Origin of the sequence: Nocardia donostiensis (assembly GCF_002081715.1) — a bacterium.
In the GTDB taxonomy this organism is placed as follows: domain Bacteria; phylum Actinomycetota; class Actinomycetes; order Mycobacteriales; family Mycobacteriaceae; genus Nocardia; species Nocardia donostiensis.
The window spans coordinates 1-57,671 of the sequence record NZ_MUKP01000005.1; the positions used below are offsets into that span (position 1 = coordinate 1).

Sequence of the window (57,671 nt, forward strand, 5' to 3'; positions counted from 1 at the left end):
CCGCTGCCGCCGCCGGTCGGCGGCGGGCTGCCCGCACCGCTGACGTATCCGGCGGCGCCGGGCGCCGCGGCGCTCTTCACCCCGACCGCCTTGGTGCCCATGGCACCAAGACCCGCCGCGGCGATCAGGGCGCCGCCCGTGGCGGTCAGACCCGAACCGCCGCTGCCGACGATCGCGACGGCCGGCGTGACCAGGCGCATCAACGCAGGCAGCACGAATGCGACACTGCACAGCAGCACGATGGCCACCAGCATGCGCTGGGCCTGTTCCCCGTCGGGCAGTCCGGAGGCCGAGGTCAGCTCGTCCACATGACCGGCTGTGGTAAAGGCGATCATGTAGACGATCGCCGCCACCGGCTTCCACAGCATGAACGCGATGATCCAGCCGACCAGCTTCTGATACGACTGCTTACCGGTGTTCATCCCGGACGCGGCCGCCGCCAGCGGCAGCACACCGGCCGCTATCACCAGCAGCCCTTGCCGGACGATGGCCAGCACGATCTGGGCCAGCGCGCCGAGCAGGCCGACAATCGCGATGATCAACACCAAGCCCGGCGAGAACGCCTGCAGCTTGCTGGTTTTCACCATCAGCTCGGCCAGGTTCCGTGCATTGCCGTCGGTGGAATCGTTGATGATCCACTCCGCGAACCGGTCCGAGGCCTGGGTTCCCGCGACGATGACGGCGCCGAGCATCCACGAACTGAACACGACCCTGGTGAACATCCGGAAGGATTCGGCCGCTTCGTTCATCGCGGCCCCACGTCTGGCCTCGGCCAATCTGGCGCCGGTCAGGATCACCGACGCTATGAGCAGCAATATCTGCGCCTGATAGGTGTAGTCGTTGATTTTGGTGAACAGCGAACCGGAATCGCTGACCGCTTCGTTGGGCACCTTCATCCAGAAGGTCAACGCCAGGATGATCGCCTCGCCGAGGCCGTTCATCAGCGAATCGACCACCTTGCCGAAGGTGGAATCCCAGGCCTTGTCCTTGACCGCGTTGGCGGCCTCACCCGGATGCGATGCGGCGTTGCCCGCCTTGCAGACCGCCGACGCGGCGTCACCCAGCGAGATACCGGGGATACCGAGACCGTCGAGCGTGTCGTGTATTTCGTCGCACGTCTCGTCGAAGCCGTAGGTCTGGCCGTAGGCCACCGTCGGCGTCGCGATCATCACCGTGAAGATGACCGCGAAGATCGTGACAATTCGCCTCACCATGTCAGCCCCTCGATGCTGTGCGGGGAATCGATCCGGACCAGCCTCGTGCTTGTCACCCTCGTGAACTGCAGCTTTCACTTTCCGTCCCACCATCGGAATCACCATGGGGTCCACCCCGCCAGCGATTCGACGTACTCGGTCTGCGGGGCCGACGACGTGGTCGGCTTGAGCCGCCAGTCACCCGCGTCCCACACCATGATCAGCCGCAGCGCCACCCACAGCTGTTTGCCGTCCACGGCCGGACCGCGGATGGCAAGCCGGACGATAGCCATATCGTCGGCGTAGTCGTCGATCTTGAACGCGTCCGAGGCCACCAGGTACTTGGTCACCGACTCCGGTTGCTGTTCGGGCAGCCGATCCGCGTCCAGCGCCCGGTCGTAGGCGGCGATCTGTTGCGCGGACACTCGCACCTGCCGCACGTACAGGTCCCGATGCGCGGGGCGGGCGTTGAGCCGGTAGGTGATCTGCGCCGCCGCCAGTGCGGCGCCCTGCGGGGTGTGGGAGTAGCCGACGGCAAGCCCGTCCTCGATCCGGCGGGGACCGTCGGATGTGGAGAACGGCACCGACGCCCCGTACACCCGCTGCCAGCCCCGTGGGCCGGTGGTGCCCTTGGGCGCCGCGGTCAGCCAGTCCGGGTCGGTCGGTTTACGCTGCGGCGAGGGGTCCTGCGGAAGCGTTTGCCCTGCGGGGTTGTTGGGAATGTCGACGCGTCTGCCGAACAGGTCGACATCCGGGGCGGCAAACCCTTCGGCAACCGGTCCTTCGGTGAACGACGGCGCGGCCTCCGACCCCGCGTCGTCGTCCCGGCCGACATAGACGAACACACCGACGATCACGATCAGCGTCAGCACCGCCGCCGACGCAACGACACCGAAGGAGACGCGATCACGCGCGTACGGCTCCTTCTCACTCACTTCGGCGCCTCCAATACCACAATGTCGTTGGGCAGTTCATCGATCGCGTCGACGGGTCGTTCGGTGGATTCCGGGTCCGGCAGACGTAACCTCCAATCCTCACGGAACCACTCCACCGTGGTGTGGTTCACCGCTTTCGAGCTGTCCGAATACTCGGTGTAGACGTCCACTGTCGAACGCTGGTCGCTGTATTCGGTGATCTTGTAACCGAGCAGCCGCGGCGCGTACTCGGGTGCCGCAGGCCCGGTGATGGACAACTGCACCCGGCTGACCGACCATGCGTCGCGGGCCGGGCCGGGCACCACCTCGCGGGCAACTACATTCGACCATTGGCTGTCGGTCGCGATCGATAGCCGCACCGTATGGGTGATGGCTGCGACAGCCGCGCCCGGCGGGGAACGATCGAAACCGGTTGCTGCGCCGTCGGCCTCCGATTCCGGTCCCTGGTCGGTCCGCGGCAGGGCGACGCCCTGGAACGGTTGCCATCGCACATTCGTCGGCGGCGCGGACAGATCCTGACCGGATCCGGTGTCCGAGCCGCAACCGGTGGCAAACAGCAGCACGATGCCGAGCGTTCCCGCCGCAGGACCGCGCAGCCTTCGCCACCGGCTCCCGGTGACGGCGGCCGGTATCACTATGGAGTTCATACGCTGGTCATTCCATCCACTCCTGCCCGCTCATGCGGGCAGGAACGCCAGCGCGATGCCCGAGGCAGTGCTGGCGACCACCGCGCCGAGCAGGCTCATCAGCACACCATGCGAGGCATCGTTCATCGCCAGGTCGCTGCGGAACGTGAGCCACAGCTTCCCTGCCGAGACGATCATCCACGCCAGGCATACCAGGAGCACGAACCACAGCAGCCAGTTCAGCAGCTGCGACAGCGGTTCCAGCACCTCGGCAGGCATCTGTTTGTAGGCCAGCACCTTCAGCTCATTCGCAGCCCGTACCGTAGACATCACGGCCTCACGTACCGATGACCGCGTTCATGATGGTTCCGGCGCTGGTGGCGACCACCCCGCCGATCATCGCCCCCGCCACCATCTTCGGCGATTCGAGACCACCACCGGTCCACTTCTCCCAGGCGAATTTGCCGCCCGCGTAGATGATGCCGCAGATACCCGACAGCAAGACGAACCAGGTGAGATACCGGACCAGCTGCAGAATCTTCTCCGATCCTGGAGGCGCCTCCGGGGTGGGGTTGCCCACCTGGGCCAGGACAGTGCCATATGTGTCCTGCACAGCGAGGAGGATCGTGCTCATCGGGTGCCTTTCTCGAAAAATGATGAGGGACGGTCTGTCCCCGCGAACGCGGGGAGCACAAATGTGAGCATGTGCTCGACTACGGTCACGGCATCACTCCTCCAGCAATCTCGAACGACCCCGGCTCGGCGGTGATTCCGCCAGCGCGGCCCGCGCAGCCGCCACGATCTCCGCGCCCAGTTCGTGCATCTCGAACGGCACCTCGTCGAGCGGGTCGATCTTGCGCCTACGCTGCGGCAGCCCGGTGCCAGGTGTCCACACCGGCAGCTTCTCCGGCTCCACCAGCGTCCACTCCTCGTACCACGGCACCTGCCACAGATGCCCGGCCAGGGAGCCGACCACCTCGCGGTAGCGGCGGATCTCGGCGGGCATCCGGCCGGGCCGGGCGGCAACGGTGATCAGGCCGAGCACCTCAGACGGCCCGGCGAACCCGGCGTGATGTTGCCGCAACAGATCGTGGGCACGGGTCAGCCCGGCAATGGTTTCTCTGGCCACCAGAACGACAAAAGGCGATTCACGATCGAAGACGCCGGGCCAGCGGCGACCCGAATCCGCCGCGGGCGCAAGCACATTGGCAAGAGTACTGGCTCCGGCGCCGCCGTGCACACCCAGCAGCCAGACCAGCGGCGCACGGCCGACTCCGGGCACGGGACGGTCCCAGATCGCGGCACGGCGCGACTCCGGTGGGGGAACCACCCCGGCTGCTGCGTGTTCCGATCGGCGAGGAAGATTCATGGCGGCGGTCATGATGCCACCCCGGCCAGTAGCCGCCCATAGGCCCGGCGGGTCTCCTCCGCCAGCGAAATATGCCGGACGAGCTCACCGCGAGCCAGATGCGGATCGTAGGGGATCTCCCTGATATCGCGGACCCACCCGGACAGATGTTCTCGCAAATGGTCGGCAACCCGCGAATCGGCGCCAGGGATCTGATGCGAGACGACAATGGTGGTATCGCCCACGATGCCCTCGCCGATACCGTCTGCGATATCGCCGAACTCGTCGTCCAGCCATTCCAGGGTTACCCGCAAGCGGTTCGCGGCATCGGTACGCGCCGGAATGGTCAGTACCAGAGCCACATCCGCATCGTCGAGCAAAGGCCTCAGTTGACGGCCGGCAATCGGACTGCCGCCGTCGTAGACCGCCGTATACCCGGCATCGTCGATCGCACGCGCGACCGTGAGATAACTCGCACGCCGCCGCAACGGTGCGGCATCGCGCCACAGCAGGCCGATCCCCGATGTCGCCCGGGACAGGCACTCCTTCAACGGGGCAGGCTCCCCGCCACCGCGCCCGTACAACCACGATTGCAGGCTGATCGGATGCAGATGTTCGTCGGCACCGCGCAGCGCCAGATCGCCGCCTGCGGCGGTCGCATCCACCGCCACCGTATCGGTCCCGGACAGGCCGAGCTCCCCCGCCAACCCCAGTGCCGTCGTGGTGGTTCCCGCCCCGCCGCAGCCACCGACCACGAGTATCGGGCGCGGACCGCCCGCCTCGCGCGGCGACCGCTTCCCCCGCCGCAAACGCACCACCGGAGCCTTCGGCCGCGCGGGCCGGTCCGACGCATCGCCCTCGTCGGGTAGGTCGTCGAGCCAGCGGCTCCAGTCGTCTCCCATCGTTGCACTCTCCTCTATCCGGCCGTGATACCTGTGATCAGGGTGCGGCCGTCGATCACCGCCGTGGTGACCGTCTGCTTGCTGTAGGTGTCCGGTGCGTCGCCGGGACGGTATTCGGTGACCTCCACTGTGTACCTGTCTGCGTCGACAGTCACGATCCGCACGCAATGTTCGGTGCCCTCGGCGACGCTGTCGATACCGCGCTGGATCACGGAGGCGGGCGAGACCTGCGACCCGGGAGCAACCACCTCTCTTGCCTTCTGGCCGGAACGCTCCACGTAATAGGCGTACTGGAAACGCATGATCGCCGCCGGACCACTATCGGTGCCGCCCGGGCCCGCGCCGCGCACCACGTCACCGTGATGTTCGGTCGGGCAGCGCTGCGCGACTGCGGCGGAATCGGTGCTCTCGGCGGTGAACCGAAGGCCTGCTCCGTCCGAGATATCGGCGGTGTGCGTATCACTCGAGAAACCACCCAGCAGGTACAGCACTCCGGCAGCAGCGGCGCCGAGCAGCAGGATGGCGACCACGAGCACTGCGACGACGCGTCGCCGGGTGGCGCCGGTTTCCCGTGCGGCGTCACGCAATCGGGCGGGGCCGCGGCCGATCCGGGCAGGCGGGGAGAGGGGTTCGTCATCGGGCCAGGGGAAGCGGACCAGTTCGCCCTCGCGCGGAGTGTAGTCGTCATCGGGACCGGGAGCATGGTCGACAACCCAGTCGGACCAGCCGCCGGTGAACTCACTGCGATGCCCGGCCAGTTCGGCCGGGGCGGGGTCGTCGGTTCCGGTGTCGTCGTCGGCGGGCAGGATGTAGTCCGGGTAGCGGCGGGCGCCGTCGTCGTCCGGAAGCGGCGTACGCGCTTCCGAGGCGCGCTGCCCAGTACTCGGGTCGCCTTCCGGCTCCAGCGCGCCGTACCAGCGATCGAGCTGTTTGTACGACTTCAACATTCCCCCATTCCCGCTGAGCCGGGCACGTGGTTTCGCATCGTCGAACCCTCTCGGCGATCAGTTCGTGGAGAACGGGTCAATTATGGATGTGTTGGGTCGTTCGGTGGGCGCGTTCGTCCGCGCAGCACCGTAGGAGGCGCCGTCGACTCCTGTCCCAAACGGGAATTGTCCCGTACCGGACGGGCCCCGCGGCGGCGACGCGCCGGATCCGGGCCCGTCGATTCGAGCAGACGGGGCGCTGCCGATGTTCTGCGGCGCGTCTCCGCTGCCGTAAGTGGTTGCGATATCGCGAGCGGTGGCGGCCAGCCAGTCGGCGACGAACTTCGTCGGGGCCACCCCGTCGACCGAGATCGAGGCATTGCCATAGGCGTTGTGACGCTGGATGGTGTCCCAATACCGCACCCAGGTCGTGGTGTTCAGCAGCGCGTGGTTGTCCTGGATATTGTCGACCACTGCGTCGAACGCCTGGCTCACCAGGCGAATACCGGTCGTCGGCGGAATGAGCTGCGGGATGGCGCCGATCAGTTTCGTGCCCAGCAGCAGCAGCGCGGCAGGCGGATTGGACAGTCCGGCCGTGGCGAGTTCGGCGATCGAGGCAGGGTTGAGCACCGCGCGCACCACGGTGACAACCGAGTTCAGCCCGATCATGCCGACCTTCAGCAGCGCCCGCAGCGCAGCGGGGATATCGACCGGGGTGCGAGGGTCGGCGGCGTCGGCCAGCCGCTCAGAGATCGATTTCTTCGGCGAGAGAGACAGATTCGCCAGCGAGTTCCCCTGGATGTCCTCGTTGACCACCTTGGTCGCGGTTTTGATCGAGGTGAACGCCAGCGCCTGCGCGATCGAGGTCAACGAGGCGATCGGATCGCCTCCGCTGAGTTCGGCCTGTCCGGCGATACCGGCCACAGCTTTGAGAATCGGGGCGCCTTCGGGTGCATCGCAGGCGAGATCGCCCGCGGCACAGAAGCTGGCCACCCGGCCGGTGAGCGCGCCGAAATCCTCGGCCTGATCACGTTGCGGTCCGATACCGCCGCCAGTCGCGGGAACCCGCTGCAGCGCGACGATTCCGGAAACCTCCTGCCCCTCGGTGCCCGGCGCCGGGTCCGGTGTCGACTTGCCGGGAGCACCGGGAAACAGTGGCGCACCCGGATTACGAGTCGGATCGCCGAACAGCGCGACGGCGGCGACCTTCTCGGGCGGGACACTACCCGTCCCCTGGCCGATCTCCTGCGCGAATATCGAGGCAACGTGGGCGCCTTGAGAGTAGCCGACGATCGCGAACCTGGTGTTCGGGCAGCGGTCGGCGACCGAGTCGGCCATTGTCCGCAGCCGTATCAGCCCGCCGGACAGCGACTCCGCGTACGGGGTGACGCTACTGCCGCCCGCGCCGCCGAAGCCGGATTCGTATGGCACGTAAGCCCGGTTGACCAGCTTCGGGTCGGGGGCGTTGGCCAGCAGCGGGCGGAATACCGTGGACAGCATGCCGGTGTCGGTGGTCGGGGCGGCGTCCGGCGAGGATTCGCCGGTGCCCTGGATCCCCAAGGCGTACAGCGCGGGACAGGATTCGATCGCCAGCTTCGTAGAAGGTACTGCAGGGGCTGGAGGGGCTGCGGGACCGAACGGTTGGGCGTATGCGCTGCCGGCGGTTGCGGTTGCCACCGTGACGGTGAACGCGACCAGCATCCCCGAAATTCTTGCCGTGCATCCAGCCATAGCGACCCGCAATCCGTCTCGCCGCAGTTACCCGAGCGCTGTGAAACGCAATAGACCGTAACAGATTCCGGCTATGACCGCTGAAGCGGCGGAAAGTTTACGCGACGTACCGTCGACGCCCGGACGCACCGCGGCGCGCCGTGGCCGAAGCGTTATAAGTTTCCGATCTCGCCTGCCGTGCTGCCAAGGCCCCCTGACCTCAGCGCGGTGACAACCCCCGTGCTGATCACGCCGCGGACGTCACACGGTAGACGTCGTAGACGCCTTCGACGTTGCGGACCACGTTCAGCAAATGCCCCAGATGTTTCGGATCGCCCATCTCGAAGGTGAACTTGCTGATGGCGACCCGGTCACCGTGGGTGGCCACCGACGCCGACAGGATGTTGACCTTCTCATCGGCCAGCACCTTCGTCACATCCGACAGCAACCTCGTCCGGTCCAGCGCCTCGATCTGGATGGCAACCAGGAACACCGATGACGGAGACGGCGCCCATTCCACCTCGATAATGCGTTCGGGCTGCTCCCGCAGCGAATCGGCGTTGGTGCAGTCCACCCGGTGCACGCTCACCGAGCCGCCGCGGGTGACGAAACCCATGATCTCGTCACCGGGAACCGGGGTGCAGCATTTGGCCAGTTTCGCCACGGTGCCCGAGGCGCCGGGGATCAGCACGCCCGCGTCTCCGGTGACCCGCCGCTGGCGTGCCGGTGTGGTCGAGGGGGTGGAGCGTTCGGCGAGTTCGTTCTCCACGTCGCCGATTCCGCCGAGCTGGGCCATCAACCGCTGCACCACGTGGTGCGCGGATACCTGATGCTCGCCGACGGCGGTGTAGAGAGTGGAGATATCGGTGTAGTGCAGTTCGCGGGCGACGGCGTTCATCGCGTCGACGCTCATCAGCCGCTGCAGCGGCAGCCCGACGCGGCGGACCTCCTTGTTGATCTGCTCCTTACCGCTTTCCAACGCCTCTTCGCGGCGTTCCTTGGCGAACCACTGCCGGATCTTTGCCTTGGCGCGCGGCGACACCACGAAGGTCTGCCAGTCGCGGCTCGGTCCCGCGTTCTGCGCTTTGGAGGTGAATACCTCCACGACCTCACCGTTTTCCAGCTGGCGTTCCAGTGCCACCAGGCGGCCGTTGACCCGGGCGCCGATGCAGCGGTGGCCGACCTCGGTGTGCACGGCGTAGGCGAAGTCCACCGGGGTGGATTTCTGCGGCAGCGTGATCACATCACCTTTCGGGGTGAACACGAAGATCTCCGGCGCTTTGAGGTCGAAGCGCAGCGATTCCAGGAACTCGGCCGGATCGGCGGCCTCACGCTGCCAGTCGAGCAGTTGGCGCATCCAGGCCATATCGTCGACTTCGGCGGTGTCGGTGGAGTGTTTGCCCCGGGTCTCCTTGTACCGCCAGTGCGCCGCTATCCCGAACTCGGCGGTGCGGTGCATATCGTGGGTACGGATCTGCACTTCCAGAGGTTTGCCGTCGGGTCCGACGACGGTGGTGTGCAGCGACTGGTAGACCCCGTACCGCGGCTGGGCGATGTAGTCCTTGAACCGGCCCGCCATCGGCTGCCACAGCGAATGCACCACACCGACCGCGGCATAGCAGTCGCGGACCTCGTCGCACAGGATGCGGATACCGACCAGGTCGTGGATATCGTCGAAGTCCTTACCCTTGACGATCATCTTCTGATAGATCGACCAGTAGTGCTTTGGACGGCCCTCGACCGTGGCAGGGATCCGGGATGCGGCCAAGGTGTTGACGATCTCGGCCCTGACCTTGGCCAGGTAGGTGTCGCGCGAGGGTGCCCGGTCGGCGACCAGCCGCACGATCTCGTCGTACTTCTTCGGGTGCAGGATGGCGAACGCCAGGTCCTCCAGCTCCCATTTCACGGTCGCCATACCGAGGCGGTGCGCCAGCGGGGCGATGACCTCGAGGGTTTCCCTGGCCTTCTTCGCCTGCTTCTCCGGCGGCAGGAACCGCATGGTGCGCATATTGTGCAACCGGTCGGCGACCTTGATCACCAGCACCCGCGGATCGCGGGCCATGGCGATGATCATCTTGCGGATGGTCTCGGCTTCGGCGGCCGCACCCAGGTTGACCTTGTCGAGTTTGGTGACCCCGTCCACCAGGTGCGCGACCTCGGAACCGAAATCGGCGGTCAGTTCCTCCACCGAGTAGCCGGTATCCTCCACGGTGTCGTGCAGCAGCGCGGCCACCAGCGTCGTGGTGTCCATCCCCAGTTCGGCGAGGATATTGGCCACAGCGAGCGGATGAGTGATGTAGGGATCGCCCGATTTGCGGAACTGGTGCGCATGCCTCTCGTCGGCGACGTCGAATGCCCGCTGCAGCAGGGTGAGGTTGGCTTTGGGATACAGCTCGCGGTGCACCGAGGCCAGCGGCTCCAGCACGGGCTTGACCGCCGCAATACCCCGCTGCCCGGTCATCCGCCGCGCCAGCCGCGCCCGCACCCGTCGCGACGCCGAAGTCGGTACGGCGGCCGGTCCCGCCTGCCGCACCACATCAGGATTGGCGCCCGGCTGCGGTCGCGCGGCAGTCCCGGAAGAGCCGTTCTGCGCACCACTCGATCGCCGGGCAGGCGCCGATTGCTCGGCATTCGCCTCGTCCAGATGCTGAGTCATGCCACCGCCTCTCCATGCCGCAGCCCGGCCGTTCCCAGACCACAACCTCCCAGAACACCAACTCTAGCCCCCCAGCACAGTCGGAGAGCCCCGACCGTACCGCCTGACCGGCCCCCTTGTATCGACAACGCCAGGACAGGCCCCCAGCTTCCCGAGTCCGCACACCGCGCCGGCCGCACACGTGATGCTCCGGCCTCATCCTCCCGGGGCGCTACTGCTTTCGGTGAGCCCCTCGGCTGTCAGCTCCAGGTGGCGGGTCACACCGATCTCGTCGAGGAACCGCGGGTCGTGGCTCACCACGAGCAGTGCGCCTTCGTAGCCTGCGAGAGCCTGGGTGAGGTGGCCGAGGCTGGGGAGGTCGAGGTTGTTGGTGGGTTCGTCGAGCAGGAGCAGTTTCGGTGCGGGTTCGGCGAGCAGCAGCACCGCGAGGGCGGCGCGCAGGCGTTCGCCGCCGGACAGGGCCGAGGCGGGGATATCAGCGTCGGTGCCGCGGAACAGGAAGCGGGCGAGGCGGGCGCGGATGTGTTCGGCATCGGCGTGCGGAGCGGCGGCCGCGACATTGTCGAAGACCGACAGATTGTCGTCGAAGATGTCGAGTCGTTGCGGCAGCATCCGCCACGGCACCTGCGGCGGCTCGGCAGCGATCCGCCGCAGCAGGGTGGTTTTGCCTGCGCCGTTGCGGCCGGTGAGGGCGATCCGTTCGGGGCCGTTCACCGCCAGGGTGATCGTCGGGCCACAGGCCAGGGTGACCTCATTCAATTCGATGACCTCTTGACCCGGATACAGGCGGGTATCGGGTAGGTCGATACGGACTTCCCGGTCGTCCCGCACCAGCTGTTCGGCCTGGCGCAGCTGTTCGGTGGCGGTGTCGAGTTTCTGGATGTGGTTGTTACGCAGTTTCCCGGCCGATACCTCAGCCTGGCGTTTACGCAGACCCATCACGATCTTGGGTTCCCGTTTGTTCTCGGCCATCTTCTTGCCGTAGCGCTGGCGCCGGTCCAGTTTGATCCGCGCCTCGACGAGTTCTTTGGCCTGTTTACGCATATCGGCGCGGGCGTCGCGGACCGCGGAGCGGGCAGCCTGCTGTTCGGTATCGATGATCTGCTCGTAATCGGTGTAGTTGCCGCCGAAGATCCGCAGCCGCGCGTCGCGGAGTTCGGCGATAGCGCTCATACGCTCGAGCAGTTCCCGGTCATGACTGACGACGACAGCGGTGCCATTGAACTGACCGAGCACCTCGTAGAGGCGGCCGCGCGCGCGGCGATCCAGGTTGTTGGTCGGTTCGTCCAGCAGCAGCACTTCCGGTTCGCGCAGCAGTTCGGCGACCAGACCGAACAGCACCGTTTCGCCGCCGGACAAGGTTTCCAGCCTGCGGTCGAGCTGGTCGACCGAGTCCGCGAGGTAGTCCAGCCCGAGCCTACCCAGCAGCGCGATGGCGTGCTCTTCGACATCCCATTGCGTGCCGACGATGTCGAAATCGCTCTCGGTCCCCGCGCCGGATTCGATGCGGTGCAGTGCTTGCCGCACTTCGGAGATACCGAGTACCTCGTCGACCCGTTTGCCCGTGCCGAGCCCGAGATCCTGGCGCAGATACCCGAGCGTCCCGGTGACACTCACCGATCCGCGGGCGGGCGCGAGTTCGCAGGCAACGATCCGTAGCAGGGTCGATTTCCCGGCGCCGTTGCTGCCGACCAACCCGATATGGCCAGGCCCGAGGACGGCATCGAGTCCAGCGAAGACCTGGGTCCCGTCGGCCCAGGAGAAGCACAGATCGGAAAAAGAAATGGTGGCCACGGCCTACCGCCCTTCAGAGGTTGCGAACCGAACGCGGCGCACACTGCGCGGGCCGCACGAACGACTACCTCATGAGAGCAACGGCGGGACTCCGATCAACGGGGACAAGAACCCGACCAGAATAACCACCCGGCCGGGCGAATGCCAGTCTTTTTTTGCGAGCTGGGATCAGACGGTGACGATGGAGGTCACCGGATATGCGCCCTGCCGTTCCCTGCCGCCGAGCGCGGCGAGTTCGAGGACGACGGCCGCGGCGACGACCTGCGATCCGGCCATGGAGAACAAGTCGGCGGCCGCGGCCAGGGTACCGCCGGTGGCCAGGACATCATCGAGCAGCAGAACCCGGCGCCCCTGCAACTCGATCCCGTCGGCAGGCACCTCCAGAGCGGCGGTGCCGTATTCGAGATGGTATTCGCGGCTGACCACCGGCGGCGGCAGCTTGCCGCGTTTACGGACGGCCACGACACCGGTGCCGAGCGTGACGGCGACACCGGCACCGAGGAGGAAACCGCGGGCGTCCACTCCGGCGACGAGATCCACATCGGGCGCCAGCGCCGCCAGGCATTCGACGACGGTGCGGAACCCCTCCGGGTCGGCGAAGACCGGGGTGAGGTCGGCGAAACGGACACCGGGCTCGGGGAAGTCATCGCTCCACCTGGTGAGACGTTCGACCAGTTCGGCGGCCTTGCTGCTCCGCTCGGCGACTGCGTCGTCGGATTCGATCGCAGCGTGCTTACTCATCGACACCTCTCCCTGGTCACAACACCCACAACACCTGTTACCGCGTCAGCACCCACCTGTCCATGTTCCAGCCTGTTCCGGCCTTGGTGGGGCCCGCGATACCGTTCTGCAAACCGGCGCCGAAGGCGATGGTGCGCGGGGTGGCGAACAACGGAATGCTCGGCATCTGCGACCACAGCAGGTTCTCGGCCTCGGTGAGCAGATTCAGCACTGCGACCGAGTTGTCGTCGGCCGCAAGCTGATCGGTGATCGCATCGTAGCGGCCGTTACCGAAACGCCCGAAATTCAGCCCGCTACCGGTCCGCAACGCACTGGTCGCGGCCACACCGGACAGTGAACCGGCCGGCCCTGGGGCGCCCGCGGTACTGCCGAGCACGGCATCGACCTTGCCCTCGGTGAGCCGGGCGGGGGTGAAATCAGGGGAGCCCGCATCGACCACGGTGATACCTGCGGATTTGCAGGAGTCCGCGATCATTGCGACCGTTTCGGCTCGGCGCGTATCGGGGCCGAGGTAGCCGATGCGGACCGTGGCGTCGGGCACTCCCTCTGCGTCCAGGGCGGCACTGGCGTTGATCGCGTTCGGGGTGCGATACCGGTCGGCGGTACCCGCGACGGCCGGATAGAACAGGGAATCTTGCTGCACTATCCGGGCATTCGCCGGGCCGGAGCCCAAGCCGTGCTCGGGCGCTTCGTCGACCTTGCCGAGTTGGTCGAACAGTTCCTGCCTTGGCACGCAGAGCGCGAAGGCGCGCCGCGTCTGCACCGAACCGAACACTCCGCCGGTACCGAGCACCAGCTGCTCCACTCCGCGACTGGGCACCTGCCGGACGCCGTAGCCGTCCAGGTTCAGGTCGGCGATCGAACCGGCACCGATATCGATGACCCCGACAGCGCCCTCCCTGATCTTGGCAGCCAGATCGGTGGTCTTGGGCCACACGACGATGCGCCCGGTTTCGGGCTTGTTGCCCCACCAGCGCTCGTTGGCGACCAGCACCAGACCATCCTCGGCGGTGTAGGAGTCGATCCGGTACGGCCCCGACGACGGCAGCAAACTCAGGTCCAGCTCGCCAGGGGCCAGGGTCCAGCCGGTATTCCAGAAGCCGGCCAGGCGTTTCACCGCGGCCAGAGCGCCGGATTGCACGGCGGAGACCACATCGGGCACGTCCGCCGCCTGGGCGGCGATATGCGCTGGCATGAGCTCGCCCGCGGCGAACAGGGTGCGCCAATTCAGATAGCGATGCCCAGGACGGAACACCACGGTCGCGTCCTTGGAGCCGGATTGGCATTCCACCCGCTCGATGTCCTCGTAACCGGCGGTACTCGCGGTGTCGAACATGGGCGCCATACCGTCCGGGCCGGGTTCGGTGAAGCGCCCGCTGCGCGCCGCCCAGGTGAACACCAGATCGTCGCAGGAGGTCGGCACCCCGTCGGAGTAGACGCCGTCGGGGTTGAGCCGGTATTGGATGGTCTGCGCCTCGCCCGGGACCTCTTTCGCGGTGCCCACATCGGTGTCGGCGACCTGTTGTCCGTCGGGTCCGGTGTAGAAGAACCCGGGAAGCACCCGGCCGAACACCGCAGCGGCACCGCCTGCGGCGCCCCGGGCGCTACCGGCGTTGTAACTGGTGATCGCAACGTCGACGGCGTAACCGATCGACGGCACCTGATCCTTGCTGGAGCATCCGGCCGCCAGCCCGGCGGCCGCCGCGGCCGCCGCCATCGTCGCGACGAGGCGGCGCATCCGTGGCTGTCGCATGAAACGAACCCCCTAAAGGTCAGTGCCGCTTCTTGTGCCGTTTCCCGCTGGGCCTGGCCCCGGGACGGGGACTATTGTCCCCTGCCCGTCGCGTACCGCCGGGTATTTGCCCGCCCGGAGTGGGCTCCGCGCGCCGCCGTGGCGCGGCCCCTGCCCTCGGGCCGGTCGCATCGGCACGTTTGGCGAGGACCTTCTTGGTGTGCGCGGCGACCGGACCCCAGCGTTCCTTCAGCGAGACCAGGACCGGTGTGGCGAAGAAGATCGACGAGTAGATACCGACAACCAGGCCGACCAGCTGGATCAGCGCCAGATCCTGCAGGGTGCCGACGCCGAGCATCCATACCGCGATCACCATCAGGCCGATAATGGGCAGCGCGCCGATCAGCGCGGTGTTGATCGACCGCATGAGCGTCTGGTTGACCGCCAGGTTGGCCTGTTCGGCGTAGGTGCGGCGGGTCAGGTGCAGCACACCGTGGGTGTTCTCCTCGACCTTGTCGAAAACGACCACCGAGTCGTACAGCGAGAAACCGAGGATGGTCAGCATGCCGATGACGGTCGCCGGCGTGACCTCGAACCCGACCAGCGAATACACCCCTGCCGTGACGACCAGGTCGAAACCGAGTGAGGCGAGTGCGGCGAGCGCCATATCGCGTTCGTAGCGGACGGTGATGTAGATGGTGACCAGTACCAGGAACACCGCCAGCGCGATCAGGGCCTGCCGGGTGATCTGGCCGCCCCAGGTTTCGCTGACGTCAGAGGTGCTGATCGCATTGCGGCTGGGCTCGCCGTTGTCACCGACCGGCTGGAACCGATCGAACAGCGCGCTCTGCAGTGCTTCGACCTGGGTCTGGTCCAGTGCCTCGGAGCGGATCATGATCGTCGCGGTGTCACCGGAGCCGACGGTCTGTACCGACTCGGGGTCGTCGCCGATCGCCTCGTGGTAAACGGCTTCCACCTCGCTGGTGGTCGCCGAACCAGCAGGGAACTGGATCCGGGAACCGCCGACGAAATCGATGCCGAGGGTGAATCCGCGCAGCAGCATGCTGGCCAGACAGATCAGCACGATCACCGCGGTCACCGCGTACCACAGGCGGCGTTTGCCGATGACGTCGATCACGCCGGTGCCGGTGTAGAGCCGGTTCATCCAGCCGTGCTGCGGCGGTGGGGCGGAACGGCGCGGCGGAGTGGGCCGCTTGTCCAGCGAATGCGTTACGGGGCTGTTCATCGTCGTCACGCCTTCCCGACCGCGGCCTCGGCCGCTTTGCGTTCACGGGCGAACTGCTGGACCGCACCCAACCCGTTCACCGACGGTTTGCCCCAGAAGACCGACCGCGAGGCCAGCAGTACCAGCGGGGCGGTCACCAGGAACACCACCACCACGTCGAGGATGGTGGTCAAGCCGAGGGTGAACGCGAAACCGCGGACCTGCCCGATGGCCAATACGTACAGTACGGCTGCGGCGATGAAGCTCACCGCGTTACCGGAGAGGATGGTGCGCCGCGCCCTGGCCCAGCCGCGCGGCACCGCGGAACGGAAGCTGCGGCCTTCCCGGATCTCGTCCTTGATGCGTTCGAAGAACACCACGAACGAGTCGGCGGTCATACCGATACCGATAATCAGACCGGCAATACCGGCCAGGTCAAGGGTGAAGCCGATCCATCGGCCGAGCAGCACCATGATGCCGTAGACCGCGACCCCGGAAGCGATCAGCGACAAGCCGGTGAGCAGCCCGAGCATCCGGTAGTAGAGCAGGCAGTACAGCAATGTCACGGCCAGGCCGACCGCGCCCGCGATCAGGCCGGCACGCAGCGAGGACAGGCCGAGGGTCGCAGAGACGGTTTCGGCTTCCGAGGTCTGGAACGACAGCGGCAACGAACCGTATTTGAGGGTGTTTGCCAGCTCTTTGGCGCTGTCGGCGGTGAAGTTGCCCGAGATCTGGGTGCGTCCGCCCTGCTGCGGGCCCTGCTGCACGACCGGGGCGCTGACAACCTCGGAGTCGAGCACGAAGGCGACACGCTTGTACAGGTATTCACCGGTGAGCGCGGCCCAGGCGTCGCTGCCGCCGGACTTGAATTCGAGGTTGACCTCATGCCGCGCCTGCTGCGGGTTGAGCCCGGAGGTGGCGTCGGCGATCTCCTGGCCGTCGATCCGGCTCGGGGCGAGCAGGAACACCTCGGTGCCGTCGGTGGAGCAGGTGACAAGCGGCAGTGCCGGGTCGTCGTTACCGGCCAGCGGGTCGGCGCCGGAGCAGTCCATCGCGGCCATGGCGGCCTGCTGTGTGGCCGGGTCCGTGCTCTGCCGGGTGGCCTTGGCCGCGGCGATTTCCTGCTGCGCCTGTTCCTGCGGGCTCAGGTCCCCGCCCGCGGGCTCGTCGCCCGGGGCGGGCGGTTCGGACGGCGGAGCCTGCGCCGGGAACACGCGCTGCTGCGGGGCAGGAGCCTGCTCGGCCGGGGTGTCGCCAGGAGCGGGCTGCGGGGACTCCGGCGCGGGGGCAGGGTTCTGCGGCGCCTGGGGGGTCTGCGGTGCGGCCTGCCCGGCTGGGACTGCCTGCAGCACCGGCCGGATATAGAGCTTGGCGGTGGTGGCCAGGGTGCGCGCCTGCTGGCTGTCGTCGCCGGGCACCGTGATCACCAGGTTGTCGCCATCGATGACGACCTCGGAGCCGGAGACACCCAGACCGTTGACGCGGTTCTCGATGATCTGCTGCGCCTTCGCCAGGCTGTCCTGACTCGGTTTGTTCCCGTCGGGGGTGCGGGCGGTCAGCGTGACCCGGGTACCACCCTGTAGGTCGATGCCGAGTTTGGGGGTCGGTGATTTGTCACCGGTGAAGAACACCAGCGCGTAGATCGCGGCCACCAGCACGCCGAAAAGGGCGAGCCAGCGGAGTTGATGCGCCGATCCCTGGGAAGGTGGCACAGTACGTCATCTCCTAGGCGGAAGTCGAGGTGGAACTGGCGGGGCACACGTCGACGCCGCCGGACACCTCGAGAAGGGCGGCCTCCGGCGGGCGGATCGTGCGATCAGTCCTTGGTCAGCCGGGTCTCGGTCTGCTCGGCGGTTTCCTCGGCGACACCGTTGTCGGTCGTCTCGCCGGTGGTCTCGTCGGTCGTCACGTCGTCGTCGGTGCGGACCTCGCGGATCGCCTGACGCAGCCAGGTGGTGACGACGTCTTCGGCGATCTCGAGGTCGACCGTCGTATCGTCGGCCTCGACCACGGTGCCGTACAGCCCGGACGTGGTGATGACCTGGTCGCCGACCTTCAGGCTGTCCTGCATGGTGGCGATCTTCTCGGCTTCGCGTTTCTGACGGCGAACCCCGAGGAACATCGGCACGAGCAGGGCTACCAGAATCAGCGGAAACAGCAGGTCCAGTGTCAAGGTCAGTCCCTAGTCTCTGATGGGATATGGACAGGTACCCACACAGTCTGCCAGCTCAGGTCACTGGCCACGCACCCGCACACCCCGACGGCCCGCGGTCCGGGCCGCGGGTACCGGGCCAGGCGATCTTGCCGTAGGTGTCATCGTCGAGCAGGAAGCTCTTCGCTTCCCGGTGCGCGTTGATCGTGCTGGTCGGCCGCAGCAGCGCTCGAGCCAACGCTATCCGCTGAGCCCAGCTTGCGAGTCACCCGGCCCAGGAATTCGGCATCGGCCGCTGCGGTGACCTCGAAGGTGGTCGCGCCACGCCAGAACATCGCACCGATCACCATCAGCGCCTCCAGCATGCTGGCCCTGACAGAATGTCGCCGTGACTCCCGAAGACATCGGCCGGACCGCATTCGCCATGACGCCGCCCGGACTTCGCGGGTACCGCACCGAGGAAGTCGATGCCTGCTGCGAACTCATTGCCGCCGCACTCGACGGGCGGACGACGCTCACCGCCGATGAACTGCGGCACGTCACCTTCGGCGTACCAGACGGGAGTCCCGGTTACCGCGCCGACCAGGTCGACGAATTCCTCGACCGGGTGCGCGCCGAGCTCGAACTCCGCCAGCGGGGCGCGCTCCCGGTTCCGGCCACGGGAGCACTGCTCACACCCGAGGAGGTGCAGCGGCTCCGGTTCTCGTATGCACCGCTGCACCAGCGCGGTTATCGCACCGGAGAGGTCGATGCTTTCCTCGCGCTGGTCGCCGCGACGCTGGCACACAACGGGCCCGGCAGCCTCACGGTGCAGGAGGTGCGCGCCACGCGCTTCCCCGTCGCGGGACCGGATATCCGTGGTTATCAGCGCGACGAGGTGGATGCGTTCGTCGACCTGGTCGTCACCGTCCTGAAACAGCCCGCCTGCCCGCGCTGACCTACTCGAACAGGTCCAGCGCCGGATGCGGTTCGCGGCCGCGGACCTCGATGGAGCCGACCACCAGATCCGGGGGCGGCACCAAGCCCAGATGTTCCCATGCGGCGGCGGTGGCGACCCGGCCGCGCGGGGTGCGGGCCACCATCCCGGCCCGCACCAGAAACGGCTCGCACACTTCCTCCACCGTCGCGGCCTCCTCCCCGACGGCAACGGCGAGCGTGGACACCCCGACGGGCCCGCCGTGGAACCCGCGCACCAGCGCACCGAGCACTGCGCGGTCGAGCCGGTCCAGCCCGAGCGGGTCCACGTCGTAGACCTCCAGCGCCGCCTGGGCGATCGGGCGGGTGATCCGGCCGTCGGCGCGAACCTCGGCGTAGTCGCGGACCCGGCGCAGCAACCGGTTGGCGATACGCGGGGTACCGCGGGAGCGTCCGGCGATTTCGGCGGCGGCGTCGGTATCGATGCCGACGCCGAGGATCTGCGCGGACCGCTGCAGGATGTGCAGTAGTTCGTCGGGTTCGTAGAAATCCATATGCCCGGTGAAACCGAAACGGTCGCGCAGCGGGCCGGTGAGCGCGCCGGATCTGGTGGTGGCGCCGACCAGGGTGAACGGTGCGATATCGAGCGGGATGGAGGTCGCGCCCGGGCCTTTGCCGACGACCACGTCGACCCGGAAGTCCTCCATCGCCAGATACAGCATCTCCTCGGCCGGACGTGCCATCCGATGGATTTCGTCGATGAACAGCACATCGCCTTCGACCAGGTTGCTGAGCATGGCGGCCAGATCGCCCGCTCGTTCCAGAGCGGGACCGGAGGTGATGCGCAGCGCGGTGCCGAGTTCGGTGGCGATGATCATCGCCATACTGGTTTTCCCGAGGCCGGGCGGGCCGGACAGCAGGATGTGGTCGGGGGTGCCGCCGCGGCCGCGGGCGCCGCGCAACACCAGGGCGAGTTGTTCGCGGACGCGGGGCTGACCGATGAAGTCGTCGAGCGATGTAGGACGCAGACTGGTCTCGACGTCGCCGTCGGAGCTCAGATAGCTCGAGGTGACCTGCGATTCGTCCGGTCCGGATGCGGTCTCACCGTATTCCATTGCGGCCTAACGGTTCTTCCCGAGGACGTTCAGGGCTGCGCGCAGCAGCGCCGAGTTGCCTGCGCCTGGTTGTTCGGCGAGCACACTGTCGACGGTCTGTTCGGCTGCCCGGAGAGGGAAGCCGAGACCGGTGAGTGCCTCGACGACCTGATCGCGGGCGCTGCTGACCACCGGCGGTGGGGCGGTACCAGGGGGACCGGATGGCACCGGAACCAGATTCACCTTGTCGCGTAACTCCACCACCATGCGTTCGGCGCCGCGCTTACCGATACCGGGCACCCGGGTCAGGGCGGCGACATTGCCTTCGGACAACGCCTTGCGCAGGGCTTCCGGCTCCAGCACGGCCAGCACCGCCATGGCCAGCCGGGGGCCGACACCGGAGACGGTCTGCAACAGCCCGAACAGGTCGCGCGCCTCGGTGTCGGCGAACCCGTACAGCATCATCGAGTCCTCGCGGACGATCATCGCCGTATACAGGCGGGTCTGTTCACCGGTGGTGAGCGTAGCCAGCGTCGCCGGGGTGGCGTTGAGCCGGTAACCGACTCCGGCGGCTTCGATCACCGCGTGGTCGAGTGCAATCTCGAGCACCTCACCGCGTATCGACGCGATCACCCGCGTACCGCCTTCCTGCGTTGTCGATCCAGCTGCTCGGCGTAACGTTTGCGCGCCTGCGCCGCCTGCGCTTCGGCCTTCGCCATCCGCTCCAGCAGCGGCGCCCGCCAGCAGTGACAGATGGCGAGTGCGAGAGCGTCGGCGGCGTCGGCTGGTCTGGGCGCTTCCGTAAGTCCGAGGATACGGGTCACCATGGTGGTCACCTGCGCCTTACCTGCCGACCCGCTCCCGGTGACGGCGGCCTTCACTTCGCTCGGCGTATGAAACGCCACCGGTATCCCGCGCCGCGCCGCAGCCAGCGCGATCACCCCGCCTGCCTGGGCGGTGCCCATCGCGGTCCGCACATTGTGCTGCGAGAACACCCGCTCGATGGCGACCACACCCGGCTGATACGTATCCATCCACCGCTCGGCGGCATCGGCGACCCGCATCAGCCGCAGCGCCAGCTCCATATCCGCCGGGGTGCGCACCACGTCGACACCGAGCGCGGACACTTTCCGCCCCACTCCCCCGTCGACCACACTCAACCCGCACCGGGTGAGCCCGGGGTCGACACCCATCACCCGCACGAAAACCCCTTCGAACACGCGAACAGTTGTTCGAAGTGTAGTGCAGAACCCGGTCTCGGTGACAGCGACACGGCAGCTCGCGCACAGGATCGCGCTCGCCTTCTTCGATTCCTCGGTGTCCTGCTGGAACGCCTCGGTCCGCGCGGGCGAAGCGGCCGAAAGCACCACTTGCGCATCGGGCCGGCCTCGCCGCACTGGATACCCTGACCGAGACGGTTGTCGAGCAGCACGGACACCCCCTGCCTCTACGGCCGAGAGCTGATCATCGACGGCGACTCGTCACCGTCTTTCCGGGGGTGGTGGTATAGGGGGTATAACGAAAAGGCTGGTCAGCCTATCGGTGACAGCCGACGCGCGGGGCGCCACTGATACCACAAATGTCCGTGACGCGAATAACATCTGTCCCAGTCAATCGGACCGCGCCTCACACCTTCTCCGACATAGCGATTAGGTTCATAACACGGTGCGGACGAATGTGCCGGCACCCGGGCACGACGCTCTGGCCACATTCGGCGGGCTGAAACCCGACGAGGGAAACGAAGAGAGGGATCCGGCTCAATGGCTGTCCTTGATGAAAAACTGCACGATATCTACGACGAGGTGCTCAAACGCAACCCCGGTGAGACGGAGTTCCACCAGGCTGCCTACGAGATCCTCGACAGCCTGGGGCCGGTAGTGGCCAAACATCCCGAATACGCTGACGGCGCGGTGCTGCGCCGGCTGTGCGAGCCGGAGCGGCAGATCATTTTTCGAGTGCCGTGGGTCGACGACGCCGGAAGGGTGCAGATCAACCGCGGTTTCCGGGTCGAGTTCAATTCGGCGCTCGGCCCGTTCAAGGGCGGTATCCGCTTCCATCCGAGCGTCTACCTGGGAATCGTCAAATTCCTCGGCTTCGAGCAGATCTTCAAGAATTCGCTGACCGGTATGCCGATCGGCGGCGGCAAAGGCGGCTCTGATTTCGATCCCAAGGGCCGTTCCGACGCCGAGGTGATGCGGTTCTGTCAGGCGTTCATGACCGAGCTGTACCGCCATATCGGCGAATACACCGATGTGCCCGCGGGCGATATCGGTGTCGGTGGGCGGGAGATCGGCTACCTGTTCGGCCAGTACAAGCGCATCACCAACCGGTACGAATCCGGTGTGCTCACCGGCAAAGGGCTGACCTGGGGCGGCTCACAGGTGCGGCCGGAAGCCACCGGGTACGGGACGGTGTTCTTCGTCAACGAGATCCTGCACTCGCGCGGCGAGAATTTCGACGGTAAGAAAGTCGTCGTCTCCGGTTCGGGCAATGTGGCGATCTACGCGATCGAGAAAGTGCAGCAACTGGGCGGCATCGTGGTCGCCTGTTCGGACTCGGGCGGCTACATCGTCGACGACAAAGGTATCGACCTGGCACTGCTCAAAGACATCAAAGAGACTCGGCGCGAACGGGTTTCGCAATACGCAACCGAGCGCGGCGGCGCGGCCCGCTTCGTCGAGAGCGGAACCGTCTGGGAGGTGCCGTGCGATATCGCACTGCCGTGCGCCACCCAGAACGAACTCAACGGCAACGACGCCGCGCTACTCGCCAAGAACGGCTGTCGAGTGGTCGCCGAAGGCGCGAATATGCCGTGCACGCCCGCCGCGGTGAAAACGCTGACCGAAGCCGGTGTGGTGTTCGCGCCCGGTAAAGCGGCCAATGCGGGCGGCGTCGCGACCAGCGCGCTGGAAATGCAGCAGAATGCGTCCCGGGATTCGTGGACCTTCGAACACACCGAGGAACGCCTGGCCGATATCATGCGCAGTATCCACGACCGCTGCCTGACCACCGCCGACGCCTACGATTCCCCCGGCAATTACGTAGCGGGCGCCAATATCGAGGGTTTCACCCGCGTCGCCGACGCCATGCTCGCACTCGGAATCATCTGACCGCGGTCCCGCCGCGTTTTCATCGCTCGATCACAGCGGCGAACGCGGTGTAGGCGGCGGCGTCGAACAGCACGAACCGCACTTCGTCTGCGGCGGTGGATTCGGCTCGCACCGTTTCCACCGCAATGCGGGCGCCGTCGTCGATCGGCCAGCCGTAGATTCCGGTGGATATGGCAGGGAAGGCAACCGTGCGGGCGCCCAATTCGGCGGCCACGCGCAGGGATTCGCGATAGCAGGAGGCCAACAGCGCCGAACGGTCTTCGGTCTCGGACCAGACCGGCCCCACGGTGTGGATGACCCAGCGGGCCGGCAGGTTTCCGGCGGTGGTGGCCACGGCCTGGCCGGTCGGCAGCCCCTCGCGGTACCGGGAGGTCCGCAGGCGTCGGCATTCGGCGAGAATTTCGAGACCGCCCCGGCGATGGATGGCGCCGTCGACGCCGCCACCGCCGAGCAGCGACGAGTTCGCGGCGTTGACCACCGCGTCGACCTGCTGATCAGTGATATCGCCACGTACCAGAGTCAAGGCCACCATAGGCGGCATTGTGCCCGCCTGCCGGAACCCCCGCCACCTCCGTTCGACAGATCCGCACTTCCCGAACAACCGAACTGTGGACAAAAGCGTAACCATGCGGTTACGCTTTTGATGTGGACAAGGTTGCTGGGGCCATCGCAGACCCCGTGCGGCGGGAGATCCTGGAGATGCTGCGCCGGACGCGACTGACCGCCGGTGCTATCGCGGACAGGTTCCCGATCAGCAGACCTGCGGTGAGCAGGCATCTGCGGGTGCTACGCGACAGTGGACTGGTGCGCGACGACCTGGTCGGCAGGCAGCGTTTCTATTCGCTGGATCCCGCACCGCTACGCGAACTAGGCGCCTGGATCGCCGGCTTCGATCAGCCTGCAGGCTGGGAGCACTGCCTCGACGCCCTGGAAACCGAGGTCTACCGGACCCGGCGCCAGCGCCACAGGAAAGACGACACCGAACCCGATACGACAAGGGAGAACACGGCATGACCACGCGCCCCAGCGGACGCCTGCTGCACACCGGTACCGGCCGCGATCTGGTACTCACCAGAACCTATCGCGCACCCATCGCTGACGTCTGGGCCAGCATCACCGAACCCGACCGCACGGCCCGCTGGTTCGGGCCGTGGAAAGGCGAGGCCGGAGCGGGCCGCACGATCGCAGTGCAGATGGCGTTCGAAGAGGAACAGCCGTGGTGCGATGCCACCATCGAAGCCTGCGAACCGCCGCGCCGGCTGGCCATCACCACCGTCGACGATTACGGCAGCTGGCATCTGGAAGCAGTACTCACCGAGACCGACGGCCGCACCGAACTGGTCTTCACCCATCACCTCGAACCCGAGGAGAACATCGCCGAGGTGGGACCCGGTTGGGAGTACTATCTGGACGCGCTGGGAGCGGCACGGGCAGGTGCGAGCCGCCCCGATTTCGACGACTATTTCCCGGCCATGCAGCAGTACTACCGGAAGCTGGAAGGCTAGACGTCCAGCTCGGCCAGGACCTCGTCGGAGACGTCGACGTTGGTGTAGACGTTCTGCACGTCGTCGCTGTCTTCGAGAGCGTCGATCAGCTTGAACACCTTGCGCGCGCCCTCGGCGTCGACCGCAACGTTCACCGATGCCTGGAAACCGGAGTCGGCGGAGTCGTAGTCGATCCCAGCCGCCTGCAGCGCCGAGCGCACCGCGACCAGATCCCCGGGCTCGCTGATCACCTCGAACGATTCACCGAGGTCGTTGACCTCTTCAGCGCCCGCATCGAGGACGGCAGTCAGCACGTCGTCCTCGGACAGACCGTTCTTTTCCAGGGTGACGATGCCCTTACGGGCGAACAGGTAAGCGACCGAACCCGGATCGGCCATATTGCCGCCGTTGCGGGTCATCGCTACCCGGACCTCGCCCGCGGCGCGGTTACGGTTATCGGTGAGGCATTCGATGAGCACGGCGACGCCATTGGGTCCGTAGCCCTCGTACATGATGGTCTGCCAGTCGGCGCCACCGGCCTCCTCGCCGGCGCCGCGTTTGCGGGCCCGCTCGATATTGTCGTTGGGAACCGAGGACTTCTTCGCCTTCTGGATGGCGTCGAAGAGGGTCGGGTTACCTTCCGGATCGCCGCCACCGGTGCGGGCCGCCACCTCGATGTTCTTGATCAGCTTGGCGAAGAGCTTACCGCGCTTCGCATCGATCACCGCCTTCTTGTGCTTGGTGGTGGCCCATTTGGAATGGCCGCTCATTCCCCTACTTCCTTCAGATCGGTGCCAGTGTGTTTATTCACGCTACCGGCCGTCCGTCGCTGCTCGCGGACCAGGTCGACGAACATTCGGTGCACCCGATGGTCGCCGGTGACCTCCGGATGGAAGGCGGTGGCCAGCACCCGGCCCTGCCGCACCGCCACGATCCGGCCCGCGGCCGGTCCGCTGGGTACTCGGGCCAGCACCTCGACCTCGTCACCGGCCCGCTCCACCCAGGGCGCACGGATGAATACCGCACGCATCGGCCCACCGTCGAGCCCGGCGAAATCCAGATCGGTTTCGAAGGAGTCGACCTGACGACCGAACGCGTTGCGCCGCACGGTCATATCGATACCGGACAGATGCTGCGCGTCCGGACGAGTGTCGAGCACCTCGTCTGCCAGCAGGATCATACCGGCGCAGGAACCGAACGCGGGCATACCGTCACGCAACCGGGCGCGCAGCGGATCCAGCAGATCGAACACCTGCAGCAGTCTGCTGATCGCCGTCGATTCCCCACCGGGCAGCACCAGCGCATCCACCGCTGCCAATTCGTCCGCGCGGCGGACCAGTACCGGCTCGGCCCCGCATTCGGTCAGCACCGAAACATGCTCGCGCGCATCGCCTTGCAGGGCGAGCACGCCGATGACGGGCCGTTCGCGTTCGTTCCCGGCAGGTGTCTGCGCAGTATCCGGGGCCGCGCCTGCTGCCGTGGGTGGGGTGGCTGCTGTCGGGTTCATTGCTCGCGCATGGTCCTGATCAGACCCTCCTGCACCACTGCGGCCACCAGCCTGCCCGCGCGGTCGAAGATCTTCCCGCCGGTCAGTGCGCGACCGAACCCGGCGGACGGCGAGGACTGGTCGTAGAGCAGCCATTCGTCGGCCCGGAAAGGCCGCAGGAACCACATGGCGTGGTCGAGCGAGGCGTTCTGCGTCGGCTCGTCGGGGTGGGTGACCTTGGACGAGCCGAGCAGCGTCATATCACTCATATAGGCGAGAGTGCACACATGGAACAGCGGGTCGTCGGGCAACGGATGCCGGTACCGGAACCACACCTGCTGCGGCGAGATCACCCCCGGCCGTCGGGTGACCCGGTCCTTGGGCACCGGACGGATATCCCAGTGCTCCCATTCGCGCATCGCCCACAACAGCTCGGGCTCCATCGTCGTTTTGGCGTCGGGCAGATCCTCGGCCGGCGGCACCTGCGGCATCTCGTCCTGATGCTGGGGTCCCTCGTCACCGATGTGGAAAGACGCCGACATGGTGAAGATCGCGTCGCCGTCCTGCACACCGGTGACCCGGCGGGTGCAGAACGACCGGCCCTCGCGGATCCGGTCGACCAGGTACACGGTCGGCTGATCGGGGTTACCTGGACGAAGGAAGTAGCCGTGCAACGAATGTACCTGATAGCGCGGTTCGACCGTGCGCACCGCCGCTACCAGGGCCTGGCCCGCGACCTGGCCGCCGAAGGTACGTGGTAGCTGAGTCTTGGTCGAGGCGCCACGGAAGATATCCCGCTCGAGCCGCTCGATCTCCAGCGCTTCTTCGATGGTCGCCACTATCTCTGCCTCTCCACATCTGCGCGATCCCTGCGTCTGCGCGATTTCTGCCTCGCCGCGCCGCAGACCGTTCGCTCGGCACTCGGGCCGATAGAGGCACCGCGGGTGACAACGAACCGTCCGGTACCCCGGCGGGGGTTTCTATATTCGCACGGCCACGCTCGTGCACACGTCTCCGGCGGGCACGACCCCACATGTGAGTGACCACTGCCACGGCCGCGCCGTATACCGCATAGGCATCGGCCACCGGGCGGTGCTTCCGTTGCGCTGGACGCGGGCGGGGCTCGTCGTCACCAACCGCGTTCGGCGAGCCGATGCGGCTGCGGAACCTCTTCGACGTTGATGCCGACCATCGCCTCGCCCAGGCCGCGCGACACCTTCGCCAGCACGTCCGGGTCGTCGTAGAAGGTGGTGGCCTTGACGATCGCAGCCGCCCGCTGCGCCGGATTGCCGGACTTGAAGATACCGGAACCGACGAAAACCCCCTCGGCGCCGAGCTGCATCATCATCGCCGCATCGGCCGGGGTGGCGATCCCGCCTGCGGTGAACAGCACAACCGGCAGCTTGCCGGTTTCGGCGACCTCACGCACCAGCTCGTAGGGGGCCTGCAGCTCCTTGGCGGCGACGTACAGTTCGTCGGTGGGCAACGAGGACAGCCGCGCGATCTCCTGGCGGATCTGGCGCATATGCGTGGTGGCGTTGGAGACGTCGCCGGTGCCCGCCTCGCCCTTGGAACGGATCATCGCCGCGCCCTCGGTGATGCGGCGCAGCGCCTCACCCAGATTGGTGGCGCCGCAAACGAACGGCACGGTGAAGTTCCACTTATCGATGTGGTTGGCGTAGTCGGCGGGGGTGAGCACCTCGGACTCGTCGATGTAGTCCACGCCGAGGCTCTGCAGGATCTGCGCCTCCACGAAATGGCCGATCCTGGCCTTGGCCATCACCGGGATGGACACCGCGGAGATGATGCCGTCGATCATGTCGGGGTCGCTCATCCGGGAGACGCCACCCTGGGCCCGGATATCGGCGGGCACCCGTTCCAGCGCCATCACCGCGACCGCGCCCGCGTCCTCGGCGATCTTGGCCTGGTCGGGGGTGACGACGTCCATGATCACGCCGCCCTTGAGCATCTCGGCCATACCGCGCTTGACGCGTGCGGTTCCCGCCTCGCGGGGGGCCTCGGTGGTCTGGGTGGTCTCGTCGGTCGTCACGTCATAACTCCTGCGTCGTTGGCGACAGTGGGAAGCGGTTGCTGAACGACCCAATTCTAGGCGCGGCACACAGCCGCATTCATAGCCAGTCGAACACCACTGGCCTTACCGCGACCAGCGAGTACCCGCCACCACCGGCCGCTGGAGGCGATTCCGGCGGCTGATAAGACCGTACCGGGCCGATGGTCACAGCATCGGCCCGGCGAATCACGACGACAGTTCGGCGACCACTCAGATCGGATCGATCACAAGCAATTTCGCCCAGTATTCCGCGGCGCTCGGCCCGACGATCGGCAACAAGAAATCGAACAAGATGTACGACACGTACTCACCTCCACACACCGAATCGACACTTTCCCGGCGTGTCAAACCAGGCCGAACCGTAACACGAAGTGGGTCGTATCACAGCTCGATCACCGGATGGAGCGGACCTCGAGGCCGGTATCCGCCGACGCCGCCCGCGCGGCCTCGACGAGCAACTGGTCGAGGTGATGCGGGTACACGGTTTCCCCCGCAGCGTCCAGGGCGATGATATCGCTGGGCGCGCACCAGCGGTGCCCGGTGATGGATCGGCGTTCCACGGAGGTGAGGTTCGTCGGCTGCGGTTCGAACACCTGCACCCGCAACGCGAAGAACAGTTCTTCGGAGCGGATCAGGTCACCGTTGAACGGGAACACCGCCACCCGCCGCCAGATCGGCCCGCGTAATGCAGCCGGATCGGCGATATACCCGGTCTCCTCATGCAATTCCCGGACCGCCGCCGCGCGCAGACTCTCCCCCGGTTCCACCCCGCCGCCGACGGTGAACCAGAACGTCACCTCCGGCACCTGGGGATCACACCCGCGCATCAGCAGCACCCGGTCCTGTTCGTCGAGCAGCACCACCCGGGCCGAGGTGCGGGTGGTGGCCTCCTCCAACCCCGTGGTGGCGGCCGGGGTAGCGCGTTCGGCGATCTCGAAGTATGTCGGCAGCGGTGCGGTACCGCCCAGGTGCAGCCAGCGCACGGGGCGGCGGGTGCGCAGCGCCAGCGTGTCGCGGACGGCGTCGTTGTGGAACCGGCGCGCGATCAGCACCCGCGCCTCGGCATCGGCGAGTTCGGCCACCAACTGCGGGCGCAGTAGGCCGATATCCACCGCGGACAGGGCCGCGGCCAGCTGGTTCTCGACCGTTTCGCGTTCGGCGCGCCCGGCCCGTTCGGCGCGCCCCGCCAGCGCGGCCAGCTGTTTCACCTGTTCGGTTGTGGACGGGTCGGATACCGGCCCGGCCATCGACATGGCTACCGCCCTGGCGACGACGGCCCGGCGCGCCAGTGCGGCCTCCAGCGCCTGCCAGGACTGGTCGGAGCGCACATGTAACCGGTCGAGCCGATTCGCGGTGGAATACGCCCACAAGCCCAGCGCCACGATCACCGCGGCGATCAGAGCGAGAACGAGAACTGCGGTCGCGGAGAAGGTGATCATCCGGCGGCCCGCACGCGGGTATCACCGACGGTGACGGTTTCGTAGACCCGCAGGATCTGCTCGGCCACCACCGGCCAGTCGTATTCGCCGACCACCCGGTCGGCCGCGCGCACCAGCGCGGCGCGCCGTTCGTCATCGGTGAGCAGGGTGTCCAGCGCGGCGGCCAAGGCAGCGGAATCACCGACCGGGACCAGCATGCCCGCGGTGCCGTCGCGCAGCACCCGGCGGAAGGCATCCAATTCGCTGGCCACCACCGCGGTGCCCGCAGCCATCGCCTCGATCAGGATGATACCGAAACTCTCCCCACCCAGGTTGGGTGCCACATACACATCGGCGCTGCGCATCGCCGACGCCTTCTCCTCGTCGGAAACCTGGCCGAGGAACCGCAGATGCCCGGCGTAGGGACCCGCTTGACGGCGCAGCCGCTCCTCGTCGCCACGGCCCACGATCATGATCTCGACCTGTCGATGATGGCGCACCACCTCCGGCAACGCCCCGAGCAGCACGTCCATCCCCTTACGCGGTTCGTCGTAGCGGCCGAGGAACAGCACGCTGCGGCCCGGACGCGGATAGCCCGGTAGCAGCGGCGCGCGCGCGAACGCGGGCACGTTCACCCCGTTGGGGATCTCGACCGCGTCCGACCCCAGCGCCTCCACCTGCCAGCGCCGCGCCAGCTCGGAGACGGCGATGCGGCCGAGGATCTTTTCGTGATACGGCCGCAGCACCCCCTGGAACGTGCTGAGCACCAGCGACTTGGTGGTCGAGGTGTGGAAGGTGGCCACGATCGGACCTTCGGCGATCTTCAACGCCAGCATGGACAGGCTGGGCGCGTTGGGCTCGTGAATGTGCAGGACGTCGAAATCGTTGCCGTCGATCCAGCGGCGGATCCTGGTGTAGGCGGTGGGGCCGAACGACAGCCGCGCCACCGAACCGTTGTACGGGATGGCGACCGCACGTCCGGCCGACACCACGAAATCCGGCAGCTCGGTGCCCTCGGCAGCGGGTGCCAGCACGCTGACCTTGTGTCCCCGTTCGATCAGCACCCGCGCCAACTCGACCACATGGGCCTGCACACCGCCGGGAACATCGAACGAATACGGGCAGACCATACCGATTTTCATGACAGCGCATCCTCGCCCGGTTCGGCGATCACGCCCTCGCGCCGCGCCTGTTCCGCCGCGATCCGAGCCCGGCGCTGCTCGGACAGATCGGCTTCCCACAGCGGCTGCAGCATATGCCAGTCGGCCGGATGTTCGGCGATACCGGCGGCGAACCGGTCGGCCAGCAGCTGCGTGGTGGCGGCAATCCCTCCCGAAACATCGAGGGGGGCCTCGGTTCTCAGCCCCCAGCCTTCGCGACCGTCGGCGTCGACGGTGAACCACGCGCGCACCGGCAGCAACGCGGCTCCGGTGTCGATGGCGAGTTTGGCCGCACCAGCAGGCATCCAGGTGCGTTCACCGAAGAACGTCACCGCAACTCCGCGCCCGGTCAGATCACGCTCTCCCATCAGGCAGACGATCCGGTTCCGGCGCAGCCGCTGCGCCAGCGCCGCACTCGGCGGCTGCTGGCCACCGGTCAGCGGGAACACTTCGAAGCCGAGGCTTTCCCGGTAGGCGACGAACCGTTCGAACAGCGACTCCGGTTTCAGCCGCTCGGCGACGGTGGCGAACGACCCGTAATGCTGGACCAGCCAGACCCCGGCTATATCCCAGTTACCCGAATGCGGCAGCACGAAGATCGCCCCGCGGCCCTGTGCCAACGCCTCGTCGAGGTTATCGATACCTTCCACCACGACCCGCCCCGAGCCGGCCAGCTCGGCATGATCCATCGCAGGCAGCCGGAACGCTTCCCGCCAGTAGCGGGCGTAGGAGCGCATACTCGCCGAGATCAGCTCATCGGGCACATCCTCGGGGGCGACACCGATGACGCGGGCCAGGTTGCGGCGTAACTGGACCGGCCCGCCGTTCCGTGCCGCCCACGCACCACCCCGGTCGAACAGCCTGCGTGCGGTGTCCTCGGGCAGCGCGCGCACCAGGCGCCAGCCCGCCGCGTAACCACGGTCGCTCAGACCTGCTGCGAGCCGGGCGCCGAATCCCTCCCCGGTGTCGTCGCCGTGGCCGGTCGACGATGTCGTGGTCACGACGAGAGCTCCGTGGTCCCGGTGGCTTCGCCCGGGGACGGAGCCAGGGGGAGGATGTCGCGCGCCCCCGTGGAATTGCGGACCGCCAGTACTCGCTGGAACACCGTCACCGTGCTCAGCACCGCCAGAATCCACATCGCCACATGCACGGCCCAGGTCAGCCACTCCACACCCCAGTACCCGCCGATACCGGTCAATCCCGCCCCGACCAGCACGATGACGAGACGGTCCGGGCGTTCGATCAGGCCGCCGTCGGCGGACAGACCGCTGGCCTCGGCGCGGGCCTTCGCATAGGAGATCACCTGCGAGGTCACCAGCACCACCAGCGTCACCACCAGCAGCGGTTTGCTGTTCTGGTGGTATACCGCCCACCAGGCCAGACCGCCGAAGATCGCGCCGTCGGCGACCCGGTCACAGGTGGCATCCAGCACTGCACCGTATCGGGTGCCGCCGCCGCGCGCCCGAGCCATCGCGCCGTCGAGCATGTCGAACATGACGAACAGCCAGATCACCATCGCCCCCCAGAACAGATGCCCGGTGGGGAACAGGGTGACCGCGGCCACGATCGAGGCGACCGTGCCGATCAACGTCACCGCGTCCGGGGTGAGCCCGGTGCGGACCAGTGCCCGACCCAACGGCGCGGTCGCCTTGGCGAAGGTCGCACGGCCGAAGATGCTGAGCACCCGCTACTCCTTGTCCCAGGCTTCCGCGAGCAGCGCTCTGGTTTCGCGCAGCAGTTGCGGCATCACCTTCACCCCGCCGACGACGGTGATGAAGTTCGCGTCCCCGCCCCAGCGCGGAACGATGTGCTGATGCAGATGATCGGCCAGCGATCCGCCCGCGACCCCACCCAGGTTGAGCCCGACATTGAACCCGTGCGGCCGCGACACCTTCTTCATCACCCGGATCGCCTGCTGGGTGAACGCCATCAGCTCGGCGCTTTCGGCGACGGTGAGGTCTTCCAGGTTCGCGACCCGGCGGTAGGGCACCACCATCATATGGCCGGGGTTGTACGGGTACAGGTTCAGCACCGCGTACACCAGTTCACCGCGCGCGATGACCAGGCCGTCTTCGTCGGACATCTTCGGAATATCGGTGAAAGGGTGCCCGGTGGCGTCCTTGGGGGCCGAGGTGGCGGCCTCGGCGATATAGGACATCCGGTACGGCGTCCACAACCGCTGCAGCCGGTCCGGTTCGCCCGCCCCGTGGTCGACGATATCGCCCTGCTCGCTCATACCATCCTGTCCTACGGCACCGTCCGGCTCGTTGTCGTCGAGACCGGCGAGCTCGTCCGGCACGATCTGCTCGCTCATACCCCGCCTCTGTGTCCACGCCACTCGACCCCGGTGAGCGCACGAGCGCCGATACCGCTCACACCGTCCCCGCTCATCTAAGCCTCCCGCTCGGCACCGCTGATGCGGAAACCTTCCGCGGTCGGCGAAGAGTTGTCGCGACGCCGGATCCACTCGACGATGGTGGCGACGGCGTCGTCCACCGCGACCCCGTTGACCTGGGTGCCGTCGCGGAACCGGAAGCTGACCGCGCCCGCGTTCACGTCACGCTCGCCGGCCAGCAGCATGAACGGCACTTTCTGCGCGGTGTTGTTGAAGATCTTCTTCTGCATCCGGTCGTCGCCGCGGTCCACCTGGGCGCGTACGCCGGCATCCCGAAGCAACCCCACCACTCGGTCCAGATGCGGGACAAAGGTGTCGGCGACGGGGATGCCCACCACCTGCACCGGCGCCAGCCAAGCCGGGAATGCGCCCGCGTAGTGCTCGGTCAGCACACCGAAGAACCGTTCGATCGAACCGAACAGTGCGCGGTGGATCATCACCGGCCGCTGTTTGGTGCCATCAGAGGCGGTGTATTCCAGCTCGAACAGCTCGGGTTCGAAGAAGTCGAGCTGAATGGTCGACATCTGCCAGTTGCGGCCCAGTGCGTCCCTGGCCTGCACGGAGATCTTCGGGCCGTAGAACGCGGCGCCGCCCGGATCCGGCACCAGGTGCAGCCCGGATGCTTCGGCGACCGCGGCCAGGGTCTGGGTGGCTTCTTCCCACAGCTCGTCGGAGCCGACGTACTTCTTCGGGTCCTTGGTGGACAGCTCCAGGTAGAAATCGTCGAGGCCGTAGTCTTTCAGCAGATCCAGCACGAATCGCAGGATGCTGCCGAGTTCTTCCCGCACCTGTTCCCTGGTGCAGTAGATGTGCGCGTCGTCCTGGGTCATCCCGCGCACCCTGGTCAGGCCGTGGACCACACCGGACTTCTCGTACCGGTATACCGAGCCGAATTCGAACAGCCGCAGCGGCAACTCTCGATACGACCGGCCGCGTGACCGGAAGATCAGGTTGTGCATCGGGCAGTTCATCGGCTTGACGTAGTAATCCTGGCCGGGTTTGCGGACGGTGCCGTCATCGTTGTATTCCGCGTCCAGGTGCATGGGCGGGAACATGCCGTCGGCATACCAGTCCAGGTGCTTGGAGACCTCGAACAGATGCCCCTTGGTGATATGCGGGGTGTTGACGAACTCGTATCCGGCATCGACATGCCTGCGCCGCGAATAGTCCTCGAGTTCCTTGCGGATGATGCCGCCCTTGGGATGGAACACCGGCAGGCCGGAGCCGAGTTCGTCCGGGAAGGAGAACAGGTCCAGCTCCAGGCCCAGTTTGCGGTGGTCGCGGCGCTCGGCTTCGGCCAACAGGTGCAGGTACTGCTCCTGCGCCTGGGCCGACTCCCATGCGGTGCCGTAGATGCGCTGCAGATCCTCACGATCCTGGTCGCCGCGCCAGTAGGCGGCCGAGCTGCGGGTCAGCTTGAACGCGGGAATGAACTTGGTGGTGGGGATGTGCGGGCCACGGCACAGATCCCCCCATACCCGCTCGCCGGTGCGCGGGTCGAGGTTGTCGTAGATGGTCAGCTCGGCGCCACCGACCTCCATGACTTCCGGATCGTCGATGCCGGATTTATCGCTGATCAACTCGAGTTTGAACGGCTCGCCCGCCAGTTCGGTCCGGGCCGCCTCGACCTCGACCACCCGGCGCGAGAACCGCTGCGCGCCCTTGATGATCTTCTTCATCCGCGATTCCAGCTTCGCCAGATCCTCGGGAGTGAAGGGGCGATCCACCCGGAAGTCGTAGTAGAAGCCATCCTTGATGGGCGGGCCGATGCCCAGTTTGGCTTCCGGGAACTCCTGCTGCACGGCCTGGGCGAGCACATGCGCGGCCGAATGCCGGATCACGCTGCGCCCGGCCTCGGTATTTGCGGCGACCGGGGTCACTTCGACGTCGGTGTCCGGGCTCCAGGACAGGTCCTTCAGATCGCCCGCGGCGTCACGCACGACGACGATGGTCTCCGGCCCCTTGGTAGGCAGGCCCGCCTCGCGCACCGCGGCTCCCGCCGTAGTCCCGGCCGGCACCCGGACGAGGGCGGCTGGGCTGAGGGGGGCTGAGGTGGTCACGGTGGCGCTCTCCTTGGCGTCGTCGGGTGCCGGCTCTATCCGGCGGTCGGTGCCGGCTCTGTCCGGCGGTCATGGGCCCGTAAGCATGTTTGCTCCGGCCGCGACCATGCTATCGGCACGGCGACCGGAGCGTGCCGATGGATCGGGACGGCGCCACTGGTCACGGATCGCGGCGAGCAATCCTTCCCGCGCCGGTGCTCATGACATCAGCGGACTACGCAACCACTGCCATTCGATGCCGACCCAGCCGCCGACAAGGCCGAAGGTTCCCAACAGCCACAGCGTGGCCACGACCAGCGCGAACGTGCCGATCGCGGCGAGCACCTGGATGAGCGGGCCGCGGGCCAGGTACCAGTCCATACCGCGCCGGTATTTGTCCCGCACCCAGCCCAGCACTCGGCGTGCTGCGGAGAACTCGGTGGCGAGGATGCCCAGACCCGCGAAAACGATCGCCCACCCCGGGCCCGGATACGGAATCGTCACGATCCCGACGGCGAGTACCACGGTCCCGACCACCGCGACGCCGATCCGGTAGGCGAGGTTCAGCGCGGGCCGGGCAGCGATCCGGTTACGGAAGGCTCGCCACGCGTTCGGCGCGGCGGTGGGCTGCGGATCAAGCTCGGTGCTCACGGTCCAAGCCTACGAGACATCCCACCCCTGGCGTGTAGGCGCGGGTTACCGCGTTCCGGCACCAACCTCGGCCCGGCACAACGCAACCCCCGCTCGGCCGGTGCGGCCGAGCGGGGTTCGTGAGCGTGGTTGCAGTGCGGTATCAGACCAGTTCGGCGGCCACGCGGTTGCCCGCTTCGTCGAAATGGGCCAGACCGTCGACACCGACCTGAACGACCCGGGCGGTGGCGATATCGAAGAACAGTCCCGAGACGGTGAGACCGCGTTCCTCGATGGCGCGCCGCACCGCCGGATGCCGTTGCAGATGCTCGAGCTGGACGGCGATGTTCACCATGCTCAGCTGATCCACCTCGCCGAAGCCTGCGGCCGCTGCGGCCAGGCCGACAGGGTGGCCGTCACGGAAACGCTCCAGGCTCGGTTGAGCGTGCCCGAGCCATTCGTCCAGCACCGCTCCCGCGGGTTCACCCGAATACAGTGCGCTCATCGCGCCGCATGAGGAATGTCCGCAGACCACCACCGAACGCACATTCAGCTTCTCCACCGCGAACAGCAGCGCCGATTCGACCGAGGCGTCCCCGTACTGGGGCACCAGGTTGCCCACATTGCGCACGGTGAACAGATCGCCGGGACCGCTGTTGGTGATGATGTTGGGCACGATCCGCGAATCCGAGCAGGTCAGGAAGAACGAGTCCGGGTCCTGCCGGTCGCGCAGTTCGTCCAGGTGCGGCCGGACGAGGTGGGCGTGGCTGCGGTGGTAGGCGGCGATACCTGTGATGATCGGGTCGGCGGTATCGTCGCTGCCCGGTGTGCCGTTGCCGCCGTTGCCCCGCCACGGGCCGAGGACGTCGTCGAGCACGACCCGTCCCATACTGCGCGACGGCGGCGCGGCGGTGGCCGCCACCATCCGGGCCGCGCCGATCTCGACGAAATCGACGGCGCCACCGCCTGCTTCGTGCTGCCGGGCCCAGTCGGTGATTGCCTCGTAGGCCGCGTGATCGAGGAAATCGACCGTCATCTCGACGGTGACGTCGACCCCGGCGGGCACCGCGGCGAAGGTCGCCGATAGCTTCGGCAGCGCCAGGAAAGTGCACGAACCGTCGATGGTGATCAGCCAGCGGTCGGTGCCGTCGAGCGGTGTGGCCACGATGACCACCCGCACCACCCGCCACAGCAGCAGCGCGAAGGCCAGAGCGAGACCGATGAGCACACCCTCCAGCAAGTTCAAGAACACCACGCTGGCAATGGTCACTGCGTAGACCAGCAGATCACCGGTACGGCGCGCCATCCGGATATGCGCCAGTTTGACCAGCTGCATGCCGATCACGATCAGCAGACCGGCCAGCGCGGCCATCGGGATCTGCTGCACCACCCCGACCAGCGCGACGGAGAAGACCAGCACCCAGAATCCGTGCATAACCGCTGAGGCGCGGCTGCGCGCACCCGCGGCGACGTTGGTGGAGCTGCGCACGATGACACCGGTGACCGGCAGGCCACCGAGCAGACCGGATACGACGTTCGCCGATCCCTGGCCGATCAGCTCGCGGTCGAAGTTGGCGCGCGGACCGTTGTGCATCTTGTCGATCGCGACGGCCGACAGCAGGCTTTCCACGCTGGCGATCAGCGCGAAGGTCAGCACCATCACGATGATCGCGCTCCAACCACCGCTGGGGATCTCGGGCAGCCCGATCGCGTCGAACAGCGAGCCCGACAGCACGATCCGCTCGACATCGAGCGGAAACACCATCGAGAGCACGGTGGCGAGGACGACGGCCACCAGCGGGCCGGGGACCACGCGGATACGTTCGGGGACGTATTTCCAGCCCAGCATGACCGCGATAACGACCGCGCCGATGAATGCGCCGCCACCGTGCAGCGATATCAGCTGGGCGGGCAGCTCGGTGATATTCGCCCATGCCGAACTGTGGGATTCACCGCCGAGCAGGATGTGAATCTGCTGCAGGGCGATGGTGACGCCGATTCCGGCGAGCATCGCGTGTACCACCACTGGCGCCACGGCCAGCGCGGCGCGCGCGATTTTGCTCAAGCCGAACAGGATCTGTAGCACCCCGGCGGCGACGACGATGAAACAGGTAATGCGCCAGCCGAACTGGTGGATGGATTCGGCGACGATCACGGTGAGGCCGGCGGCGGGGCCACTGACCTGGAGTACGGAGCCGCCGAGCGATCCGGCGACGAGGCCGCCGACGACGGCGGCGATGAGGCCCGCTGCGGCGGGGGCCCCGGAGGCGATGGCGATGCCAAGCGATAGCGGCAACGCGACGAGGAAGACCACGACCGAGGCGGGAAAGTCGTGGCGTAGAACGGATGTCAGGCGACTCGGTGTAGAAGACCCGGCCGCGGAGGGTGCGGTCGGGTCTTCGGCAGGCGGCGGCGACAGTGGGGGGCTAGGGGGCGTTTTGGTTGCCATTGTTCTCCTTCGCCGACTCGGCCGGAGCCGAGGTCGGTTGACGATCAATATGTCCAGTCGGGCACAGACCGCGAACCGGCATCTCGCGGTGAAGTTGGTCCCGGCACGGCAATGGGCCGGGATAAGAAACGCGCCAACAATATTGGTAAAGACTGATCAAAGCCTGAGAAAACGGTTCTTTCACTGCCGGTCAGAGCTGGACGGCGCTGAGGGCACGGACACATCGAGATACCGGTCGCTTACCGGCGGGACCCCTCTCCCATCCGATCGGTTATATGCCGGGAACCCTTGTGCAGCAGACGCTTCGGCCGATCAATCGAGGTACACACCACCACCTTTCCTGATCGGCGGGAGCGCACGCGGGCGGAGGCCGCGAACGCGTGGCATGGCAGCCGCGGCAGAGCGGCGGCTTTGCCTGGCTGAGCAGAAGGTGAACGCGGGGAGGGATTGCGCTGAGAACGCGGTGGCACAGGCACAATGCGCAACGACCGGAGACGTGGGCTGTCCGGCAGGTGGCGGTCGACTGGACATGGCGGGTGCGGCGTCGGTCGACATATTTCTCCTTCGCCGTCTCGACCTGGTCGAGCCGGTTCATCGGCGGAACATGTGCGGGGCTGTGTCGGCTGGACAGGCACAGCGGTGCGGTGTCGATGAGCGAGCGCCGGGTATCGGTGCTAGGAGGGGCCGGCGCGCGGCCGTCATCAATAGTAAAGAGTTCCCAAAGGGTCTGAAAAGGGGTGCGGAGGTGATAATGACAACCGCCACCGAACTGTGACCGAATCACACAACTACAAACGCGGCCACAGCATGGTCGGCAGCAAAAAGCCCCTGCCTGCTGGTGGGCAGGTCAGGGGCAGTTTTCATGGTGGTCCCAGCTGGGATCGAACCAGCGACCTTCCGCGTGTGAGGCGGACGCTCTCCCGCTGAGCTATGAGACCTTGAATCGTGCCGCTGAGCGGCTTCGGCGGACGCTGCTGCGGGGCAGGAGTCCGAACGAGTAGGAACCTTAACACGCGATACCCATACGCCGCCAAATCCCCTGCCCGAAGCGCACGGGACCGACCCTCACCCCTCGGCCCTACCCAGTAGCGGTGGCGAACCACGAACATCACCGAACCGAACATTCCTCTCGGTGAATGAACCGAAGCTACCCCGACCCCGCCGCGAACTACATGGCCGTCATTCCAATTCCAGGTCTTCTACCAGGCGATTTGTAGGTTGCGCCGCATGTCGGCTAATGTTCTGTCTCGCACCACGGAGGACAACAAAGCCTCCGGGAGGCAGAATGCGGATGTAGCGCAGCTGGTAGCGCATCACCTTGCCAAGGTGAGGGTCGCGGGTTCGAATCCCGTCATCCGCTCGAGAGGTAGGGCCAGGCGCATTTTTTAGCCTTCCCCCTTGCGCGGTGGAGTGGCCGAGTGGTGAGGCAACGGCCTGCAAAGCCGTGCACACGGGTTCGATTCCCGTCTCCACCTCGCGCGATTAGCTCAGCGGGAGAGCGCTTCCCTGACACGGAAGAGGTCACTGGTTCAATCCCAGTATCGCGCACCATACATTACACAGGTCAGCCCCGGTTTTTGCCGGGGTTTTCTTATGCCGCGAACAGCCACCTCACCCACTCGTGCTATCGATGCCGGCCGAGGTGCCGTGCTCCCCGGGCACGCCGCGCACGGCTGGACCGTCGGTCACCGCCGCTAGGCTGACGCCCGACAACGGCGATCCGACCGGGAACACCGGTCCGACAGGGGGTCACGTAGTGGTGGCAGACACGACCGGCAGGCAGGGCGAGACAGCGGGCTCGGCCGCAGTAAACGAACCGGCCGATGACATACGCGACGACGTGTCGTTCGAATTGGAAGACTGCAACGAGCGGCTTGCCCAACTCGTCGCCGAATACGCCGATGAACGTCCCCGGGGCGCCGCCATCCTGCGGTTGCGTCTCGGTATCGACGGCGAACGCCCGGAGACCCTGACCCGGATCGGCGCCCGCTACGACATCTCCCGCGACCGCGCCCGGCAACTGCACACCAAAGCAGCCGGAGAGCTCATCCGGCACGCCACCCGCACCGGAAGGCTGCCGGTCCCCGAATACGCGCACCGCTATCCTGTCACCGCCCGCGACTCCCAGCTGATGCGGTCGCTACTGACCGAAACCTATGCCACCGACACCGATATCGCCGCCAACGACCTGGCGTATCTGAAACTGCGGCTGGCCGGGCATGCGGCAGCCGACGCGAAACGCGTTGCGGGTTTCGTCACCCAGCGCATCGCCGCCTGGCGACGCAAAACCAACCACCGGATGACCCGCCTGCACGACCTTCCCTCAGCACCGGGCGACGCAGACACCTCCTGGCTTGCCCAGATCGACTGGCCCGGCGGCGCGGACCGCCCCGCCCCGCTACCCACCGGGTCCGCACGCGCCCTCGACCTCGACGACGACGGACGCGGCCGGTTCTACCTGGACAAGCTGGGGCGCGAGGTAGGCTTCGACTCCGGTCTGGAAGCGAGGCTGCTGCGCATCCTCAACAGCAGTGCACGGGTACGGACTTTTCAGGACAACCCCGACTCCGTCCTCTACCGCATCGGCGACGACGAGCGCGTCCACTTCCCGACCGTGGCCGCCGAGCTCACCGACGGACGCATCGTGCTCATCGACGTCCAGCCGCTCGGCCACGTCGCCTTTCACCCCAACCGGGCAAAAGCCGAGGCGGCACGTGCGTACGCGCACGACAACGGCTGGGGATGGCTGGTCTGGACCGGGAGCCGCCTCGGCGTGGCCGGGCTACGCGACCGCAGGGTCGGCTCGGCGGCCGCGGACACGCTGCGTGCACAGCTCGATCTGGGGCCGGTGCGCTGGCCGCTGCTACAGCAGCTACGCGCCGAGACCGGTCTGGACGTGCTCGATTTCGCGGCGCTGGTGCTGGACAATGCATGGCGCTGGGATCGGGGACCGTTCCGGCTCAGCGCACCACCATCGCCGCAGCGATGAACGTCGCGAGCAGCATCATGACGAAAATGGTGATCAGCTGCCAGTGGTTGATGGTCTGATGCAGGCGCAGGATCGTATTGCGCAGCGCATTGTCGCGCCGATGATAATCGTCGAGCTTACGGTTGGCCTCGGCCAGTGAATCGGCCTGTGTCTGCGCGAACTCCTCCGTGCGCTCCAACCGGGCAGTAAGCCTTATCAGCTGTTTCGACTTCTCGCGCACCGACCTTCGGGACAGGGCCAGGGCAGTGCGCTGGTTGACCAGTTCCTGACGCTGCCGCGCCAGCATCATCGCCTGCGTCTTGGTGTGCTGCTCCCAGTCGGTCACCGTTGCCCATCCCTTCGTCATCTCGTCGCGGTAACCCCAGGCGATATCCCCCGCCACCCACTGGCACAGGAATTCGCGCAATGCGTAGGGTTCCCGGCGCGGGGCCGCGAAACCACCCGAACCGATCTCCAGCATCCCGGCAACCACCTGGTATTCGCAGGCGGCCGGCGCCAGATCGGTGATGCCAAGAGCGGGCAGCTGCGCCACCCAGAATCCGGGCGCGCACAACCACAGCACCCCGTCGAAACCCAAGCTCTTCAACCGATCGGTGTGGGCTCGGGCGAGTTCCTGGGTGAGCGGCCCACTGCGCACTTCGATCGCGAACTGCCTGTCACCTCGACGCCAATAGACGTCGACGGTCAGCGGGCCGATTCGCCGGTCCACGACGGCCTCATCCGCGCCGAAGGCGAGCATCCGTGCGGCGAGCCAGAACTTGAGCCGCTGCACATCCCACTGGGTGTCGGTGCAGCGCGCGCACCGGCAACCGTAACCGAGCTGCGCGTCGGTGAACTGGCCGTTTCGCGCCGGATCCTCCGCGATGCCCAGTTCGGCCAGCATGGTCCGGCGCCCGCACGGAAGATCTGTCCGCTGCTTCGTTTGCATGCGACCACCCACCTCACCCATCCCTCTGCGAGCTGCGTGCCGCAACCCGCCCTCCAGGGTGCGTCAGACCGCGGCTTCCCGCTACCTTTCTGCTCCAGCAGTTACCCAGATGCGACTGATCCGCGACCAGCGCGGGCTTCCCGGCGCTGCCGTGCATCTCAACGAGCACTGTCGCCGGGGGCCAGGATGACGCGCACCACCCCGCGCAGCCAAGCATGCGCCGGGTCGGCGGTATTGCGGGGATGCCACGCCAGGGATATGGCCGTTTCCGGTAGCGGCAGCGGAATCTCGAACGGGCACAGGCCCAAGGAGGGCAGCGTTGTCGCGGCGACGACAGCCGGGGCGGGGCAGACCACCGCGCCGGAGCGCACGGCCAGCAGGGCGGTGGTCAGATCGGGGACGGTGGCCACGACGCGACGGGTGCGCCCGTGCAGGGCCAGCCGGTCGTCGATGGGGCCGCGGGCGATTCCCCGCCGCGACACACTGATATGCGCGGCTCCGGCGAACGCGGCAACGGTGGCACGGCCGGTGATCAGCGGATGATCCGGTGCGGCGACACCGATCAACCGGTCGCCGCGCACCCGCTCGATCCGGGTCTGCGGTTCGGCGTGGTCGATCTGGCCGACCTCCAGATCCACGCCGCCCTCCCGCAGCGCCGCCGGTCCGGCCGCGCTGTCGGGCACAAAACGCAGCGTCACCCCCGGCGCCTGGGCACGGACGGCGGCCAGCAGCGGACCGGCCAACTCGGGCAGGACCGCGTCACCGACACATACCGCGAAACCACGTGACAGCGCGGCAGGATCGATCGTGTCGCGCGGGGCGAGCAGCGCCTTACCCTGCTCGACCAGGGCGGCGACATCATGGCGCAATTCCAGCGCCCGCGGTGTCGGTACGAGCTGCCTGCCCGAGCGCACCAGCAGCGGATCGCCGAACACCTTGCGCAAACGAGCCAGCGTTCGGCTCATCGCGGGCGGGGAGGTGTCGAGCCGTTCGGCGGCCAGGGTGACGCTGTTGGTCTCCAGGAGCGCGTGCAACGCCACCAGCAGATTCAGATCCAGTTCGAGCACCCGCGGATCAGGTGTGCGGTGCCGGACCGGCCACCGGCGGCGTCAGCGGTTCGCGCGGCGCTCCGCTGCGTCGCCTGCCTGCCACCACGCGATAGGCGGCTGGACGCACCGGGCGCAGCCACTGAGCGGCGCGGGCGCCGAACGGCAGCCGGACGCCGAGATCGCCGAGCCGGTCGTCCAGATCGCGGATCGCGAACGGCGTAATACCTGTCCCGTGTGCGTGGTGGCCGGGGCTGCGCTCCTCCATCAGGTGCAGCCGCTGGTCGATCCGCTCGTTCATGGTTTCCTGCGGCGGCAGCACCAGATCGCCGGTGAGCAGGGCCGCGGTCCAGTGCGCATCGATTTCGGCGCTGAGCGCACTGACCAGTGACGAGTTGTAGCCCGCGAAGGTCAGGTGCGGCACGGTCAACGGCAGGATCTGGCGGTACAGCCGGAAATTGCCGTTGTCGTCGGCCAGCTGCCGCTGCACATACGGCGTCAGGAACCGCACTCGCTGCTGGAACCCGGTGGCGCATACGACGATATCGGCCGGGATGTGCTCTCCGGTGGACAGTTCGACGGCCGGGCCTGCGGTACCAGCCTGCAGCGCAGCCACGGTCGCCCCGCCGCGCACGGTGATCCTTCCTGCCGCCACTTGTTCGGCGAAACCTTCGGTGGCCAGCGCGAAGGTGGCCTCGGCGATCTGCTCGAAACGACCGTCGGGAACCAGATCGTGTTCGGCAAGCCCGGTGCGTTTCACCGCGAGTGCCTCGAGCAGATCCAGGTTGGCCTGGCGGAAGGAGCGGCCGGGGCCATGCAGGAAACGTTGGAAACGCCCGGGTTCGGGATGCGCGAAATGCGCTTGGCCCATCCGGGTCAGCATCAGCTGCTCGAAGTCGACACCGGAGGCGAGCTTGCGCGGCATCTTCCACAGCAGCCGCCGCGCCACCACGGTGGTCGAGACGGCGACATGGCTGATCGCCTCGGCCAGATCGCAGGCCGCCGCGCCGTAGCCGACCACGACCACCGATTTGTCGCGTACCGCTTCGGTGTCGAGGAACTGCGAGGAATGGCCCAGCTGCCCGCCTGCGTCGAAGTAGTCGTCCTCGCCGCGGAATTCAGGGACAGCGGGCTCGCTGAACACGCCGTTGGCGATCACCAGATGGTCGCAGGAGGTGCGGTGGATCCCCGTCTCGTCGCGGATCTCGAGCAGCCAGCCACCATCGACCGGATCGGCGGCGACCACCTCGGTCTGCAGCCGGATCTTGTCGGTGAGCCCGAACCGCTGCGCGTATCCGGCCAGGTACTCCTGCATCTGCCTGCCGTCGGGCACCCGCGGGTAGTCGGCGGGCATCGGATGGTCGGAGAAGTGATAGGTGTGCTTGCTGCTCTGTGCGCGTAAGCCCGGGTAGCGGCGGGTCTGACTCCACACGCCGCCTACGTCGGGGGCACGGTCGAACACCTCGACCGGAAAACCCTCTTCGCTCAGAACTTTCGCGCAGGCCAGGCCCGCGATACCCGCACCGACGATCACGATGCGGTTCCCGCTCCTCATGGGCAGGGAGATTACGGCCCCAGCGCCCGGCAGCAAAGCCGGGTCCGGTGCAAGGAGGTATAAGGCCAGGTCAAGCGGTTGATACCGATCAGTCTGTCATCGGCCGCCTCCGCTGCGCCTGGCGCGATTCCGGCGCCAGGACGAGGCCGCGGAACGGGTGACACGGGCGCCGATCGTGCTCTACTGGAGCTATGAATACCGTCACCGTCGAACGGGCCGGGCTGTGGGACGCCGAAGCCCTCAGCGGTGTCGCGGCCGCGACCTTCCCGCTCGCGTGCCCGCCCGGCGCCTCCGCCGACGATATCGAGATCTTCATCGGCGACGTGCTGTCCGGAGACAAGTTCGGCGAGTACCTGACCGACCCGTCCCGGACGGTGCTCAAAGCGGTCTGCGAGGGCGAGATCGTCGGCTATGCGATGCTCAAGGGCGGCAAGCCGGCCGACCCGGCGCTCGCGGCAGCGGTGGAACTGGACCCCGTGCTCGAGGTCAGCAAAATGTACGTGCTGCCGGGGCACCATGGCTCCGGGGTGTCGACGGCGCTGATGCAGGCGGCACTGGAACGAGCGCGTGAAGACGGTTACGCCGGGCTGTGGCTCGGCGTCAACCAGAAGAACACCCGCGCTCAGCGGTTCTACGCCAAACACGGTTTCGTCGTGGTGGGCACCCGGACCTTCGATGTCGGTAATCAGGTGCACCACGACTACGTGATGCGGCGGGCCTGTTAAGCGCACTCCGCGTCCGCTCCGGCCATGTGCTCCATGCGTACCTCCGCATTCGCTCCGGCCATGCGCTCCATGCGTACCTCCGCATTCGCTCCGGCCATGCGCTCCATGCGTACCTCCGCATTCGCACTGCTGCCCGCGGTCTGCCTATCTACCGCCTTTGCTTCGGGCGTGCGGCCTACGTACCTCCGCAACCGTTCCAGGCCTTCGCTCCCCTGCATTCCTCCGGCCGGTCGGGTCTGCGGATGGGCTGAGCTCGGGTGCGTACATCAGACCAACATTCGGGCCTTCAGTGCTGCGATCTCAGGGTCGGTCAAGCCGAGCCCGTTGTGCACGTACCGGTCGAAACCACCGTAGGTCTCGGTGACCTGGTCGAACGCAGCGTCGAGCCAGGACCGCTGCACCCCGCCCAGCGGGTCGTCGGCGCCGCGATACCGATTCGACAGCAGGTAGTCCTCTGTCACCGCCTGGCGGTCGACGCCGAGGACGGTCAGCAGTACGGCGGCGGTCCAGCCGGCGCGGTCCTTACCTGCCGTGCAGTGGAACAGAACGGCAGAGTCATCACGGCCGGATTCGATGACATCACGCAGTACGGCCGCGACGGCGGCACCCGCGTCGGGCGCGGTGACGAACGCCCGGTACAGGTCGGGTCCGCCCGCCAGGGTGGAGACCAGTTCGGGCAGCGGTGCGCCGCCGATGAGGTCGTACCAGTTGGACCGGGCGCCCGCCGGAATACGGTCGGGAGCCAGCGCCCGTTCATAAATGGTGCGCAGATCGTCGACGTCGCGCACCTTGCGGCGGCTCAGCTCGGCCAGATCGACGTTGGTCAGATTGCTGAGCTGGCCGGTTCTGTACACGACGCCGGTGCGCACGGTCCGGCCGTCGGTGGTGCGGTAGCCGCCGATATCGCGGGCGTTGCCCGCTCCGGCCAGCGGCACGGACCGGTCGAAGGCGACAGCAGGCGAGGTGGCGGGCGGTGCGGCCGAACCTACCGCGAGCGCAGGTCCGCAGGCGACGAGCGCGGCCACGAGTAGGGCTATCGGGACACGCGTCGAGCTAAGGACCATGGCGATGCTCCCGTCAGCGGCTGGTGGAAATCTCCCCGGTTGGTGTGCCGCCCCAGCAAACCAAGGCGAAACCCGCCTGGTCAACCCTTTTCGGGGACGATCGCGGGCGGCAAGCGGATCAGGCCGCGACTTCGAACCGCGACAGGGCCAGCAGCCGGGAGATGGCGCGCAGGTACTTCTTGCGGTAGCCGCCGTCGAGCATCTCCTGCGAGAAGATCTCGTCCAGTTTGGCGCCGGACACGGTGACCGGCACGCTCGCATCGTAGAGACGGTCGGCCAGCACCACGACCCGCAGCGCCACCGCCTGATCCGACACCGGGTGCACACCGGAGATGTACACCGCCGACACACCGGAGATCAGCGCGCCGTACTTCGACGGGTGCAGCGTGCTCAGATGCTTCAGCAGATCGTCGAAATCGTCGAGCGTGGCATCGGGTGTGTCCGCGGCTCGTTCGGCCAGCAACTGCGGGGAGGTCGGCTCCGGCGCGGGGGGCAGGTCACGGTGGCGGTAGTCGGGACCGTCGACCCGCACGGCTTCGAAGATCGAGCCCAGTTTCTTGATCTCGCGCATGAAGTCCTGGGCGGCGAACCGGCCCTCGCCGAGCTGACCGGGCAGTGTGTTCGAGGTGGCAGCGATCGACACACCGGCGGCGGACAGTTCGGTGAGCAGCCGCGAGACCAGCATGGTGTCGCCGGGATCGTCGAGTTCGAATTCGTCGATGCACAGCACGCTGTTGGCCGACAAACGCTGCACCGCATTGGTGAAGCCGAGCGCGCCGACAAGATTGGTCAGCTCGCCGAAGGTGCCGAACGATTTCGGTGCCGGAGCACTGTGGAAGATCGATGCCAGCAGGTGTGTCTTACCGACACCGAACCCGCCGTCCAGATACAGGCCCGCGCCTGCGATCTGCTTCTTCCTGCCGAACAGGCTCTTCTTCTGCGCCGTCTTGTGGATCTTGCCGACTCGCTCGGCGAACGCGCGCGCCGCGGCAACCGCCGCCGCCTGGCTCGGTTCGGCCGGATCGGGGATATAGGAGTCGAAGCTGACCTCGTCGAACATGGGTGGTGGAACCATCTGCGCGACCAATTGATCGGCCGGAACCTCCGGATGGCGGTCGACGAGGCGTTCGTGCATGGACGCAGCCTAATGACGTGGTATGAGCTGTCCCTATGCAGCGTATCCCCAATGCGACCCAGCTCACAGGACTCGGCGACGAGGACCTGGCACAGCTCTACGCCTACCCCGCCGGACTGGACCGGCCCTGGGTGCGGGCCAATTTCGTATCCAGTATCGACGGCGCCGCGACCAGCGACGGCACTACCAGCGGGCTCGGCTCCCCCGCCGACAAACGCGTCTACGACCTGCTGCGAGATCTCGCCGATGTGGTGCTCGTCGGAGCGGGCACGGTGCGCGCAGAGAACTACGCGGGCGCGCGTACCGATTCCGGTCGCAGACGGGCGCTGTTCGACCGGGGTTTCGGCGGCCACCGAGACGGTGCCCCGCCGCCGATCGCGGTGGTGACCGCGAGCTGCGCGCTGGACCCGGACGCGCGGCTGTGCACCGAGACCGGGACCCCGCCGCTGATCATCACCACTGCCGCCGCACCGGCGGACCGTAAACAGCGGTTGGTCGCTGCGGGCGCGGAGGTGATCGAAGCCGGTGAGCTCGCCGTCTCGGCACGGTCGATACTCGACACGCTCGCCGCGCGCGGACTGCGCCGGGTGCTGTGCGAGGGCGGTCCACACCTGTTCGGTGAACTGGTGGCCGACGGCGCCGTCGACGAGCTGTGCCTGACCATCACCCCACTGCTGGTCGGTGGCACCGCACCGCGAATCTCGGTGTGGCACGAGCAGTTCCGCATGGCGATGCGGCGCGCCCATATCGTGTTCGACGACGACGGCACGATACTCACCCGCTGGGTCCGTTCGTGAAACGCGCGCACGGACCTGGCAGGCTGTAGCGCATGCGCTGGACTCGGGCTGTGGTGCTGGCATCGGCACTTTCGATCATGATCGCCGGTTGCGGCGCCGGTCCCTCGGATCGGCCGGGTGTCGCCGTGGAACGTCCGCCGGTGCCCGGCGGCGCAACCACCACCGACGCTGTTCCCGCACCGCCGCGGCCCGGCGTCCCGAAGACGGACCTGAGCTGGCACCCCTGCACACAACCGACCTTCGACCAGTTCGGACTCGGCCCGGCACCTGCTGGGCTCGTGCTCGACTGCGCCGAATACTCGACGCCGATCGACGCGTCAGGCTCGGTGCTCGGGTCCTTCCGCACCGCTGCGGTGCGCGCGCGGCTGCCGCAGACCCCGGCCGACGCCGCGCCACTGGTGCTGACCTCCGGGGCGGACCGACCCTCCGCGGCCACCCTGGCGGGTTTGTCCGCAGGCCCGGCGAGCGCGCTGCTGGCCGCGCACCCCATTGTGGCCGTGGATCGGCGCGGGATCGGCGGCTCGCAGGCGATCGACTGCCTGCCCGACGACATCCGCCGCGGCCTGCACAACAACGGCCAGTTCGCACCCGGTGGCGATCCGGTCGCGGCCATGACCGAGTTCAGCCAGGACGGCACCATCGCCTGCCGTGACTTTCTGCAGCCCTACGACGGCACCTTCGATACCGCGCACGCCGCCGACGATATCGAGCAACTGCGCAAACAATGGCAGGTCGACCACATTGCGCTGCTCGGCACCGGCAACGGCGCACTGGTGGCGTTGAACTATGCCCGCAAATTCGGCGATCATCTGGCCCGGCTGATCCTCGATTCCCCCGTCGCCGTCAACGCCGATGCCGTGACCAGAGCCGAACAGCGCGTCCAGGGCGCCGAAGCAGCGTTGACCGCTTTCGCGCAGCGCTGCGTCGGAGTCGGGTGCGCACTGGGACCGGACCCCCGCGCAGTGGTGACATCGCTGGTCGGTAAAGCGGCGGCGGGCGATCTGGGCGACATCTCGGCAAACGCATTGCTGACCGCCGTGACCGGCTTCCTCGGCAGTCCGCGCGCCGACCAGGCCGCCCAGGTGGCCGAACTCGCCGACGCGCTGGCCGCAGCCGACCGCGGCGACCGCGGCGGATTGACGGCACTGATCCGAAGGGAAACCGCCGCCACCGCCAGTGACGGACAGTTCGTCAACGTCTGCACCGACACCCAGCAGCCACCTGCACCGGCCCAGGCCGCCGACCTGGCGAAGGCATGGGGCGAGAAATACCCGGTGTTCGGTCGCGCCGCCGCGATATCGCTGCTGACCTGCTCGGCGTGGCCGGCCAACCCGGCCCAGCCCGCGCTGGAGGATCTCGAATTACCGGTGCTGGTGCTGGCCGGAGTCGCCGATCCGGTGGCAGGCGCCGGGCAGGCATCGGTCACCGGTGTGCTCGGCACCGCGGGCGCCCGGCACGCGACCGTGAACTGGCAGGGGTGGGGGCATCCGGTAAGCGCTCATTCCGGTTGCGCGCAGCAGGCCGTGATCGACTATCTGAACGAGGCGAAACTGCCCGCGGACGGCACCGCCTGCCCCGCCTGACCGGCGGACCGACAATGGGTCCCGGCAACACTGGGGCACGATCCGGTGTACCGTGCCCCAGTGTTACTTCGACAGCTCGAGCCCCGAACAGCTCGCACCACCGCCGATGTGATCAAGTTCGCGCTTTGGCCGCTGGCGGTCATGACCGTGCTGAACCGGGTTTTCATCAAAGCTGTCAACGGTTTCATCACCGATGACTACAAGCCCGTCTACCAGGCCTCCCTGGATTTTCTCAACGGGCGCGCGGTGTACACCGCGAACTTCGATTCGGTCGACCCGCACTACCTGTATCCGCCCAGCGGCACCCTGCTCATCGCGCCCATCGCGATCATCGACTACGAGAAGTCGCGGTGGCTGTTCATCCTGCTGAACGCGGTGGCGATCCTGATCGCCTGGTATCTGCTGCTGCGGCTGTTCAAGTACACGCTGCGCTCGGTCGCCGCGCCCGCGCTGCTGCTGGCGATGTTCATGTCCGAGACGGTTATCAACACCCTGGTCTTCACCAACGTCAACGGCTGTCTGCTGCTCGGCGAAATGATCTTCCTGCATCTGCTGTTGCGCAGACGCGATCTGCTGGCCGGCGCGGTGCTCGGTCTGACGATGGCCGTGAAACCGACGTTGGCGCCATTGCTACTGGTCGCGGCGGCGCGCAGGCAATGGGGGGTTCTGGTCACCGCACTCGGTGTGCCGGTCGCGTTGGTCGCCGTCGCGTGGCCGCTGTCGAAGGACCCGGAGAAGTTCTTCAGCCACACCATGCCGTACCTGTTCGAGTCGCGCGACTACTTCAACAGCGCGATCGTCGGGAACGCCGAGTACTACGGGCTGCCGCCATGGCTCACCTGGGGTATGCGGCTGGGGATGGGTGTGCTGGTCGCCCTCACCCTGTGGCTGCTGTATCGCTACTACCGCGACGACGAGCTGTTCTTCGTCACCACCACCTCCGGTGTCCTGCTGACCGCCTCGTGGCTGCTGTCGTCGCTGGGGCAGATGTACTACTCGATGCTGCTGTTCCCGTTCCTGATGACGGTGGTGCTGCGGAACTCGGTGCTGCGGAACTGGCCCGCCTGGCTGGCGATCTTCGGGTTCATGTCTTACGACAAATGGTTGTCGGACCGCTGGCAGAGCCTCGGCCGCAACCTGGAATACCTGCGCATCACCTTCGGGTGGGGGCTGCTGCTGCTGGTGGTGTTCTGTGTGCTCGCCGACCGGTATCTGGCCGCCCGGCGGGAAGGGCGGCTGCCGTTCGGACTGGACCAGCCGTGGATGGCGTCGGCGCCCGACCCGCGTAACGGGACCGAAGAGGAGCCGGAATCCCACCCGGTTACCACCGCCGAACCGGCCGCCGGCCGTGCGACGACCCCCGCGGTGCGCAATGGGAAAGCGACGAACGAGGACGAGCGTATTAGCGTGGAGTGATGAGCTCCGAAACGCACGCGGCCGACAGCTCGCTGCCCGCTCCGCGTATCCAGCTGACCCCGCAGCAGTGGCGGACAAAGCTGAGCCCGCAGGAATACGCGGTGCTGCGGGAGGCCGCCACCGAACGACCGTTCACCGGTGAATACACCGACACCACCGACGAAGGCGTGTACACCTGCCGGGCCTGCGGCGCCGAACTGTTCCGCAGCAGCGAGAAGTTCGCATCGCATTGCGGCTGGCCGTCCTTCTTCGACCCCGCCGACTCCGATGCGGTGCTCCTGCGCCCGGACGATTCGCTGGGGATGCGCCGGGTCGAAGTGCTGTGCGCACGTTGCCACAGCCACCTCGGCCACGTTTTCGAGGGCGAGGGATACCGAACGCCCACCGACAAGCGGTACTGCATCAACTCCATCGCCCTGCGACTGAACCCCTCGACCAGCGCAGTGGAGTAGTTGCCGTAAACACACCCAGCGGTACGGTACGCAAGCTTCCCCCTGGGCGCATGCCCCGATTTCCCGGGGGGGGTGCGCCACAGGGGCAACCGCGTAGTCGGTCAGGGCAGGGCGGCGATGAGCTTTTCGACGTCGACGCGCGGGCCCGTGAAGAACGGTGTCTCTTCGCGCACATGCCGCCGCGCGTCGGTGGCACGCAGATCGCGCATCAGGTCGACGATGCGGTGCAATTCCGGCGCCTCGAAGGCGAGGATCCACTCGTAGTCGCCGAGAGCGAAGGAGCTGACGGTGTTGGCGCGCACATCCGGGTAGCCGCGGGCTTCTTTGCCGTGATCGGCGAGCATCTTGCGGCGTTCGTCGTCGGGCAGCAGATACCACTCGTAGGAACGGACGAACGGATACACGCAGATGTAGTTGCCCGGCTCCTCACCGGCCAGGAACGCCGGGATATGGCTCTTGTTGAACTCGGCGGGACGGTGCAGTGCCACATTGCTCCACACCGGGTCGCTCGCCCGCCCCAGCTCCGTGGTGCGGCGGAAATCCGCGTATGCGGCCTGCAGGTCCTCAACACGTTCGGCGTGCGTCCAGATCATGAAATCGGCGTCGGCACGCATACCGGCGACATCATAGATCCCGCGCACCACCACACCCTTGTCGGCGAGGCCGTCGAAGAAGGCCCGAGCCTCCTTGATCGCCGTCGCACGGTCGTCTCCCAGCACCCCCGGCCGAACCTGGAACACCGAGAACATCAGGTAGCGGATAGTGGAATTGAGGGCCTGGTAATCGAGTCGCGCCATAAGCCCATACTGCCACTACGCGGTCGGCGGCCCCTGGCCGGATGACCTGCCGCTCCGGCGGCGCGATCAGCGGCCGAGCGCAGTGAGCTGATCGGCGATCCGGCGAGCGGCCGCGGTGGCTGCGGCGACACAAGCCGGAACGCCGACACCGTGCAGGTACGCCCCGGCGACCGCGAGGCGCTCCACCTTCGCGACCCCGGATTCGATCGCGGCGACCCGATCGGGATGACCGGGAGCGTACTGGGCCAGCCCCCCGGGCCAGCGCTGCACGACAGCCGACAGCGGCGCGATCGGCATACCGGTGACGGTCGCCAGATCATCGGTGGCAGCAGCGATCAGTTCCTCATCGGTCCAGCCCAGCGGGGCATCGTCACCGAATTTGCCGAACGAGGCGCGCACCATGGCGCCGCGCGCGGCCAGATGCGGCCATTTGCGGCTGGACAACGTGAAGGCTTTGGCCCGCAACGGCTCCCCGGTGGCGATGAGGATGCCGGAATTCTGCGGTAACTCCGTGTCGCGAGGCAGTGCGAGAGCGACGACCGCCGAGGAGGACAGTTCTATCTCGGCGGCTGCTGCCGCTGCGCCGGGAGCGATACCGCGCAGCAGTCGGGCAGTCACCGGGGCAGGCGAGGCGAGAACAACCGCGTCCACCGCGCCGATCGGATCGACAGCCCAGCCCTGCCCGGACCTGTCCAGCCCCGTGGCGGCGGTGGAACAAACGAAGGTGGCGGCGGAAGCGGACGCCAACGCGTCGAGCAGCACCCGATAACCGTCTCGGATACCACCGAACACCGGATCCGTCGACGGTGGCGGCAGCGCCGCATGCACGGCGGCCGTCAAACTCGCCGCACCCGCATCGAGCGCTGCGGCCAACGTCGGTAGTGCGGCACGCAGCCCGATCGAGCGAGAACTCCCCGCGTACACGCCGCCCAGCAGCGGGTCGACACTGCGTGCCACGGTCTGCGCGCCGAAACGATCCGCGACCAGCCGATAGACATCGGTATCGGAGCCCGGCTCCCACGACAACGGCCGATCGGCTTCCGCAGCGATGCGGGCGAGCGTCTCGGCGTCCACCAGACCGCGTACCGACTCCGGGCCGGACGGAATACCCATCAGGGTTTTCTCGGGCAGCGGATGCGTACGGTCCTGCGACCAGATCAGCGGGCGAAGTCCGGCGGGAGTCACCAACTGCGCTGCCAACCCCAGTTCGCGCAGCAATTCCGGCACCTCGGGCCTGCGACCGACAAAAGCCTCGGCACCCAAGTCCAGCGGCTCCCCACCGACCTCACCGGTATGCAGGATTCCGCCCAGCCGGTTACGGCGTTCGAGCACTATGATCTCGGCCGCAGCCCCCAGAAACCCGCGCAACCGATAGGCGGCCACCAACCCGCTGATACCGCCACCAATCACTGCAATCCGCATGATGGGAGCTTATTGCCGCGACTTGGCCGCGGCTGGTTCGCCTCTCACAGCTCGTGCACCAACTCCACCAATGCGGTGAGCGCACCGGGATCGGTATCGGGCAGCACCCCGTGGCCGAGGTTGAAGATATGGCCGGTTGCGCCCATCGTGATCGCCTCGTCGGCCTCGGCCACGATCCGCCTCGCCTCGGTTGCCACGGCATCGGCACCGGCGAACAGTACGGCCGGATCGAGGTTGCCCTGCAAGGCTTTTCCTGGACCGACGCGACGCACCGCCTCGGTCAGCGGCACCCGCCAGTCCACGCCGACGACTTCGACGCCCGCCTCACCCATCGCACCGAGTAGTTCCCCGGTGCCCACTCCGAAGTGGATACGCGGGACCTCGGCGTCGGAGATTTCGGCGAACACCCGCTCCGAATGCGGCAGCACGAACTTGCGGTAGTCGGCTTCGGTCAGCGCACCTGCCCAGGAGTCGAATACCTGCACCGCGTCCACTCCGGCGGCGAGCTGGGCCTGCAGGAACGCGATGGTGATATCAGTGAGCACGCCGAGCAGTTCATGCCAGCTCGCCGGGTCGGCGTACATCATCGCCTTGGTGTGTTCGTGGTTCTTGCTCGGACCGCCTTCGACCAGATACGACGCGAGGGTGAACGGGGCGCCCGCGAACCCGATCAGCGGGGTCTGCCCCAGCTCGCCGATCAGCAGACGCACCCCCTCGGAGATCGCCCCGACCTCCTCCGGCCGCAAACGGGGCAGCGCGCGCACATCGCCTGCGGTGCGCACCGGATCGGCGACCACCGGCCCGACCCCGGCCACGATATCGAGATCGATACCGGCCGCCTTGAGCGGAACGACGATGTCGGAGAACAGGATTGCCGCGTCCACATCATGTCTGCGAACCGGTTGCATGGTGATCTCACACACCAACTCCGGGTCGAAACAGGACTCGAGCATGCCGATACCGGCGCGCACCCGCCGGTACTCGGGCAGGGAACGACCGGCTTGGCGCATGAACCACACCGGCCGCCTACCAGGAACAGCGCCGGTGGCGGCGGCCAGGAAGGGGGCATCGGTCAACCGGCGACGGGTGTAGGTGCTCACCATGGCTATCGTAGGCGGCCCCGGCGCAGCGGCGGACCCGAGCCGAGAATCACCTCCGGGCGAAGACGCCCCGCACAGACGCCGCATCGAGTCCAGCGGCGCGCCTCCGCCCGCCCCGCTGCGTTCGGGTCTACCGTCACCTTCCGTGACACCGCTCGACTTCCGCGACGGCGCCGCACCGACCGAGGATCCCGACGACGAACCTGCTTCTTTTCGTGCCGCGGTCGACGCGATGGGCACCGCAACCGTTCATCCCCGGATCGAGCTGGCTCCGATCCGCCCACCACAGCGCCTCGCTCCGTATTCATACGCTATCGGCGCCGAGGTCGAACACCTCGACACACCGACAGTGCCGACCGACTCCGAAGGAGACGCCTTCGGCAGACTGATCCTGTTGCACGATCCCCACGGGCACGAGGCATGGCACGGCACCTTCCGGCTGGTCGCCTATATCCAGGCCGATATCGATGGCGCACTGGCCACCGACCCGCTGCTGCCCGAGGTCGCCTGGAGCTGGCTCGTCGATGCGCTGGAATCACGCAGCGAACCGTTCACCGCGCTCGGCGGCACGGTGACATCGACCAGTTCGGTGCGATACGGCGATATCGCGGGTCCGCCGCGGGCTCACCAATTGGAACTCCGGGCCTCGTGGACCGCGAGCAGCACGCATATGCAATCGCATGTGGAGGCGTTCGCCGAGGTGCTCGCTTACGCCGCCGGGCTGCCCCCGGCAGGCATCACCCATTTGCGGCCGGACCCGTACACCGATACCGACCGCGATTGAGGGCACGTAGAGTTTTCCTCTATGCCGGTAGCAGAGCAGCCCGATCACCGCGCCGCGGCCGGTGGTGACGGGGATGGGAGCAACGCAGAGCCCACGACGGTGGACAACGATCCGATCGCTGCGGTTCCGCTGCTCGCGCCCATCGCGGGTGTGCCCCCGGTGCTCGACACCGCCGACGCGATCGCCGAGGCCGCGGCCGGTCTCGCTCGAGGTAGCGGCCCGCTCGCCGTGGACGCCGAGCGGGCGTCGGGCTTCCGCTACTCGGCACGGGCGTATCTGATCCAGCTGCGCCGCGCGGACGCGGGCACCGTGCTCATCGACCCGATCCCGGTGGTCGATGCGCTGGGGCCGCTGGCGGAGGCGATCAACCACCTCGAATGGGTACTGCATTCGGCCGACCAGGATCTGCCCGGCCTGGCCGAGCTGGGGTTGCGTCCCGCCCGCCTGTTCGACACCGAGTTGGGTGGCAGGCTCGCCGGTTTCGAACGGGTCGGGCTGGCTGCGATGGTGGAACGGCTACTCGGTCGTGAGCTACGTAAAGGGCACGGCGCAGCAGACTGGTCGACCCGGCCGCTGCCGGACGCCTGGCTCAACTACGCCGCACTCGATGTGGAACTGCTGCTCGAGCTCCGCGATGCGGTGGCCGCATCGCTGGCCGAACAGGGCAAAACCGAATGGGCCGCCCAGGAATTCGAATATGTCCGGCTCAGCGAACCCGCACCGCCCAAAGCCGATCGTTGGCGGCGCACCTCCGGTATCCACACGCTGCGCAAGGCCAGGCAATTGGCGACGGTGCGTGAGCTGTGGACCGCCCGCGACTCCCTGGCGCGCACCCGTGATGTGGCCCCCGCCCGGGTACTGCCCGATTCGGCGATCATCGCCGCCGCGGCGGCGCAACCACGCACCATCGCTGCGCTGCGCACGCTGCCGGTGTTCGGCGGCCCCCGCCAGCGCCGCTACTCACGCGAATGGCTCGCCGCGATCGAGCGGGCCCGCGCACTACCCGACAGCGAACTGCCCCCGACGAGCCAGCCCTACGACGGCCCGCCCCCGGTCAACCGGTGGGAGCGCCGCGACCCGGCTGCCGCTGTCCGGCTCACCCGCGCCCGCGCCGCGTTAGCCGACCTCTCGGCCGAAGTTCGCGTTCCGGTGGAGAACCTGCTGGCCCCCGACCTGGTCCGCCGCTTGTGCTGGGACGGGCTCCCCGCCTACGACCACGGCCCCGAATCGCCGGTAGAACTCGCCGCGGCCATCGACGTATTCCTGAAATCCGGTGGGGCCAGGCCGTGGCAGCGCGAAGTCACGGTCGGCCCTCTCACCGCCGCTCTCGCCGCACCTCCGGTCGCCGACTAGCCGGTCCGCCAGATAGTCGGCCACCCGCAAGATCATGGCGACCGCCGATGACGACGGCCGAGACGTAGCTCACTGAGCAAACCACTCGAGCCGCCGACCGGCTGCTGATTGCGCTGCCTACGTTCCTTGCGGCGGCAACGCGTTAGCGAGCGTCGAGCCAACCGGCAATGCGACGCGCGATATCAGGGGCGGTGAGACCGAGTTCCTCGCGGAGCTGGGCGATGCTGCCGTGGTCCAGGAACTCCTGCGGCACACCGAGATCCCGGCTCGGCACATCGAGGCCGGAGTCGCGCAGCCGGGCCGAGACGCTGGAACCGATCCCGCCGTGCACACC

General features: G+C 67.3%; 54 protein-coding genes and 4 tRNA genes (1 of these 58 running past the window's edge). 15 read left to right on the top strand and 43 right to left on the bottom strand.

The genetic code is table 11. The annotated features are described in order from the left end of the window. From B0T44_RS04555 to B0T44_RS28470, 17 genes are all read right to left on the bottom strand, one after another. The coding region (locus B0T44_RS04555; protein ID WP_081511592.1) for a hypothetical protein at positions 1-1,214 on the bottom strand (1,214 nt) is incomplete at its 3' end. Between the two features lie 98 nt (positions 1,215-1,312). Next, on the bottom strand, positions 1,313-2,128 hold the full coding sequence (locus B0T44_RS04560; RefSeq protein WP_077117785.1) for a DUF8175 domain-containg protein: 816 nt from the start codon (positions 2,126-2,128) through the stop codon (positions 1,313-1,315). Then, a complete protein-coding gene (locus B0T44_RS04565; RefSeq protein WP_245839485.1) occupies positions 2,125-2,775 on the bottom strand; it encodes a DUF8175 domain-containg protein in 651 nt (216 codons plus the stop codon). Before B0T44_RS04565 ends, B0T44_RS04560 begins: the two co-directional genes overlap by 4 nt. A 30-nt stretch (positions 2,776-2,805) precedes the next feature. After that, positions 2,806-3,084: a hypothetical protein gene (locus B0T44_RS04570; protein WP_077117788.1), complete on the bottom strand. Its 279-nt coding sequence runs from the start codon at positions 3,082-3,084 to the stop codon at positions 2,806-2,808. Positions 3,085-3,091: 7 nt separating this feature from the next. Beyond that, a complete protein-coding gene (locus B0T44_RS04575) occupies positions 3,092-3,388 on the bottom strand; it encodes a hypothetical protein (protein WP_077117790.1) in 297 nt (98 codons plus the stop codon). Positions 3,389-3,481: 93 nt separating this feature from the next. Continuing rightward, positions 3,482-4,135: a hypothetical protein gene (locus B0T44_RS04580; RefSeq protein WP_077117792.1), complete on the bottom strand. Its 654-nt coding sequence runs from the start codon at positions 4,133-4,135 to the stop codon at positions 3,482-3,484. Next, the gene (locus tag B0T44_RS04585) at positions 4,132-5,004 is read right to left on the bottom strand and encodes a MinD/ParA family ATP-binding protein (RefSeq protein WP_077117794.1); all 873 of its coding nucleotides are present in this window, start codon (positions 5,002-5,004) and stop codon (positions 4,132-4,134) included. Before B0T44_RS04585 ends, B0T44_RS04580 begins: the two co-directional genes overlap by 4 nt. Before the next feature lie 14 nt (positions 5,005-5,018). Continuing rightward, complete coding sequence (locus B0T44_RS04590) at positions 5,019-5,951, bottom strand: DUF8176 domain-containing protein (RefSeq protein ID WP_077117795.1); 933 nt, start codon at positions 5,949-5,951, stop codon at positions 5,019-5,021. Between the two features lie 57 nt (positions 5,952-6,008). Beyond that, entirely contained in the window at positions 6,009-7,631 is a 1,623-nt protein-coding gene (locus tag B0T44_RS04595; protein ID WP_077117797.1) for a cutinase family protein, read from the bottom strand. Positions 7,632-7,887: 256 nt separating this feature from the next. After that, positions 7,888-10,296 carry a RelA/SpoT family protein gene (locus B0T44_RS04600; protein WP_077117799.1) on the bottom strand — a complete coding sequence of 803 codons (2,409 nt, stop codon included), beginning with the start codon at positions 10,294-10,296 and terminating at the stop codon, positions 7,888-7,890. A gap of 195 nt (positions 10,297-10,491) precedes the next feature. Then, a complete protein-coding gene (locus tag B0T44_RS04605) occupies positions 10,492-12,090 on the bottom strand; it encodes an ABC-F family ATP-binding cassette domain-containing protein (RefSeq protein ID WP_077117801.1) in 1,599 nt (532 codons plus the stop codon). Positions 12,091-12,258: 168 nt separating this feature from the next. After that, positions 12,259-12,831 carry an adenine phosphoribosyltransferase gene (locus tag B0T44_RS04610; RefSeq protein WP_077117803.1) on the bottom strand — a complete coding sequence of 191 codons (573 nt, stop codon included), beginning with the start codon at positions 12,829-12,831 and terminating at the stop codon, positions 12,259-12,261. A 37-nt stretch (positions 12,832-12,868) separates the two neighbouring features. Beyond that, positions 12,869-14,584 carry an ABC transporter substrate-binding protein gene (locus tag B0T44_RS04615; RefSeq protein ID WP_077117806.1) on the bottom strand — a complete coding sequence of 572 codons (1,716 nt, stop codon included), beginning with the start codon at positions 14,582-14,584 and terminating at the stop codon, positions 12,869-12,871. A 19-nt stretch (positions 14,585-14,603) separates the two neighbouring features. Then, positions 14,604-15,728 carry a protein translocase subunit SecF gene (gene secF / locus B0T44_RS04620; RefSeq protein ID WP_245839509.1) on the bottom strand — a complete coding sequence of 375 codons (1,125 nt, stop codon included), beginning with the start codon at positions 15,726-15,728 and terminating at the stop codon, positions 14,604-14,606. Positions 15,729-15,814: 86 nt separating this feature from the next. Continuing rightward, entirely contained in the window at positions 15,815-17,500 is a 1,686-nt protein-coding gene (gene secD / locus B0T44_RS04625; protein ID WP_077117810.1) for a protein translocase subunit SecD, read from the bottom strand. A 104-nt stretch (positions 17,501-17,604) separates the two neighbouring features. Then, positions 17,605-17,955, bottom strand: a complete 351-nt coding sequence (gene yajC / locus B0T44_RS04630; protein ID WP_077118077.1) for a preprotein translocase subunit YajC — start codon at positions 17,953-17,955, stop codon at positions 17,605-17,607. Between the two features lie 61 nt (positions 17,956-18,016). Continuing rightward, entirely contained in the window at positions 18,017-18,178 is a 162-nt protein-coding gene (locus B0T44_RS28470) for a hypothetical protein (protein WP_175648057.1), read from the bottom strand. A 150-nt stretch (positions 18,179-18,328) separates the two neighbouring features. On the opposite strand from B0T44_RS28470, the gene B0T44_RS04640 reads away from it, so the two are divergent. Next, the gene (locus B0T44_RS04640) at positions 18,329-18,877 is read left to right on the top strand and encodes a DivIVA domain-containing protein (RefSeq protein WP_077117813.1); all 549 of its coding nucleotides are present in this window, start codon (positions 18,329-18,331) and stop codon (positions 18,875-18,877) included. A 1-nt stretch (position 18,878) separates the two neighbouring features. On the opposite strand, the gene ruvB is transcribed toward B0T44_RS04640, so the two are convergent. The 3 genes from ruvB to ruvC are packed head-to-tail and all read right to left on the bottom strand — an operon-like array spanning position 18,879 to position 21,151. Further along, positions 18,879-19,970, bottom strand: a complete 1,092-nt coding sequence (gene ruvB / locus B0T44_RS04645) for a Holliday junction branch migration DNA helicase RuvB (protein ID WP_077117815.1) — start codon at positions 19,968-19,970, stop codon at positions 18,879-18,881. A gap of 6 nt (positions 19,971-19,976) precedes the next feature. Then, positions 19,977-20,582 (bottom strand): Holliday junction branch migration protein RuvA, encoded by a 606-nt coding sequence (ruvA, locus tag B0T44_RS04650; protein WP_077117817.1) that lies wholly within the window; start codon positions 20,580-20,582, stop codon positions 19,977-19,979. Then, a complete protein-coding gene (ruvC, locus tag B0T44_RS04655) occupies positions 20,579-21,151 on the bottom strand; it encodes a crossover junction endodeoxyribonuclease RuvC (RefSeq protein ID WP_077118079.1) in 573 nt (190 codons plus the stop codon). The genes ruvA and ruvC overlap by 4 nt, the downstream gene beginning before the upstream one ends. A gap of 558 nt (positions 21,152-21,709) precedes the next feature. Between ruvC and gdhA the strand changes: the two genes are divergently transcribed. Next, on the top strand, positions 21,710-23,059 hold the full coding sequence (gdhA, locus tag B0T44_RS04660; protein WP_077117819.1) for an NADP-specific glutamate dehydrogenase: 1,350 nt from the start codon (positions 21,710-21,712) through the stop codon (positions 23,057-23,059). A gap of 19 nt (positions 23,060-23,078) precedes the next feature. Here the strand turns inward: gdhA and B0T44_RS04665 are convergent, their stop codons facing one another. Next, entirely contained in the window at positions 23,079-23,591 is a 513-nt protein-coding gene (locus B0T44_RS04665; RefSeq protein ID WP_139347872.1) for an O-acetyl-ADP-ribose deacetylase, read from the bottom strand. Between the two features lie 113 nt (positions 23,592-23,704). On the opposite strand from B0T44_RS04665, the gene B0T44_RS04670 reads away from it, so the two are divergent. Both B0T44_RS04670 and B0T44_RS04675 read left to right on the top strand, forming a co-directional pair. Beyond that, positions 23,705-24,073 carry a metalloregulator ArsR/SmtB family transcription factor gene (locus B0T44_RS04670; protein WP_077117823.1) on the top strand — a complete coding sequence of 123 codons (369 nt, stop codon included), beginning with the start codon at positions 23,705-23,707 and terminating at the stop codon, positions 24,071-24,073. Next, positions 24,070-24,564, top strand: a complete 495-nt coding sequence (locus B0T44_RS04675; protein ID WP_077117825.1) for an SRPBCC family protein — start codon at positions 24,070-24,072, stop codon at positions 24,562-24,564. The genes B0T44_RS04670 and B0T44_RS04675 overlap by 4 nt, the downstream gene beginning before the upstream one ends. On the opposite strand, the gene B0T44_RS04680 is transcribed toward B0T44_RS04675, so the two are convergent. The 13 genes from B0T44_RS04680 to B0T44_RS04740 form a co-directional block, all read right to left on the bottom strand. Then, complete coding sequence (locus B0T44_RS04680) at positions 24,561-25,313, bottom strand: YebC/PmpR family DNA-binding transcriptional regulator (RefSeq protein ID WP_077117827.1); 753 nt, start codon at positions 25,311-25,313, stop codon at positions 24,561-24,563. The genes B0T44_RS04675 and B0T44_RS04680 overlap by 4 nt on opposite strands. Then, on the bottom strand, positions 25,310-26,050 hold the full coding sequence (gene pdxT, locus B0T44_RS04685) for a pyridoxal 5'-phosphate synthase glutaminase subunit PdxT (RefSeq protein WP_081511596.1): 741 nt from the start codon (positions 26,048-26,050) through the stop codon (positions 25,310-25,312). Before pdxT ends, B0T44_RS04680 begins: the two co-directional genes overlap by 4 nt. After that, entirely contained in the window at positions 26,047-26,868 is an 822-nt protein-coding gene (locus B0T44_RS04690) for an acyl-CoA thioesterase (RefSeq protein ID WP_077117829.1), read from the bottom strand. The genes pdxT and B0T44_RS04690 overlap by 4 nt, the downstream gene beginning before the upstream one ends. Before the next feature lie 290 nt (positions 26,869-27,158). After that, entirely contained in the window at positions 27,159-28,079 is a 921-nt protein-coding gene (gene pdxS, locus B0T44_RS04695; RefSeq protein WP_077117831.1) for a pyridoxal 5'-phosphate synthase lyase subunit PdxS, read from the bottom strand. 413 nt (positions 28,080-28,492) lie between these two features. Next, positions 28,493-29,536 (bottom strand): NUDIX hydrolase, encoded by a 1,044-nt coding sequence (locus tag B0T44_RS04700; protein ID WP_077118084.1) that lies wholly within the window; start codon positions 29,534-29,536, stop codon positions 28,493-28,495. Beyond that, positions 29,536-30,660: a glycosyltransferase family 4 protein gene (locus tag B0T44_RS04705; RefSeq protein ID WP_077117833.1), complete on the bottom strand. Its 1,125-nt coding sequence runs from the start codon at positions 30,658-30,660 to the stop codon at positions 29,536-29,538. Before B0T44_RS04705 ends, B0T44_RS04700 begins: the two co-directional genes overlap by 1 nt. Continuing rightward, positions 30,657-31,607, bottom strand: a complete 951-nt coding sequence (locus tag B0T44_RS04710) for a phosphatidylinositol mannoside acyltransferase (RefSeq protein ID WP_077118085.1) — start codon at positions 31,605-31,607, stop codon at positions 30,657-30,659. The genes B0T44_RS04705 and B0T44_RS04710 overlap by 4 nt, the downstream gene beginning before the upstream one ends. Positions 31,608-31,675: 68 nt before the next feature. After that, positions 31,676-32,362 (bottom strand): phosphatidylinositol phosphate synthase, encoded by a 687-nt coding sequence (gene pgsA / locus B0T44_RS04715; RefSeq protein ID WP_077117835.1) that lies wholly within the window; start codon positions 32,360-32,362, stop codon positions 31,676-31,678. 3 nt (positions 32,363-32,365) lie between these two features. Then, positions 32,366-32,914, bottom strand: coding sequence for an ATP adenylyltransferase (locus tag B0T44_RS04720; protein ID WP_077118088.1), 549 nt, complete (start codon positions 32,912-32,914; stop codon positions 32,366-32,368). 155 nt (positions 32,915-33,069) lie between these two features. Further along, the gene (gene thrS, locus B0T44_RS04725; protein ID WP_077117837.1) at positions 33,070-35,133 is read right to left on the bottom strand and encodes a threonine--tRNA ligase; all 2,064 of its coding nucleotides are present in this window, start codon (positions 35,131-35,133) and stop codon (positions 33,070-33,072) included. A gap of 198 nt (positions 35,134-35,331) precedes the next feature. Then, positions 35,332-35,763 carry a TIGR02611 family protein gene (locus B0T44_RS04730; RefSeq protein WP_077117839.1) on the bottom strand — a complete coding sequence of 144 codons (432 nt, stop codon included), beginning with the start codon at positions 35,761-35,763 and terminating at the stop codon, positions 35,332-35,334. A 142-nt stretch (positions 35,764-35,905) separates the two neighbouring features. Further along, a complete protein-coding gene (locus tag B0T44_RS04735; RefSeq protein WP_077117841.1) occupies positions 35,906-38,191 on the bottom strand; it encodes a SulP family inorganic anion transporter in 2,286 nt (761 codons plus the stop codon). An 863-nt stretch (positions 38,192-39,054) separates the two neighbouring features. Continuing rightward, positions 39,055-39,129 (bottom strand) — tRNA-Val (locus B0T44_RS04740). Between the two features lie 349 nt (positions 39,130-39,478). Here B0T44_RS04740 and B0T44_RS04745 point away from each other — a divergent pair. The 4 genes from B0T44_RS04745 to B0T44_RS04760 all read left to right on the top strand — a co-directional run bounded on the left by B0T44_RS04745 (position 39,479) and on the right by B0T44_RS04760 (position 41,180). Continuing rightward, positions 39,479-39,551: transfer RNA gene (locus B0T44_RS04745), tRNA-Gly, on the top strand. 44 nt (positions 39,552-39,595) lie between these two features. Then, positions 39,596-39,666 (top strand) — tRNA-Cys (locus B0T44_RS04750). A 1-nt stretch (position 39,667) separates the two neighbouring features. Further along, positions 39,668-39,742 (top strand) — tRNA-Val (locus tag B0T44_RS04755). A gap of 208 nt (positions 39,743-39,950) precedes the next feature. Beyond that, on the top strand, positions 39,951-41,180 hold the full coding sequence (locus tag B0T44_RS04760) for a sigma factor-like helix-turn-helix DNA-binding protein (protein WP_245839487.1): 1,230 nt from the start codon (positions 39,951-39,953) through the stop codon (positions 41,178-41,180). On the opposite strand, the gene B0T44_RS04765 is transcribed toward B0T44_RS04760, so the two are convergent. The 3 genes from B0T44_RS04765 to B0T44_RS04775 form a co-directional block, all read right to left on the bottom strand. Then, a complete protein-coding gene (locus B0T44_RS04765; protein WP_254854207.1) occupies positions 41,152-42,108 on the bottom strand; it encodes a competence protein CoiA family protein in 957 nt (318 codons plus the stop codon). The two genes, B0T44_RS04760 and B0T44_RS04765, sit on opposite strands and share 29 nt — an antisense overlap. A gap of 158 nt (positions 42,109-42,266) precedes the next feature. Then, positions 42,267-43,175, bottom strand: a complete 909-nt coding sequence (locus B0T44_RS04770; RefSeq protein WP_175648058.1) for a LysR family transcriptional regulator — start codon at positions 43,173-43,175, stop codon at positions 42,267-42,269. Positions 43,176-43,182: 7 nt separating this feature from the next. After that, positions 43,183-44,709, bottom strand: coding sequence for a flavin-containing monooxygenase (locus B0T44_RS04775; protein WP_077117843.1), 1,527 nt, complete (start codon positions 44,707-44,709; stop codon positions 43,183-43,185). Positions 44,710-44,900: 191 nt separating this feature from the next. On the opposite strand from B0T44_RS04775, the gene B0T44_RS04780 reads away from it, so the two are divergent. Then, positions 44,901-45,434, top strand: a complete 534-nt coding sequence (locus tag B0T44_RS04780; RefSeq protein WP_077117845.1) for a GNAT family N-acetyltransferase — start codon at positions 44,901-44,903, stop codon at positions 45,432-45,434. A gap of 266 nt (positions 45,435-45,700) precedes the next feature. Here the strand turns inward: B0T44_RS04780 and B0T44_RS04790 are convergent, their stop codons facing one another. Beyond that, a complete protein-coding gene (locus tag B0T44_RS04790) occupies positions 45,701-46,459 on the bottom strand; it encodes a tyrosine-protein phosphatase (RefSeq protein WP_368025878.1) in 759 nt (252 codons plus the stop codon). A 157-nt stretch (positions 46,460-46,616) separates the two neighbouring features. Continuing rightward, the gene (zapE, locus tag B0T44_RS04795) at positions 46,617-47,633 is read right to left on the bottom strand and encodes a cell division protein ZapE (RefSeq protein WP_077117851.1); all 1,017 of its coding nucleotides are present in this window, start codon (positions 47,631-47,633) and stop codon (positions 46,617-46,619) included. A gap of 35 nt (positions 47,634-47,668) precedes the next feature. Here zapE and B0T44_RS04800 point away from each other — a divergent pair, with 35 nt between their 5' ends. From B0T44_RS04800 to msrB, 4 genes are read left to right on the top strand one after another with little or no spacing between them, the layout of a single operon-like run. Further along, entirely contained in the window at positions 47,669-48,430 is a 762-nt protein-coding gene (locus B0T44_RS04800) for a pyrimidine reductase family protein (protein WP_077117853.1), read from the top strand. A 32-nt stretch (positions 48,431-48,462) separates the two neighbouring features. Next, entirely contained in the window at positions 48,463-50,013 is a 1,551-nt protein-coding gene (locus B0T44_RS04805) for an alpha/beta hydrolase (protein ID WP_077117855.1), read from the top strand. 60 nt (positions 50,014-50,073) lie between these two features. Continuing rightward, a complete protein-coding gene (locus B0T44_RS04810) occupies positions 50,074-51,429 on the top strand; it encodes a glycosyltransferase family 87 protein (protein WP_077118096.1) in 1,356 nt (451 codons plus the stop codon). After that, positions 51,429-51,881, top strand: coding sequence for a peptide-methionine (R)-S-oxide reductase MsrB (gene msrB, locus B0T44_RS04815; RefSeq protein WP_077117857.1), 453 nt, complete (start codon positions 51,429-51,431; stop codon positions 51,879-51,881). Before B0T44_RS04810 ends, msrB begins: the two co-directional genes overlap by 1 nt. Before the next feature lie 101 nt (positions 51,882-51,982). Here msrB and hemQ read toward each other — a convergent pair whose 3' ends face one another. From hemQ to hemE, 3 genes are all read right to left on the bottom strand, one after another. Then, positions 51,983-52,678 (bottom strand): hydrogen peroxide-dependent heme synthase, encoded by a 696-nt coding sequence (gene hemQ, locus B0T44_RS04820; RefSeq protein ID WP_077117859.1) that lies wholly within the window; start codon positions 52,676-52,678, stop codon positions 51,983-51,985. A 66-nt stretch (positions 52,679-52,744) separates the two neighbouring features. Then, positions 52,745-54,100: a protoporphyrinogen oxidase gene (locus tag B0T44_RS04825; RefSeq protein WP_077117861.1), complete on the bottom strand. Its 1,356-nt coding sequence runs from the start codon at positions 54,098-54,100 to the stop codon at positions 52,745-52,747. Positions 54,101-54,144: 44 nt separating this feature from the next. Further along, complete coding sequence (gene hemE, locus B0T44_RS04830; protein ID WP_077117863.1) at positions 54,145-55,203, bottom strand: uroporphyrinogen decarboxylase; 1,059 nt, start codon at positions 55,201-55,203, stop codon at positions 54,145-54,147. A 142-nt stretch (positions 55,204-55,345) separates the two neighbouring features. Between hemE and B0T44_RS04835 the strand changes: the two genes are divergently transcribed. Both B0T44_RS04835 and B0T44_RS04840 read left to right on the top strand, forming a co-directional pair. Beyond that, positions 55,346-55,984 (top strand): DUF3000 domain-containing protein, encoded by a 639-nt coding sequence (locus B0T44_RS04835; RefSeq protein ID WP_077117865.1) that lies wholly within the window; start codon positions 55,346-55,348, stop codon positions 55,982-55,984. A gap of 21 nt (positions 55,985-56,005) precedes the next feature. Continuing rightward, positions 56,006-57,337 carry an HRDC domain-containing protein gene (locus B0T44_RS04840; protein WP_081511603.1) on the top strand — a complete coding sequence of 444 codons (1,332 nt, stop codon included), beginning with the start codon at positions 56,006-56,008 and terminating at the stop codon, positions 57,335-57,337. Positions 57,338-57,479: 142 nt separating this feature from the next. Here B0T44_RS04840 and dxs read toward each other — a convergent pair whose 3' ends face one another. Further along, a protein-coding gene (gene dxs, locus B0T44_RS04845; protein WP_077117867.1) for a 1-deoxy-D-xylulose-5-phosphate synthase crosses the window boundary here: on the bottom strand, positions 57,480-57,671 show its 3' portion. It continues 1,704 nt past the right edge of the window; only the last 192 of its 1,896 coding nucleotides appear in the window; the start codon falls outside the window, past its right edge; it ends in the stop codon at positions 57,480-57,482.

Excerpts from the sequence above, each read along its gene's own strand:
- B0T44_RS04565 (WP_245839485.1), bottom strand. The coding sequence starts at position 2,775 with ATGAACTCCATAGTGATACCGGCCGCCGTCACCGGGAGCCGGTGGCGA.
- B0T44_RS04570 (WP_077117788.1), bottom strand. The coding sequence starts at position 3,084 with ATGTCTACGGTACGGGCTGCGAATGAGCTGAAGGTGCTGGCCTACAAA.
- B0T44_RS04575 (WP_077117790.1), bottom strand. The coding sequence starts at position 3,388 with ATGAGCACGATCCTCCTCGCTGTGCAGGACACATATGGCACTGTCCTG.
- B0T44_RS04580 (WP_077117792.1), bottom strand. The coding sequence starts at position 4,135 with ATGACCGCCGCCATGAATCTTCCTCGCCGATCGGAACACGCAGCAGCC.
- B0T44_RS04585 (WP_077117794.1), bottom strand. The coding sequence starts at position 5,004 with ATGGGAGACGACTGGAGCCGCTGGCTCGACGACCTACCCGACGAGGGC.
- B0T44_RS04590 (WP_077117795.1), bottom strand. The coding sequence starts at position 5,951 with ATGTTGAAGTCGTACAAACAGCTCGATCGCTGGTACGGCGCGCTGGAG.
- B0T44_RS04595 (WP_077117797.1), bottom strand. The coding sequence starts at position 7,631 with ATGCTGGTCGCGTTCACCGTCACGGTGGCAACCGCAACCGCCGGCAGC.
- B0T44_RS04600 (WP_077117799.1), bottom strand. The coding sequence starts at position 10,296 with ATGACTCAGCATCTGGACGAGGCGAATGCCGAGCAATCGGCGCCTGCC.
- B0T44_RS04610 (WP_077117803.1), bottom strand. The coding sequence starts at position 12,831 with ATGAGTAAGCACGCTGCGATCGAATCCGACGACGCAGTCGCCGAGCGG.
- B0T44_RS04615 (WP_077117806.1), bottom strand. The coding sequence starts at position 14,584 with ATGCGACAGCCACGGATGCGCCGCCTCGTCGCGACGATGGCGGCGGCC.
- secF (WP_245839509.1), bottom strand. The coding sequence starts at position 15,728 with ATGAACCGGCTCTACACCGGCACCGGCGTGATCGACGTCATCGGCAAA.
- ruvB (WP_077117815.1), bottom strand. The coding sequence starts at position 19,970 with ATGGAATACGGTGAGACCGCATCCGGACCGGACGAATCGCAGGTCACC.
- gdhA (WP_077117819.1), top strand. The coding sequence starts at position 21,710 with ATGGCTGTCCTTGATGAAAAACTGCACGATATCTACGACGAGGTGCTC.
- B0T44_RS04665 (WP_139347872.1), bottom strand. The coding sequence starts at position 23,591 with ATGGTGGCCTTGACTCTGGTACGTGGCGATATCACTGATCAGCAGGTC.
- B0T44_RS04675 (WP_077117825.1), top strand. The coding sequence starts at position 24,070 with ATGACCACGCGCCCCAGCGGACGCCTGCTGCACACCGGTACCGGCCGC.
- B0T44_RS04680 (WP_077117827.1), bottom strand. The coding sequence starts at position 25,313 with ATGAGCGGCCATTCCAAATGGGCCACCACCAAGCACAAGAAGGCGGTG.
- pdxT (WP_081511596.1), bottom strand. The coding sequence starts at position 26,050 with ATGAACCCGACAGCAGCCACCCCACCCACGGCAGCAGGCGCGGCCCCG.
- B0T44_RS04705 (WP_077117833.1), bottom strand. The coding sequence starts at position 30,660 with ATGAAAATCGGTATGGTCTGCCCGTATTCGTTCGATGTTCCCGGCGGT.
- B0T44_RS04720 (WP_077118088.1), bottom strand. The coding sequence starts at position 32,914 with ATGAGCGAGCAGGGCGATATCGTCGACCACGGGGCGGGCGAACCGGAC.
- B0T44_RS04735 (WP_077117841.1), bottom strand. The coding sequence starts at position 38,191 with ATGGCAACCAAAACGCCCCCTAGCCCCCCACTGTCGCCGCCGCCTGCC.
- B0T44_RS04765 (WP_254854207.1), bottom strand. The coding sequence starts at position 42,108 with ATGCAAACGAAGCAGCGGACAGATCTTCCGTGCGGGCGCCGGACCATG.
- B0T44_RS04775 (WP_077117843.1), bottom strand. The coding sequence starts at position 44,709 with ATGAGGAGCGGGAACCGCATCGTGATCGTCGGTGCGGGTATCGCGGGC.
- B0T44_RS04780 (WP_077117845.1), top strand. The coding sequence starts at position 44,901 with ATGAATACCGTCACCGTCGAACGGGCCGGGCTGTGGGACGCCGAAGCC.
- zapE (WP_077117851.1), bottom strand. The coding sequence starts at position 47,633 with ATGCACGAACGCCTCGTCGACCGCCATCCGGAGGTTCCGGCCGATCAA.
- B0T44_RS04800 (WP_077117853.1), top strand. The coding sequence starts at position 47,669 with ATGCAGCGTATCCCCAATGCGACCCAGCTCACAGGACTCGGCGACGAG.
- B0T44_RS04805 (WP_077117855.1), top strand. The coding sequence starts at position 48,463 with ATGCGCTGGACTCGGGCTGTGGTGCTGGCATCGGCACTTTCGATCATG.
- msrB (WP_077117857.1), top strand. The coding sequence starts at position 51,429 with ATGAGCTCCGAAACGCACGCGGCCGACAGCTCGCTGCCCGCTCCGCGT.
- hemQ (WP_077117859.1), bottom strand. The coding sequence starts at position 52,678 with ATGGCGCGACTCGATTACCAGGCCCTCAATTCCACTATCCGCTACCTG.
- B0T44_RS04825 (WP_077117861.1), bottom strand. The coding sequence starts at position 54,100 with ATGCGGATTGCAGTGATTGGTGGCGGTATCAGCGGGTTGGTGGCCGCC.
- hemE (WP_077117863.1), bottom strand. The coding sequence starts at position 55,203 with ATGGTGAGCACCTACACCCGTCGCCGGTTGACCGATGCCCCCTTCCTG.
- B0T44_RS04840 (WP_081511603.1), top strand. The coding sequence starts at position 56,006 with ATGCCGGTAGCAGAGCAGCCCGATCACCGCGCCGCGGCCGGTGGTGAC.